62 protein-coding genes and 1 pseudogene are annotated in these 54871 nt (G+C 70.0%); 43 read left to right on the forward strand and 20 right to left on the reverse strand.

Features of this window, described 5'->3' with window-relative positions; translation table 11 throughout:
• Positions 1-1158 precede the first annotated feature (1158 nt).
• Complete coding sequence (locus AC0666_RS31885; protein ID WP_478708895.1) at positions 1159-2574, forward strand: pentapeptide repeat-containing protein; 1416 nt, start codon at positions 1159-1161, stop codon at positions 2572-2574.
• A 428-nt stretch (positions 2575-3002) separates the two neighbouring features.
• Complete coding sequence (locus AC0666_RS31890; protein ID WP_478708896.1) at positions 3003-4331, forward strand: hypothetical protein; 1329 nt, start codon at positions 3003-3005, stop codon at positions 4329-4331.
• A 279-nt stretch (positions 4332-4610) separates the two neighbouring features.
• Here AC0666_RS31890 and AC0666_RS31895 read toward each other — a convergent pair whose 3' ends face one another.
• Positions 4611-4877 carry a hypothetical protein gene (locus AC0666_RS31895; RefSeq protein WP_478708897.1) on the reverse strand — a complete coding sequence of 89 codons (267 nt, stop codon included), beginning with the start codon at positions 4875-4877 and terminating at the stop codon, positions 4611-4613.
• A complete protein-coding gene (locus AC0666_RS31900; RefSeq protein WP_478708898.1) occupies positions 4874-5359 on the reverse strand; it encodes a hypothetical protein in 486 nt (161 codons plus the stop codon). Before AC0666_RS31900 ends, AC0666_RS31895 begins: the two co-directional genes overlap by 4 nt.
• 72 nt (positions 5360-5431) lie before the next feature.
• On the opposite strand from AC0666_RS31900, the gene AC0666_RS31905 reads away from it, so the two are divergent.
• The 4 genes from AC0666_RS31905 to AC0666_RS31920 all read left to right on the forward strand — a co-directional run bounded on the left by AC0666_RS31905 (position 5432) and on the right by AC0666_RS31920 (position 7151).
• On the forward strand, positions 5432-5788 hold the full coding sequence (locus AC0666_RS31905; RefSeq protein WP_478708899.1) for a MerR family transcriptional regulator: 357 nt from the start codon (positions 5432-5434) through the stop codon (positions 5786-5788).
• Positions 5789-5851: 63 nt separating this feature from the next.
• The gene (locus AC0666_RS31910) at positions 5852-6172 is read left to right on the forward strand and encodes a hypothetical protein (RefSeq protein WP_478708900.1); all 321 of its coding nucleotides are present in this window, start codon (positions 5852-5854) and stop codon (positions 6170-6172) included.
• Positions 6173-6183: 11 nt separating this feature from the next.
• Complete coding sequence (locus AC0666_RS31915) at positions 6184-6519, forward strand: YnfA family protein (protein ID WP_390555640.1); 336 nt, start codon at positions 6184-6186, stop codon at positions 6517-6519.
• Positions 6520-6908: 389 nt separating this feature from the next.
• Positions 6909-7151 carry a hypothetical protein gene (locus tag AC0666_RS31920; RefSeq protein ID WP_478708901.1) on the forward strand — a complete coding sequence of 81 codons (243 nt, stop codon included), beginning with the start codon at positions 6909-6911 and terminating at the stop codon, positions 7149-7151.
• Positions 7152-7253: 102 nt separating this feature from the next.
• Here the strand turns inward: AC0666_RS31920 and AC0666_RS31925 are convergent, their stop codons facing one another.
• The 4 genes from AC0666_RS31925 to AC0666_RS31940 all read right to left on the reverse strand — a co-directional run bounded on the left by AC0666_RS31925 (position 7254) and on the right by AC0666_RS31940 (position 9470).
• Positions 7254-7454: a hypothetical protein gene (locus AC0666_RS31925; RefSeq protein ID WP_361716493.1), complete on the reverse strand. Its 201-nt coding sequence runs from the start codon at positions 7452-7454 to the stop codon at positions 7254-7256.
• A 181-nt stretch (positions 7455-7635) separates the two neighbouring features.
• On the reverse strand, positions 7636-8655 hold the full coding sequence (locus AC0666_RS31930) for a hypothetical protein (RefSeq protein ID WP_478708902.1): 1020 nt from the start codon (positions 8653-8655) through the stop codon (positions 7636-7638).
• Positions 8656-8754: 99 nt separating this feature from the next.
• Positions 8755-9105 (reverse strand): DUF6233 domain-containing protein, encoded by a 351-nt coding sequence (locus AC0666_RS31935; protein WP_478708903.1) that lies wholly within the window; start codon positions 9103-9105, stop codon positions 8755-8757.
• Positions 9106-9110: 5 nt separating this feature from the next.
• Positions 9111-9470 carry a hypothetical protein gene (locus tag AC0666_RS31940; protein WP_478708904.1) on the reverse strand — a complete coding sequence of 120 codons (360 nt, stop codon included), beginning with the start codon at positions 9468-9470 and terminating at the stop codon, positions 9111-9113.
• Between the two features lie 151 nt (positions 9471-9621).
• Here AC0666_RS31940 and ku point away from each other — a divergent pair, with 151 nt between their 5' ends.
• Both ku and AC0666_RS31950 read left to right on the forward strand, forming a co-directional pair.
• Positions 9622-10629, forward strand: a complete 1008-nt coding sequence (ku, locus tag AC0666_RS31945; protein WP_478708905.1) for a non-homologous end joining protein Ku — start codon at positions 9622-9624, stop codon at positions 10627-10629.
• A gap of 18 nt (positions 10630-10647) precedes the next feature.
• Positions 10648-11658, forward strand: a complete 1011-nt coding sequence (locus tag AC0666_RS31950) for an ATP-dependent DNA ligase (RefSeq protein WP_478708906.1) — start codon at positions 10648-10650, stop codon at positions 11656-11658.
• 163 nt (positions 11659-11821) lie between these two features.
• Here AC0666_RS31950 and AC0666_RS31955 read toward each other — a convergent pair whose 3' ends face one another.
• The 4 genes from AC0666_RS31955 to AC0666_RS31970 all read right to left on the reverse strand — a co-directional run bounded on the left by AC0666_RS31955 (position 11822) and on the right by AC0666_RS31970 (position 16217).
• A complete protein-coding gene (locus AC0666_RS31955; RefSeq protein WP_478708907.1) occupies positions 11822-12088 on the reverse strand; it encodes a hypothetical protein in 267 nt (88 codons plus the stop codon).
• 248 nt (positions 12089-12336) lie between these two features.
• On the reverse strand, positions 12337-13167 hold the full coding sequence (locus AC0666_RS31960) for a DciA family protein (protein ID WP_478708908.1): 831 nt from the start codon (positions 13165-13167) through the stop codon (positions 12337-12339).
• A complete protein-coding gene (locus tag AC0666_RS31965; protein WP_478708909.1) occupies positions 13151-14974 on the reverse strand; it encodes a hypothetical protein in 1824 nt (607 codons plus the stop codon). Before AC0666_RS31965 ends, AC0666_RS31960 begins: the two co-directional genes overlap by 17 nt.
• A 937-nt stretch (positions 14975-15911) precedes the next feature.
• Positions 15912-16217, reverse strand: a complete 306-nt coding sequence (locus tag AC0666_RS31970) for a helix-turn-helix transcriptional regulator (RefSeq protein WP_468587077.1) — start codon at positions 16215-16217, stop codon at positions 15912-15914.
• 105 nt (positions 16218-16322) lie between these two features.
• Between AC0666_RS31970 and AC0666_RS31975 the strand changes: the two genes are divergently transcribed.
• Both AC0666_RS31975 and AC0666_RS31980 read left to right on the forward strand, forming a co-directional pair.
• Positions 16323-16973 carry an HAD family hydrolase gene (locus AC0666_RS31975; RefSeq protein WP_478708910.1) on the forward strand — a complete coding sequence of 217 codons (651 nt, stop codon included), beginning with the start codon at positions 16323-16325 and terminating at the stop codon, positions 16971-16973.
• A 4-nt stretch (positions 16974-16977) separates the two neighbouring features.
• On the forward strand, positions 16978-17817 hold the full coding sequence (locus AC0666_RS31980; RefSeq protein WP_478708911.1) for an NAD(P)-dependent oxidoreductase: 840 nt from the start codon (positions 16978-16980) through the stop codon (positions 17815-17817).
• A gap of 18 nt (positions 17818-17835) precedes the next feature.
• On the opposite strand, the gene AC0666_RS31985 is transcribed toward AC0666_RS31980, so the two are convergent.
• The 3 genes from AC0666_RS31985 to AC0666_RS31995 all read right to left on the reverse strand — a co-directional run bounded on the left by AC0666_RS31985 (position 17836) and on the right by AC0666_RS31995 (position 20062).
• Positions 17836-18387 carry a phosphotransferase-like protein gene (locus tag AC0666_RS31985; RefSeq protein WP_478708912.1) on the reverse strand — a complete coding sequence of 184 codons (552 nt, stop codon included), beginning with the start codon at positions 18385-18387 and terminating at the stop codon, positions 17836-17838.
• Positions 18384-19421 carry an AAA family ATPase gene (locus tag AC0666_RS31990; RefSeq protein WP_468587085.1) on the reverse strand — a complete coding sequence of 346 codons (1038 nt, stop codon included), beginning with the start codon at positions 19419-19421 and terminating at the stop codon, positions 18384-18386. The genes AC0666_RS31985 and AC0666_RS31990 overlap by 4 nt, the downstream gene beginning before the upstream one ends.
• Before the next feature lie 206 nt (positions 19422-19627).
• Complete coding sequence (locus AC0666_RS31995; RefSeq protein ID WP_468587087.1) at positions 19628-20062, reverse strand: GntR family transcriptional regulator; 435 nt, start codon at positions 20060-20062, stop codon at positions 19628-19630.
• A 294-nt stretch (positions 20063-20356) separates the two neighbouring features.
• Between AC0666_RS31995 and AC0666_RS32000 the strand changes: the two genes are divergently transcribed.
• From AC0666_RS32000 to AC0666_RS32120, 25 genes and pseudogenes are all read left to right on the forward strand, one after another.
• Complete coding sequence (locus tag AC0666_RS32000; protein WP_478708913.1) at positions 20357-21217, forward strand: hypothetical protein; 861 nt, start codon at positions 20357-20359, stop codon at positions 21215-21217.
• A gap of 159 nt (positions 21218-21376) precedes the next feature.
• Entirely contained in the window at positions 21377-21919 is a 543-nt protein-coding gene (locus AC0666_RS32005) for a WhiB family transcriptional regulator (RefSeq protein WP_468587091.1), read from the forward strand.
• The gene (locus AC0666_RS32010) at positions 21916-22257 is read left to right on the forward strand and encodes a hypothetical protein (RefSeq protein WP_478708914.1); all 342 of its coding nucleotides are present in this window, start codon (positions 21916-21918) and stop codon (positions 22255-22257) included. Before AC0666_RS32005 ends, AC0666_RS32010 begins: the two co-directional genes overlap by 4 nt.
• A gap of 134 nt (positions 22258-22391) precedes the next feature.
• Positions 22392-22577, forward strand: a complete 186-nt coding sequence (locus AC0666_RS32015) for a hypothetical protein (RefSeq protein WP_478708915.1) — start codon at positions 22392-22394, stop codon at positions 22575-22577.
• Between the two features lie 217 nt (positions 22578-22794).
• Positions 22795-22977: pseudogene (locus AC0666_RS32020) on the forward strand (DUF5999 family protein); the annotation flags it as partial.
• Positions 22978-23211: 234 nt separating this feature from the next.
• Entirely contained in the window at positions 23212-23577 is a 366-nt protein-coding gene (locus AC0666_RS32025; RefSeq protein WP_478708916.1) for a hypothetical protein, read from the forward strand.
• A 92-nt stretch (positions 23578-23669) separates the two neighbouring features.
• Entirely contained in the window at positions 23670-25688 is a 2019-nt protein-coding gene (locus tag AC0666_RS32030; protein ID WP_478708917.1) for a coiled-coil domain-containing protein, read from the forward strand.
• 59 nt (positions 25689-25747) lie between these two features.
• A complete protein-coding gene (locus tag AC0666_RS32035) occupies positions 25748-25912 on the forward strand; it encodes a hypothetical protein (protein ID WP_478708946.1) in 165 nt (54 codons plus the stop codon).
• Positions 25913-26176: 264 nt separating this feature from the next.
• Positions 26177-26734, forward strand: coding sequence for a hypothetical protein (locus AC0666_RS32040; protein ID WP_468587098.1), 558 nt, complete (start codon positions 26177-26179; stop codon positions 26732-26734).
• Positions 26735-26855: 121 nt separating this feature from the next.
• Positions 26856-28640, forward strand: coding sequence for a hypothetical protein (locus AC0666_RS32045; RefSeq protein ID WP_468587099.1), 1785 nt, complete (start codon positions 26856-26858; stop codon positions 28638-28640).
• A 10-nt stretch (positions 28641-28650) separates the two neighbouring features.
• Positions 28651-29022, forward strand: a complete 372-nt coding sequence (locus AC0666_RS32050) for a hypothetical protein (protein ID WP_329202815.1) — start codon at positions 28651-28653, stop codon at positions 29020-29022.
• A 6-nt stretch (positions 29023-29028) separates the two neighbouring features.
• The gene (locus AC0666_RS32055; protein WP_468587100.1) at positions 29029-31239 is read left to right on the forward strand and encodes a hypothetical protein; all 2211 of its coding nucleotides are present in this window, start codon (positions 29029-29031) and stop codon (positions 31237-31239) included.
• A gap of 16 nt (positions 31240-31255) precedes the next feature.
• Positions 31256-31663 carry a DUF6197 family protein gene (locus AC0666_RS32060; RefSeq protein ID WP_468587101.1) on the forward strand — a complete coding sequence of 136 codons (408 nt, stop codon included), beginning with the start codon at positions 31256-31258 and terminating at the stop codon, positions 31661-31663.
• 60 nt (positions 31664-31723) lie between these two features.
• A complete protein-coding gene (locus AC0666_RS32065) occupies positions 31724-32197 on the forward strand; it encodes a hypothetical protein (RefSeq protein WP_468587102.1) in 474 nt (157 codons plus the stop codon).
• Positions 32198-32296: 99 nt separating this feature from the next.
• On the forward strand, positions 32297-32632 hold the full coding sequence (locus tag AC0666_RS32070) for a hypothetical protein (protein WP_356810736.1): 336 nt from the start codon (positions 32297-32299) through the stop codon (positions 32630-32632).
• A gap of 280 nt (positions 32633-32912) precedes the next feature.
• The gene (locus AC0666_RS32075; protein WP_478708918.1) at positions 32913-33374 is read left to right on the forward strand and encodes an RRQRL motif-containing zinc-binding protein; all 462 of its coding nucleotides are present in this window, start codon (positions 32913-32915) and stop codon (positions 33372-33374) included.
• 18 nt (positions 33375-33392) lie between these two features.
• On the forward strand, positions 33393-33641 hold the full coding sequence (locus AC0666_RS32080; protein ID WP_478708919.1) for a hypothetical protein: 249 nt from the start codon (positions 33393-33395) through the stop codon (positions 33639-33641).
• Positions 33638-33922, forward strand: coding sequence for a hypothetical protein (locus AC0666_RS32085; RefSeq protein WP_468587110.1), 285 nt, complete (start codon positions 33638-33640; stop codon positions 33920-33922). The genes AC0666_RS32080 and AC0666_RS32085 overlap by 4 nt, the downstream gene beginning before the upstream one ends.
• Before the next feature lie 128 nt (positions 33923-34050).
• The gene (locus tag AC0666_RS32090; protein ID WP_478708920.1) at positions 34051-34668 is read left to right on the forward strand and encodes a hypothetical protein; all 618 of its coding nucleotides are present in this window, start codon (positions 34051-34053) and stop codon (positions 34666-34668) included.
• A 360-nt stretch (positions 34669-35028) separates the two neighbouring features.
• Entirely contained in the window at positions 35029-36012 is a 984-nt protein-coding gene (locus AC0666_RS32095; protein WP_468587195.1) for an AAA family ATPase, read from the forward strand.
• Positions 36009-36212 (forward strand): hypothetical protein, encoded by a 204-nt coding sequence (locus tag AC0666_RS32100; RefSeq protein WP_478708921.1) that lies wholly within the window; start codon positions 36009-36011, stop codon positions 36210-36212. Before AC0666_RS32095 ends, AC0666_RS32100 begins: the two co-directional genes overlap by 4 nt.
• Positions 36213-36247: 35 nt before the next feature.
• Positions 36248-36937 (forward strand): hypothetical protein, encoded by a 690-nt coding sequence (locus AC0666_RS32105; RefSeq protein ID WP_478708922.1) that lies wholly within the window; start codon positions 36248-36250, stop codon positions 36935-36937.
• A gap of 103 nt (positions 36938-37040) precedes the next feature.
• Positions 37041-37316 carry a hypothetical protein gene (locus AC0666_RS32110; RefSeq protein ID WP_468587126.1) on the forward strand — a complete coding sequence of 92 codons (276 nt, stop codon included), beginning with the start codon at positions 37041-37043 and terminating at the stop codon, positions 37314-37316.
• Positions 37317-37441: 125 nt separating this feature from the next.
• Complete coding sequence (locus tag AC0666_RS32115) at positions 37442-38113, forward strand: GGDEF domain-containing protein (protein WP_468587128.1); 672 nt, start codon at positions 37442-37444, stop codon at positions 38111-38113.
• A 335-nt stretch (positions 38114-38448) separates the two neighbouring features.
• Positions 38449-39210 carry a hypothetical protein gene (locus AC0666_RS32120; RefSeq protein ID WP_468587132.1) on the forward strand — a complete coding sequence of 254 codons (762 nt, stop codon included), beginning with the start codon at positions 38449-38451 and terminating at the stop codon, positions 39208-39210.
• Between the two features lie 78 nt (positions 39211-39288).
• Here AC0666_RS32120 and AC0666_RS32125 read toward each other — a convergent pair whose 3' ends face one another.
• From AC0666_RS32125 to AC0666_RS32135, 3 genes are all read right to left on the reverse strand, one after another.
• Positions 39289-39528, reverse strand: a complete 240-nt coding sequence (locus AC0666_RS32125) for a hypothetical protein (RefSeq protein ID WP_478708923.1) — start codon at positions 39526-39528, stop codon at positions 39289-39291.
• 387 nt (positions 39529-39915) lie between these two features.
• Positions 39916-41052, reverse strand: coding sequence for a ParB/RepB/Spo0J family partition protein (locus AC0666_RS32130; RefSeq protein WP_478708924.1), 1137 nt, complete (start codon positions 41050-41052; stop codon positions 39916-39918).
• Positions 41049-42194: a ParA family protein gene (locus tag AC0666_RS32135; protein WP_478708925.1), complete on the reverse strand. Its 1146-nt coding sequence runs from the start codon at positions 42192-42194 to the stop codon at positions 41049-41051. The genes AC0666_RS32130 and AC0666_RS32135 overlap by 4 nt, the downstream gene beginning before the upstream one ends.
• A 1119-nt stretch (positions 42195-43313) precedes the next feature.
• Here AC0666_RS32135 and mobF point away from each other — a divergent pair.
• Positions 43314-45131 (forward strand): MobF family relaxase, encoded by a 1818-nt coding sequence (mobF, locus tag AC0666_RS32140; RefSeq protein ID WP_478708926.1) that lies wholly within the window; start codon positions 43314-43316, stop codon positions 45129-45131.
• Positions 45128-45454 (forward strand): hypothetical protein, encoded by a 327-nt coding sequence (locus tag AC0666_RS32145; protein WP_400753207.1) that lies wholly within the window; start codon positions 45128-45130, stop codon positions 45452-45454. The genes mobF and AC0666_RS32145 overlap by 4 nt, the downstream gene beginning before the upstream one ends.
• Before the next feature lie 580 nt (positions 45455-46034).
• Here the strand turns inward: AC0666_RS32145 and AC0666_RS32150 are convergent.
• Complete coding sequence (locus AC0666_RS32150; RefSeq protein WP_478708927.1) at positions 46035-46505, reverse strand: hypothetical protein; 471 nt, start codon at positions 46503-46505, stop codon at positions 46035-46037.
• Between the two features lie 380 nt (positions 46506-46885).
• Between AC0666_RS32150 and AC0666_RS32155 the strand changes: the two genes are divergently transcribed.
• The 4 genes from AC0666_RS32155 (at position 46886) to AC0666_RS32170 (ending at position 50328) form a co-directional block, all read left to right on the forward strand.
• Positions 46886-47599, forward strand: a complete 714-nt coding sequence (locus AC0666_RS32155; protein ID WP_362881778.1) for a hypothetical protein — start codon at positions 46886-46888, stop codon at positions 47597-47599.
• A gap of 495 nt (positions 47600-48094) precedes the next feature.
• Positions 48095-48904, forward strand: coding sequence for a replication-relaxation family protein (locus tag AC0666_RS32160; protein WP_478708928.1), 810 nt, complete (start codon positions 48095-48097; stop codon positions 48902-48904).
• 579 nt (positions 48905-49483) lie between these two features.
• Complete coding sequence (locus AC0666_RS32165) at positions 49484-49900, forward strand: SRPBCC family protein (RefSeq protein ID WP_478708929.1); 417 nt, start codon at positions 49484-49486, stop codon at positions 49898-49900.
• Positions 49900-50328 (forward strand): MarR family winged helix-turn-helix transcriptional regulator, encoded by a 429-nt coding sequence (locus AC0666_RS32170; protein ID WP_401193609.1) that lies wholly within the window; start codon positions 49900-49902, stop codon positions 50326-50328. The genes AC0666_RS32165 and AC0666_RS32170 overlap by 1 nt, the downstream gene beginning before the upstream one ends.
• Here the strand turns inward: AC0666_RS32170 and AC0666_RS32175 are convergent.
• Complete coding sequence (locus AC0666_RS32175) at positions 50313-50525, reverse strand: DUF6207 family protein (RefSeq protein WP_478708930.1); 213 nt, start codon at positions 50523-50525, stop codon at positions 50313-50315. The two genes, AC0666_RS32170 and AC0666_RS32175, sit on opposite strands and share 16 nt — an antisense overlap.
• Positions 50526-50802: 277 nt before the next feature.
• Between AC0666_RS32175 and AC0666_RS32180 the strand changes: the two genes are divergently transcribed.
• Entirely contained in the window at positions 50803-51018 is a 216-nt protein-coding gene (locus AC0666_RS32180; protein ID WP_478708931.1) for a hypothetical protein, read from the forward strand.
• 400 nt (positions 51019-51418) lie between these two features.
• Here AC0666_RS32180 and AC0666_RS32185 read toward each other — a convergent pair whose 3' ends face one another.
• The gene (locus AC0666_RS32185) at positions 51419-52318 is read right to left on the reverse strand and encodes a hypothetical protein (protein WP_478708932.1); all 900 of its coding nucleotides are present in this window, start codon (positions 52316-52318) and stop codon (positions 51419-51421) included.
• Positions 52319-52419: 101 nt separating this feature from the next.
• Here AC0666_RS32185 and AC0666_RS32190 point away from each other — a divergent pair, with 101 nt between their 5' ends.
• Positions 52420-53826, forward strand: a complete 1407-nt coding sequence (locus AC0666_RS32190; protein ID WP_478708933.1) for an AbiJ-related protein — start codon at positions 52420-52422, stop codon at positions 53824-53826.
• Between the two features lie 274 nt (positions 53827-54100).
• On the opposite strand, the gene AC0666_RS32195 is transcribed toward AC0666_RS32190, so the two are convergent.
• On the reverse strand, positions 54101-54523 hold the full coding sequence (locus tag AC0666_RS32195; RefSeq protein ID WP_478708934.1) for a hypothetical protein: 423 nt from the start codon (positions 54521-54523) through the stop codon (positions 54101-54103).
• Positions 54524-54871: the final 348 nt, after the last annotated feature.

Below are 54871 nucleotides of genomic sequence, written 5' to 3' on the forward strand. Positions count from 1 at the left end.
GTGATCGGTGACGGTCCCCCAGGTCGCCGCCCCTCCTTACAATCGAACGAAGCTGTCACCCTCCGCGATCGCTCCCCAAGATCTGTGCCAGAACCGAGTTTCGACAGCAGTTGTTCACCGTCTCGGAAGGCAGCCGGATCGGACCTGAGGCCATGTTCATGAGAACGGGAGGCACCAGGTGGTCCGGGCTGCTTGGGGTCGTCACGCTCCGTCCATACCTCCAGTCACGGCCCTTCCGCCAAGCGTTGGAATCGTCCTCCAGCGCCGGGCGTCGTCATTAGGGACGTCCGGAGACGCGAAGTGAAAAGGCACGCGAAGGTGGCCGGCCAGCGCCCGGCCGGCCTCGGCCGCGGCACCACCAGGAGGAGGGCCGTCAGAGCGGTGGTAGACGGTCGCCAGGTGGCCTTCCCCCTCTGGAGCGTCCAGGACCGCGACCAGGAGCACGAACCAGTCGTGCACTGTATCGCCGTCCCAGAGCGCCTCCACTGCCACCACACGGCCTGGGAGAGCTGCGGCGCGGGCTGCGAGCGAGGGGAGGTCCAGCGGATCAGGCGGGGTGCGCTGCACGCGGTCGCCCAGAGTCTCGTATCGCGCATGGACCACCCGCTCGGCTTCGTGCAGGCCCACCCCCAGCGGGCGCAGCGCCTCCCAGACGGACCTGACCGCCGACAGCCGGCGGTCGCGCAGCACATCAGCATCGACCTCTCGGCAGGTCCGTTCCTCCAAGTAGGCCCACCAGCCGCTCACTGGGCCACCAGCCGGGATCTCAGGGTGCGCGTCATGGGTTCGAACGTACGTCAGGGCTCGGTGCCCGCCCGGCCACCCCCTGGTTGCGCTGTCGAATCTCGTGAACATTCCACCCCGGTCTCGTGGGCTTCCCGCCTCCCAAAACGGTGTCGAAGTGCTGTCCGATCTCGTGGACAAAGCCATCGTCCAGAAGGCGCTGACCTGCGTGGACTGGATTTGGTGAGATTCGTGGACCCGGTCACTTGAGACAGACGGCTGAGAGCGGATTCAGCAACCGATCCCTGTCGGGGTGTCCGTGTCGCTGGCCGAGCCTGCCTGGCACATCTCTCCCCAAAAAAGCAGGAGCAATACCTACGGGGTCTTGCTCCCGGCAAGGACATCGACCATCGGTACACCACCTTCACGGAGGAGTTGCTCAAAAGACTCCTGAAAGCACTCCAAGGCCCGACCGCCGGACGCGCAGTCTTCAGAACTGCCCTGTTCACCGGGGCAACTTTCTACGGTGAGGCATCGTTCAACGACGCCATGTTCTCCGGCGACGTTGGGTTCGACCACGTGACCTTCTGCGATGACGCTGTGTTCAGCAGGGCAACGTTCTCCGGCGACGCTGTGTTCAGCAGGGCAACGTTCTCCGGCGACGCCGGGTTCAGCGGCGTGAACTTCTACGGTGAGGCATCGTTCGATGGAGCGACGTTCACCGCCGCGCAAGAGTTTGGGCCCTTGGCTTGCAGGGGGCGGCTGAATCTGTCAAGGGCCGTCTTCCGTGGACCTGTGACCATCGAGGCGGCCGCATGCTCCCTTGAGTGTCAGGGGACCCGGTGGCAGTCTGCTGCTGGCATGCGCCTGCGGTATACCACCCTGGACCTCACTGACGCGCTTCCTGAGGTCTCATTGAGCATCACTTCCCGCCCTACGGAATTGGAGGGTGTGGACGAGGGGGTGCTTAAGGCGCTGCGCCCGCGCTACGCCGCTCTCCTCAAAGAGCGGGACGAAAAGAGACTCGACGAGGGAGGGAAGACGCTGGTCCGCATTAGCTCGCTCAGCGGCATCGATGCGGGCCGATTGGCCCTCAATGACGTCGATCTTTCCCCCTGCACGTTCATGGGATCCGTCCATCTCGACCAGCTCAGTCTGGGACACGTCAGATTCCAGCCGAGCCCCGGGGGCCGTTCTCACCTTCAGAGGCCCACACTGATCGAGGAGCATTACTGGCGCGCAAGCACGCCGCGGGGAGCAGCGAAGGGCTGGCTCAAAGTGGACGACGGCGAGGCCGACGCCGGGACGATTGCACAGCCCTCTGGCCTGGCTCCTTTGTACCGCCAGCTGCGCAAGGCGCTGGAGGACTCCAAGAATCAGCCGGATGCGGCGGGCTTCTACTACGGCGAGATGGAGATGCGCCGCCTCACGCACCATCGTCCCCCGGTCGAGCGGGCCCTGTTGTGGCTCTACTGGAAGGTCTCCGGTTACGGGCTGGGTGCTGTCCGCGCTCTGGTCTGGCTGCTCCTCGCCATAGGCCTGACTGTCGTGCTGCTGATGTGTGTGGGGCTGCCAGCCACACCCCGGACGAAGGACCCGGGGATGACCGCCGGGCAGCAGATCGAAATGATCAACGAGAACCCAGACCCCGGTGGCACCGCGCCCGACGAATGGCTCACGTGGCCCCGAGCGGAGAGGGCGGGAAGAACCGCCCTGAACTCCGTCCTCTTCCGCTCCGCAGGACAGGGCCTGACCGTGGCCGGGACCTATATCGAGATGACTTGCCGTCTGGTAGAGCCGGTACTGCTGGCCCTGGTCTTCTTGGCGGTCCGCGGCCGAGTAAAGCGCTGAGCGACTGGCCCGAGCGTTCAATCCCGTCAAGGCCGGGCTGGCAGGCGGTCTGCCCAGGGGCGCTGAGACAGAAGCCCGGACGACTCGGTTCGCCGAGAATCCGACTCGATTGAGTGAGACAGGACAAGCGTGATGGACGGCGCGGGGTGCCGGGCTGGGTGTCACGCTGTCGGGTGTCACGCCGGAAGAGCCCTGGAGCGGGGGTTCGGGCCCGCTCCGACATCCCAAAAGATCCAATTCGGACATTCGACGGTGTGGTCCTCGCCGTTGCCCGGCGAGCGTGACAGGTGGCCGTGACACCTCCGGTGTGACGCTGGGTGTCCTTTGACAGGCGATCTTGACCGATTGACAGGTTGTTTGACCGCTGGGCTCAAGGAGACAGCTCGCCTGTGGGCTCGGTGTCAGCGGTCCCTGCGAGCATACGGATCATGAAACGATCCGACGATCTCCTGGCTGGGCTGGACGACATCGACTGGGCAGCCCTGGAGCACGCCTACGGCAGCGCCGAGGACGTGCCCGGCCAACTTCGGACGGTGTGCGGACTGGACGAGGAGGCCCGGGAGAGCGCCTTCCGCAGCCTGTTCGGCAACATCTTCCACCAGGGCACCCGGTACTCGGCCTCTCCGTACGCCGTGCCGTTCCTCACCCGAATCGCTGTCGCGGGCCCGGTCGGCGCCCGGGCCGACGCGCTGTTGCTGCTGACCCGTCTGGCCATTGATTGGCACGACGAGTACGACCTCCCGCTCGGGATCGACACCGCCGCGTGGCGCGCCGCAGCCATCAGCCCCGAAGAGAATCTGCGCTGGTACGACGAGCAGATCGCCGCCGAGACCGACGAGGAGCGGCTGAAGAACCTGTGCGAGGGACGGGCTTACTGTGCGGCGGGGCACCCCGTCGACGCCCGCGAGGGCGCACTGCGCTCCTATGACGCGGTCCGCGCCCAGCTTCCCGTCCTGCTCGAACTGCTCGACGACCAGGACCCGGAGATCCGCACCAAGACCGCGTACCTCCTCGGCTGGTTTCCCGAGGAGGCAGACGCCACCCTGCTCCCGTTGCTGGCTTGCCTCGACGGCGAGCGGGACCCAGTCTGCGTCGCCACGGTCCTCGTCTCGGTCGGGCTGATCGCCGACCACGACCCGGACGGCCGACTCCGGCACCACCTCGACCACGAGCACCCCTTGCCGCGCTGGGCCGCCGCCACCGCCCTGGCCCGCTTGCTGGTCGCACACCCGGCCACCGCGCCCGGCCTGCCGCTGGCGGAGCGCATCGCCGCCGAGCTGGCGGCCTTCGGCGCCGGGCCGGCCCCCGAGACCGCCACCGCCCACCACGAGGGCGACCTGCACAGCTACACCGTCCGCAGCCTGCTACACCTGATGGGCGCCGCCGAGGACCCGGACGGGGTCCTCCTGGAGATCGTCCGCGCCCTGCCTCGTATCGAGGAGACCGGAGTCGTGCCCCGCCCGCTGGCGGTCCGCGCCGAGAACCTGCTGGAAGCCCTGTTCGACCCCGCGGACACCGTACCGGTGTTCGCCGATCTCTCCCCTGGGCGCCGGGAACTGCTACGCGTCCTGGCCGACCTGCTGACCACCACGGACTTCCAGTCCTGGCCGTTCGGCTCGGACCTCCACGAGCGGTTCACCCAGTACGGCCTCCCCGGTACCCGCCCCGCCCTACGCGCCTACGTCGGACTCTCCACCGAGGATGATGACCCGAGCGCTCCCCTCCCCGACCCCTGGGCACCGTTCCGCAATCATTGATCCCACCGACCCTCACCGAGCGCCGGCCGCTGGCCGAGATAGAACCCAGCAGCGGTCAAACTCACCTGGCAAACGGTCAAGATCACCTGTCAGAGGACACTGGGTGAGCGTGACATGTTCTGGGGCCACCCGGCTCACAACACCCTTCGCAATCCTGGCCACCTAGGGAAACAGGCTGCCACCACATAGGCAAACAGGGTATATAGGAAACTTTGCCGCGCCCTCACAGCCGGATGTGAGGCGAGCTGTGAGGGGTGTTGTTGTCGCTCCGGGTGACTCTCACAGCAGGCGCGGGCGGCTACACGGGCACTGCCCGCAGCTGGAGCAGCCGGCGCACTCCAGACAGAAGGCGAGCGGCCAGGGCCCGGGGCAGGAGCAGATCGGGTTGTGGTCGGGGTCGTCCTCGCCGGGGTACCGGGTCTCACCGAATGGAGGCTCCGTCCAGGCGTCGACCGTCCCGTCGGCGCGCAGTTCTTCGTAGTGGTGGCCGATGGCGCTGTGCTCCTCCCAGACGGCGACGACCTCCTGCTCCTGGCCGTGGTTCATGCCGGGCTCCCCGCAGTGAGCGTGCGGGGGAGGAACGCGGCGAGGTCGCCGACGGCCTCGGCATCGGCGGCGGCGAGCCGGGCCGCGAACGGCAGCTGGTCGACGTCGGTGCCGGGGACGAGCTGGGTGAGGGCGGCGAGCAGCGCGGCGTGGGCGAAGACCGGCGGGTGCAACAGGCCGGCGGCGGCTTCGCGGGCGGCCGGGTCGGTGTAGTGGCCCCGGTGCGCGGCAAGGGCGCGGGCGAGCCAGGCATCGATGTCCGGCTGCACATAGGACCCGGCGCGGCGGGTGAGCTCGTCGCGGGCTGCCTCGTCGCCCTCGCGGGGCTCGGTCTGCTCGAGGGTGCCCCGCTCACGGAGCGCCTGGAGCTGGTCGGCGCGGGCGGCGACCCGGGCCGCCGCCCGCTGCTCGGGGGAGAGCGGCTGCTGCTCGTTCTTCACCTTCACCACCACCCCCGGCCAGGACCTGATCCGGCTGGACATCTCGGTGGACCAGGCGCACGAGGCGGTCCTGGACGCTCTGGCCGTGCGGACCGCTGCCGCCGGGGAGCAGCGGTGAGCACGGGCCTGCGCAGCGGGCAGGTCGCCGAGGCGGCCGGGGTGAACATTCAGACCCTGCGCTACTACGAGCGGCGAGGCCTGCTGGCCGAGCCGGAACGCAGCAACGGCGGCCACCGCCTCTACGGCGAGGACGCGGTGACCGCGCTGCGGGTGATCAAGGCCGCCCAGCGGCTCGGGTTCACCCTGGAGGAGGTCGCCGAGCTCCTGGAGGCAGGCCGCCACCGGCACGGCCGCCCCGTGGCGGGACTGCAGGACCGCGCCGCGGCCAAGCTCGCCGAGGTCGACGCGAAGACCTCACCACCATCCGCACCGCCCTGGCCGCCGCCGTCGAGGCGGGCTGTGACGACCTGACCGTATGCGCTTCCAACACCTGCTGCCCCATCCCCTTCACCGACCTCGCCGAGGAGAACCGCCATGCCGGACCATGCTGCTGACCCCCGCCCCCACCGCGCCCCGAAGGCGCTCGGGGGCCTGGCCGCCCTGGCCTGCGTGGCGTGCTGCGCGCTGCCCGTCCTGATCACAGCCGGAGTCGTCGGAGCCGGAGCCGGCGCCGGGGCGGTGGTGGGCTGGCTGCCCGCCCTCGCCGCCGTCCTGGCCGTGCTCGCCGCCGGAACCTGGTGGCTCAGCCAGCGCCGCCGCTCCTGCTCCTGCTCGCCGAAGAGTGCAGGTGAGGGCGGGTGCGGCTGCAAGACGTCCGCCGACCCGCTGAAGATCAGCGGTACGGGCCGCCGGTAGGGTCAGCGGGCATGACTGTCGCTCGTTCCGTCGCCCTGTTCGTCGTCGCCGCCCTCTTTGAGATCGGCGGCGCCTGGCTGGTGTGGCAGGGCATCCGCGAGCACAAGGGATGGATCTGGATCGGCGCCGGCGTCATCGCCCTCGGCCTATATGGCGTCGTGGCCACCTGGCAGCATGACGATAATTTCGGGCGCATCCTCGCCGCGTACGGCGGGATCTTCGTGGCCGGGTCGATCGCCTGGGGCATGGTCGCCGACGGCTACCGGCCCGATCGCTACGACGTGATCGGCGCCTTGGTGTGTCTCGCAGGCATGGCCGTGATCATGTACGCACCCCGCGGGAACTGACCCCCCGGCCTTCCCGGACTGGCCAACTAGCGCTCAAGCCGTCCTCGCCCTCGCCCGCCGCCGCGTCAACGTCCTCTGGGCTCTCCTCCGCGATGGACGATGCTACGAACTCACACCACCGACAGCCCTCGCCGCTTGACAGACCACATTAGGAATCAGTGAAGACGGGCCACCGCAGCCGAGACGCCTCCTGGCACGCTGGTTATATGAAAGGTTTCCAAGATCGAGAGCTCATTGATTCGCTCGCTGCTGCGGACTCTCCCTCATGGAGCGTCAGGGCTGCTGCAGGGCGTCGGCTGGCGGCAGCACCTCGGATCGAGGCCGTTGCCGATGTCCTCCACCGCCTCTTGCTCGATGTTCAAGACACTGCAGTGACCTCGGAGGCAGCCGTGGCGCTGCTGGCACGTGGGGACCTACCCGGTCTACGTGCCGTGCTCGCCGCCCGAGCCGTCGCGACCGACCAGGGAACCGCTGACCAGCTCAGCGGGGAGCTTGACGGTGACCCGCGCTGGATGACCGGCAACGGCGTCGCTGAACTCATCCGGCAACTCCAGGAGCTGACGTCGGACGCAGATCGAGGGGTGCGCGACGAGGCCCAACGGCGACTCTCGCTCCTGCGGCAGCACGACTGACCTGCGGCGGTCCATCTTCGGTGTCACAAAACGCCGTCGGTCCACCTTCGGTGGCACACGGTCCGGGTTCGCTGGCACAGGTCACCAGCGGGAGCGGCACTGTCATTTCAGCGCCTTCAAGTTCGGCATGAACCGGCGCACCTGGAGGAAGCCGCCCGTAACCGCCCAGGTGAAGGACTCGCGATTGGGCCCTGGCGTGTTACCCCAGAGGCAGATCCCGACTCCAAACTCCTCCGCGAGCGCGTACAGGCCGTCGATCTGCTCGTCCGTGAGCCCGCCAGTCGTGTAGATGGTGCGAGCCATTCGAGTTCTCCTCGTTGTCGTTGCAAGCTCTAGCTGTGTTCGCTGTCAGGAAATGACGTTGTCCCAACTCCGATGGCGAACGTCCCAACTTCGCGGTCAGAGGTCACTCGGTGCCCCGCCGAGCCGGCCTGGAGGCCAAGTCGGGCGGCCTGCGGGTACGAGTACGTACCCCTGCCCACTGCTACTTGCCGGCAGGGGCGGCGCAGGCGAAGCAGAAGGTGACGCTGTCGTGAATGCCGTACGCCCCGTCGGGGCGCAGGTCGCAGACGCGGATAACGTGGCGGACGACGGCTTCGGTGCCGCCGCACTTGGTGCAGACCTCGGTCGCGCCGCTCGCGAACATGCCGGCGTTGTGGACGCCGACGTACTCGGCGGCGATGGCCTCCGGTGCGAAGGCCACATGGCAGAAACGGCAACGAGCGGTTTCGGGAGCCTCCCCGTCGCCGGCGACGAGCGTGTCCTGGAAGCAGCGAGTGCACTGCACGGTGCGGTCTTCGACCCCGGCGAGCTCGGGGGCGAGGCGTTCCAAGCGGGCGGCTACGAAACTCTGGATGAGGTGAAGGCCGCGGCGTACGTAGGTCATGTCGTTCTCGGCCCGGGCGCGCACTGCGGGGTCGAGAACGGGGAGCAGGGCCTCGTCCAGGAAGGCGATGAGGAAGTCCAGCACCTTGGCGGCGACGGGCTCGATGTCTTCCTGGGTGGCGTTCAGCCCGTAGTGCTGGAGCGCGTTGCGCTTCTTGTGGAGCGCGTCGAGGTTGGTGGCGGCTTCGGTGGGGATCTCGACGCCCACGATGTCGCGAAGTCGCCGTACGGCCTCGTCGGGGGCGATGCTGTTGAAGTCCCCTTGCTCGAACTTGGCCCTCGTGACCTTCCGGCGGGTGATGTCCTCGGCCACCAGAGTCCAGTGCGCTGCTTCCAGGCGTGCCTTGAGAAGGACTTCGGCTGCGGCCTGAAGGTGCAGGACCGCGTACTTCAGGGCGCGTGCACTCGGCGCCTGGCGTTCCTCATCCGGTGCCAGGAAATCCACGACGCTGACGAGGTAGTCCAGGCCGTTGTCGACGGGCGGGAACTTCAGGTCGGCGCCCGGTGTCTCCGCAGGTCGCCATATCGGCATGCGGTGGTTGTGAGGCTCGGCTCCGTCGCGAAGGCGGACCCAGAAGTCGATCTCTGCCTGATTGTCGGCAACCTTGTGACCGTCCATGGTCTGCCCACCCCTCCGCCTGTCAGTGCTTCTTGGACGAACCTTATGTAGTCACCGATCGGCCGGGACTCCCATCGGGTATCTGCTGTTGGCACCGGGTCAACTTTCGAGCAGGCCCAATTCGCTGTCGGGGCGGCACAGAGGGCACGCGATGACCGACGGCACGGTCCGCAGCACCTCCAGGACCGACTCGCGAGTGGCCGCCCGGCCCCGGCTGGTGACCTGGCAGGCTCCGGTGTGGACGCGTTCGGGGCGGCGCGTGGCACCGATGCCGTACTCGATCCACCAACGGGGTGGCTCCGGCGGCGGTCGGCGGCGAGTCCGTTCCTCGTCGGCGGCCCGGACGACGCCGATCTTCTCGTCGACGCGGGCAAGGGTGAGCTCCAGCCAGCGGCGTATGACCAGGAGCTGGTCAAGGGCTGGCGGCAGGGGCAGGAGAGGTTCCGGCATGGCGGCTACGCCGCCTCGGCTGCTTCAGGGGCTTCGGCTGGGCGGGCCTGCCGCTTCAGCTGCATGCGGCTCTTCACCAGGATGTCGGTGGGGACGCTCTTCCAGTGGGGGTGGTCGACGACGTCGATGGACAGCTGTCGGATCTCCGCCCACATCCGGTCGACCGTCTCCTTCTGCTCGTCGCCCCAGCCGGGGCTGTCGGGCACGTCCCCGCGATGGGAGTACCGCTCGCCACGCGCCCACCCCTTCATGGGTTCCACGCTCCAGGGCAGTGCGGCCAGGTAGGCGCGGTGCTCGGCATGGGCGCGGTGGAGGCGTTCCTGGAGCTGGAGAAGGTCGTGGGGGAAGGCGGTCTCGTCGTTCACCCTTGAATCGTAATTCTGTTCGAATATGGAAGGGAAGTCGGCGCTCCGGTTCGTGACCCGTTCGGCAGAGCGGGAGGCTGACAGCTCGGATGGTGCTGCCCGGGTAGGCGCCGTGCACTGGATGAGGGGGCGACTGGAGGAGGTGATGGCCGTGGCGCGTCCCGTCTGGGCCGGAAACCTGTCATTCGGGCTGGTCAGCCTGCCCGTGGGCCTCTACACGGCTACCGACAGCCACACGATTCACTTCCATCAGCTCCAGCGCGGCACCTCCGACCGCATCCGCAACCGCCGCGTCAATGAGAGAACCGGCGACGAGGTACAGCTCGACGACATCGTGAAGGGCTACGACACCGGCGACGAGTACGTCCTGGTCGAGCCGAAGGAGCTGGACGACATCGCCCCGGGCCGCTCCCGCTCGCTGGAGATCGCCGGGTCCGTCGACTTGGCGGAGGTGGACCCGATCTTCTTCGACAAGACCTACTACCTCGGCCCGCGCAGCTCCGAGTACGGGAAGGTCTACAGCCTGCTGGAGCAGGCGCTGGCCAACGCCGGCAAGGCTGGCATCGCCACATTCGTGATGCGCCAGCACGAGTATCTCGTCGCCCTCAAGGCTGAGAGCGGGCTGCTCACCCTGCACACCCTGCACTGGGCGGACGAGATCCGGGACCCTAAAGCGGAGATCGACACCCTCCCCGGGAAGGCGAAGGCGTCCGAGAAGGAACTGAAGATGGCTGAGCAGCTCATCGGCGCGATGAGCATGACCTGGGACCCCGAAGAATTCCACGACACGTTCCAGGAAAAGGTCGCCGCCCTGATCGAGGCGAAGAAGGCCGGCGAGACGGTGGAGAAGGCCGAGCGGGCGGCCGAGCCGACAGGTGTGGTCGACCTGATGGAGGCCCTGCGCGCCAGCGTCGAACGCGCAGGCAGCCCAAAGGGCGCCGGCGGCAAGGCCACCACGTCCCGCAAGGCCAGCGCGTCCTCGAAAACGGCGGCCAAGAACCCTCCGGCGAAGAAGCGGATCCGCTCCGCACCCAAAGAGGACCTGGGCGAGCTGTCGAAGGCCGACCTCTACAAGAAGGCCGCCGCCGCCAACCTCCCCGGCCGCTCGCAGATGTCCCGCAACGACCTCCTGAAGGCTCTGGCCTCGTCCCGGACATAACCGCCGTTGGAGGCCGAGATGGTGCTGCGCCCACCGGTGGAGCCGATGCTGGCGCAGGCCGTGGAGTCGGTGCCTGGCCCGGGCACGCTGGGCGAGCTCGCGTTCGAGCAGAAGTTTGACGGCTACCGGGCTCTGGCATTCACGGACAGCGGCCTGGTGCTCCAGACCCGCCAGGGCAAGTACATCCAGGACCGGTTTCCCGACCTTCGGGCCGCCGCCGAGCAGCTGCCCGACGGCCTGGTCCTCGATGGGGAGGTCGTCGCCTGGGACACCGCAGCCGGCCGCTTGTCCTTCGATGGACTGCAACGTCGTGCCGGCGCCCGCGGCCGGACCGCCGCCGAGCTCGCGACGTCCCTGCCTGCGTTCTTCATCGCCTTCGACATCCTGCAGCTGGACGGGACCGAACTGCTTCGCCAGCCCTACCGGCAGCGTCGCCTGCGGCTGGAGAACCTCTTCGCCACGCAGCAGCTCGCCGCGCCGTGGACGCTGTGTCCGATGACCACCGACCTGGTGAAGGCACAGCAGTGGCTGGAGTCCTGGACCGAGGTCTCGGGACTGGAGGGCATCGTGGTCAAGCCCACGCACCAGCCCTACCGGCCAGGATACAGAGGTTGGTACAAACTCCGGCGCCGCGATACAACCGAGGCGATCATCGGCGCCGTCACGGGCACGCTGGTCCGACCGCACCTTCTCCTGCTGGGACGCAACGACGAGGCAGGACGCCTCCACCCCGTCGGACGAACCGCGCCCCTGCGCCCCGACGCGGCGCGCCTCGTCGCCGGCAGCCTGGCCGAAGCCGGTCCGGAGCATCCCTGGACGGGCATGCGGTTTGCCGCGGCCTGGGGCAGCCGGGACTTGCTGGAGGTGACCCTCGTTCGTCCTGAGCTCGTTGCGGAGATCAGTGCCGACACGGCGGTCGACCGCGGCGGTGTCTATCGCCATCCGGTCAGGCTGCGCCGACTCCGACTGGACATGACGACCCAGGAAGCGCCCACCTTCGGGACAGGGACAGATGGGGCCGCAAAGTGAGCCGATCACAGTGAGCACCTCTGCGCGGGACAGGTGCAGGAGGTAAAGGGCACGGGCAGCGGTGGCCGAGCCAGCGCCGGCGGCATTCTGGAACCAGAACTGGGCGCCCTCCATCCGACCGGACAGGTGCAGCAGGCTCGCGAAGAGAAGTGGGGAGGGCCGGCTACTCGGCGGCGTGGCTGCGCGAATCACGCAGCTCCCACCAGAGCCGGTCCAGTTCTGTGAGCTGGACGCCCGGCTGGGGGAAGAGCCCCACCCAGCCGGAGTCCGGCGCGGCGAAACGCTCCACAGAGAACAGCTCTCCCACGCCGGGCACACCCGCGGCTCTGAATCCGTGGTCGCGGTAGAGCGCGCCCAGCATGTTCTGCGACGGCTCCCCTACGTCGCCGACCTTCTCGTAAAACTCAATGCGTACCCCGAGGATCACCATGACGCCGATCTTGGCATGTCACCGCGAGGGGTGTGGGCCATGCAAGGAAACAGCGGTGTCCGTCCGCAGATGTACTTGACGCGGTCAGGCGGAGGGACGCCGTCTGGCACCGCCGCCGCTGCCGTTCAGCGGGATCAGTGTCTCCAGGTGGGCGCCTTTGACCCACGAGCCCAGCAGGTCGCGGTGCAGAGCCACGATGTCCTGGCGCAGTGCCAGGCCCAGCGCGTCCCTCGTGACGGACCGGCGGCTCAGCCGGTCTGATCCATTGAGTAAGTTGCCTTCGGGACCTGGGCGGGTAGCTGGGGGAGTCCGGCCCGCTCGGTTCGGGCTCGGTGCAGTGCTCGCAGGCGTACGGCTTCGGCGTCACGGCGCCGCTGGACAAGTGCAGCGTCGATCGGCGTCGGCTGATCGTCGCGGGCCGCCTCGGGCTCCGGGAACGCGTGACGGCTGACCTCCCGAAGGACCCGGTTCTGCCGCTCGACGGCAGCCGCGATGGCCGGGTCCGGCTGTCGCTGGGTGTGGGCCTGCTGGTGGGCTTCGAGTGCACGGCGGTAGCCAGCCGCCGCCGTGTCGCGCCTACGTACCGGGCCCTGCGCGACCGGTGCACTCGCCGGGTCCGGCTCGGCGGCCGCGCTGGGCGCGGGCAGGGGTCCGGGTGACAGCACGCGGACCGTACGGACCGCGTTGGTGCGCGCCGAGCGGTTGGCGTCGGTGATGATTCGCGACGTCTCCAGCCGGGCCTTCATCGCCCAGACCGTGGAGTCCGGGCGCAGCGTCAGCTCCCCGCGCTCCGCGTCGTAGCCGACCGCCGCGACGTGTTCGGCGAGGTCGGGGGCGAGGGCAGCCCACCGCTCGCACAGCCCGGCGCCGGCCGTCGGGATGTCCCAGCCGCGCTCGGCCATGAGCGCGGTGAACGCCTCGCCGAGGCCCATGGGGGCGCGGCCGTCGCGCCGGACCGTCCGGGTCAGCCGCGGCTTGCTCTTCGCCGTGCGGGCGCCGGTCTTCTTGGCGGCCTCCCGCGCGGCCCGCAGGGCGACACGGGCCAGGTCCACGCCGCTGAGCTCAGCACTCTGGCTCATCACGCCACCTTCCGGCGAGCTCCTGGGAGCGGTGGGTGAGGCAGACGCTGCGGGTCGGCAGGGCCCTGCGGGTGCAGGGCTCACCGTCGCGGCTGGAGCAGGTCCCTGGAACCGACGGCGTAACGGGCGCGGCAGGCGCGGCGGCGGTCAGGGCGTCGGCCTCCTGGCGGCAGAGCTTGCACAGGCCGGTGTCGACGGCCCGCCCGGTCAGGAAGATCACGCAGCCACAGCCGCCGCACGAGGAGCGCTGCGGGCCTTCGGGCTCCCGAGGCGCTGGGACCCGCGCCGGGCGCCGGTTGGCGGCCTCCAGCTCACAGTCGAAGCAGCGCCCGGACGCGCCGGGGCGGGTACCGTGCTGGGGGCACAGGCCCTGCTGCAGGCGCTGCTCGCGCTGGCGGGCGGCGCGCTGGTCCTGGGCGATTTCGGCGCACAGCTCGCAGGCTGCGCCGGTCCGCCAGATGATGCCGGCCTCGCAGTCCTGGTAGCCGCAGCCCCAGCGGGGCAGGGCCACCCCCAGCAGCCACCGGCCCGGATCGCGGATATCGGAGAGCATCACCCTGGCCAGGCGGGCCGTCAGCCGGTGCTGGAGACGGTCGGGGGCGGTGCCCTCGCGCAGCTGACGGCCTACCTCACGGGCGATCTTCCGGGCAACGAAGCTGCTGGTGACCTGCTCCAACAGCACGTGGACCGGCTCCAGCACAGCGTAGATCTCCGGGCTGATGGCCAGCTGCGGTCCGGTGTACGACGACCGGGACGACCCCCCGCCCTTGCTGCTGCGCTTTTCGCTGCTCGGCTTCGAGGAGGGCTGGCTGATCTCACCCGCGCGCAGCGCGACACCACCCCCGCTGGTCGAACGTGTCGCCGCGTCAGCCGGTTTTTCCACAGCCCCAGCGCCCTCAACTACCGGTACCTCGCCTACGGCGGGTGAGATCAGTGCACGCTCGTCATCAGGTGAGTCAGTCTTAGGTGATTCCTTATACGCGAGGGATCCCTCACCAACCGGGGAACCCGATCCCTCACCAACTTGGGAACTGGCCGACCCCTCAGACCCACTGTCCACAACCGCCTCAGCGGCCTCCCGAGCAGCGCCGCAACCGTCGGCCGGGACGCCCGGCCGGGCCTCCGGAGCGAGGTCGTGCGCGATGTACAGGTTCCGGCCCCGCTGCCCCGCACGCCGCTGCACCGTCATCCAGCGCGCCGCCTCCACCTCGTCCACGACCGCCGCCGCCGCCACCACCGACAGCGCCTCGCCGGCCTTCTTGCCCGAGTGGTGCCAAAGACACGAGGCGAGCTCCGCCTCGGTCAACGCGATCCCCCGCGCCTGCGCGTACGCGACCAGCGCGTACACCCGAAGCTGCCGGGGCGTGAGGTCCTCCGCGGCCGCCACCGGCAGCCACACGAACGCCTCCTCACCAGACATCGTCCGCACGGTGCGCACCGCCGACTGCCCCGTCCCGCCCGGCAGCGTCCGGCGCTTCGAACGCAGCTCCACTACACCGTCCGAGCCGGGACGGCGTAGCTGCGTCATGCCCCGTTCCACCGACGCCGCCGACAGCCCCAGGTACGAGGCGATCGTCTCTGTCTTTGCCTGGCAGCCCTCCGGCCGCGACGCCAGCGCCTTCACCTTCACGTACACCGACAGCGCCACATCCTGATAGGCCGGCGACCACACCAGACGCATCGGCACACGAACCCGCTGCCGCCGTACTTCCGCCGCGCCCGGCACGGGCTGCAGCGCGCTCCGCTGGCTGGGAATCCTGACCGGGGCCTTGCCGATCACGGCGGCCGGCGCCGCCAGGGAACTCATCGGCCCACCGATCCGGCAGGAGCGGGGAGGACCGCCAGGGGCCAAGCCGTCTGTGTCGTCATCGGGCCGGTGTACACGCCAAAGCGGACACCCCCGTTCGGAGCAGCCAGGAACCGCGTCTCGTCTTCCACCCGCAGACCCTGCACCGGGCAGCCTGTGGACAGAGCCCGGCGAGCCCGGATCACCCCCAGCCCTCCCGCACGGCGGGCAACAATCTCGGAAACCGTCCCGCCACACGGGACAACGCCCCTGCGGACACTGCCGCCAACGGAGTTGTTGATGATCTCCGTGAGCGGGTGCATGAGCGAGGCAGCCGACATCGCGACCACGCCCTTCGAGGCCGCTCCGAAACCACTGCTCTTGTAGCTTCCTACCGGAAATCCAACTTCCGGTAGGAACCAGGCAAAGACGGACGAACCGTACGCCGATCCCGTCACACGGGACGACCGCCGAACCTGAACCGGGGTGAAACGGACAAGGCCAGGCTGACAAGGGGACACCACGTCGTGCACTATGAGAAACGACCTGCTCTCCATATAGCTGGACGACCGCGCCCCTCGGGGCATGGACGGCCGGAAGTGTGGATGTGACGGGTAAGCCCCCCTTCGTGAGAAGCGGGGCAGACACCGATCAGGCGGGGGGAGATTTCTCCTCCCTCTTGGTTCTTGCTGAACCGCGAAGCCCCTGTGGTGGGGGCCTGTGGTGACGCGGCTGGTTCTGCTGTGGCTGTGGTGGCCGTGGTGAGTGGCCGGTGGTGCAGTGGCCCTGGTTAGGGGCCTGGGAAAACGAGCGGCTCGGTGAGCCGCAGCTCAGAGCCGGCGGGAACCGGGAACTGAGCAGCCGACGCGGGTGGTAAATCCGCAGTCGGAAGACGGGCCGCGCGACGGCCGGCGGGTGGTTAGTCCGCTACTGGCGCGCGCGGCCGATGGCCGCTAGGTCATCCCGATCCCCCTTCGGAGGTCGGCGTCGGCATGCCCTCATCCAGCTGAGCGGCTTCGGGAAAACGCTCCGCGAGCCCCTTGAGCAGATGGAGGTAGACCTCGCGGTGCGGGCGCCGAGGGTGGGCCTCGCCCGACTCCCAGCGCGCGACCGCCACACGCTTCACGCCTACAACGTCCGCGACATCCTTCTGCGTGAGGCCGGCGGCAAGACGGAGCTGGGCGCGCACTCGAGGCGGCGGCAGGACGTCATCCAGGCCGTCCAGCAGGGCGTCGACCTGCCTCAAGCGGTCCGGGTCGGGCATGGCGCAGCCTCTCATGATCGACAGATCCCTGAAAGATACACCACCAGGACCCTGAGAGGGAGGCATAATCGCCGGCCGTCCCCGCACCCAGTACGGTTCCTCCCCATGGCCCGACTCGCCCTCTTCGACCTGGACGGCACGCTCGTTGACCGGCAGACCGCCCTCAGCGACGCCGTAACCGCGCTCTGCCGCAATCACCACTTCGACGACCCCATCGAGCAGTGCCTGCGTACTGAACTGGCCGACCGCGCAAACCCCAACGACTTCGTCCGCCTGCGAGATGCCTTCGACCTGGCAGTGACCGCCGCGCAGTTGTGGCAGGAGTACGTGGCCCTGATGGTGTCCGCTGTTACCTGTCGCCCAGCCGTCCTCGAGGGCCTGGCGCAACTTCGCGCAGCCGCCTGGACCATCGGCATCGTCACCAACGGAGCCAGCGACATCCAGCGCGCCAAGCTTGCCGCGACCGGACTCGCCGACCTGGTCGACGGCGTTGCGGTCTCCGGCGATCTGGAGATCCGCAAGCCAGACCGGAAGCTCTTTGAGGTCGCCGCCTCCCGCTGCGGACACGACCTCGCCAACGGCGGCTGGATGACCGGCGATAACCCGGCCGGCGATGTCGGCGGCGGCCATCAGGCCGGCCTGCGCACCATCTGGCTGCGCGGTCGTCCCTGGCCGACAGACCTTCCCAACGCGCACCACGTCGTCGACGACGTCACCGAGGCCATCACCATCCTGCTCAACGAGACCTCGGAGTAGCACCATGGACCAACCGACCGTCGGCATCCTCCACCCCGGCAGCATGGGCGCCGCCGTCGCCGCCTCCGCCGCGACCAACGCGGCCGCGGTCCTGTGGTGCCAGGCGGGACGCAGCCCCGCGTCAGCGGCGCGCGCCGCCCAGTTCGGCCTGACGCGCGTGTACACCCTGGCCGAACTTCTGGACCGCAGCGACATTGTCATCAGCCTCTGCCCGCCAGCCGCCGCCGAGGACCTCGCCCGCGATGTCGCCCGGCACGGCTTTGTCGGGGTGTACGTGGAGGCGAACGCCATCAACCCCGAGCGGGCGCAGCGCATCACCGCGCTACTCGAACCGGATGCGACCGTCGTGGACGGCGCGGTCGTCGGCTCCCCACCGGTCGGCGGCAAGACACCGACCCTGTACCTGTCCGGCCCGAACACGGCGACCGAGCGGATCGAGGAACTCTTCGCGGGCACCGCCGTCCGGACCGCAGTGCTGGGCACGGAGGTCGGGAAGGCGTCCGCGCTGAAGCTGGCGTACACGAGCTTCCAGAAGACGTCGCGGGTCCTGGTGGCACTCGCGGTCGGGATGGCGCGCGAGTACGGCGTGGACAAGGAGCTCCTCGAGGTCGCCTCGAAGCGCACCGACTCGTACCTCTCCGAACCGCAGTACATCGCCAAGACCGCAGCCCGCGCCTGGCGCTGGGGCCCCGAGCTGCAGGAAGCCGCCGACGCGCTCGCAGCCGCCGGCCTTCCGCCGGAGATGCTGCGGGCGGCCGCATCCACGCTGGCACGGTGGCACGACGTCCAGGACAACAGCGAGCTCACGCTCACCGACGCCTTGGCCCGACTTGCCCAGCCGTAGCCCGCGCTCATGCCGTCGTTACCCCGCCTGCAGCAACTGGTCGATGAGCCGCGCCGCCTCCTGCGGCGACGCCATCGTGGTGTCCACCGTCAGGTCCCAGACCGTCTCCGGGTGCGCGGCCAGATCCTCGCGGGTCGCATCCCACGCCGTCAGACGAGCCGTGGTGTCGCTGTCTCCTCGGCCGACTGATCGCTCTACCGTCGCGTCGCGAGAGCACCACAGCAGCACCACGGACCAGCTCGCCGGATAGCCGTCTACCAGCGCCCGAATGCCGTCGACCTGCCCCAGGTGCACCACCGGAACGCCAGCCGCGAACGCGTCGTCCAGACCGGGCGCGTCGATGACGTAGGTGTTGCCGTACCGGCTGTTCGCGTAGACGACGGCACCCTCAGCCTCCAGCTCTCGGAGCTGCTCGGGTGTACCCATCCGGTACCCAACGGACTTGCCCGTGCCGACTTTGAGCCGCGCGAACTGCGCGTACGCTGGACTCAGCTCGGTGAGCGCGGTGGTGACGGTGTCCTTGCCCGCTGCTGGCGGACCGTAGAGGACGACTCCCCTCTTCGCGGTCATGCGTACATCGCCCCCATCGCCTGGCGCGCCTGATCCGCAAGCGTCACTGCAGTGCCCAACCGGTTGTCGACAACCAGATGCGGAACCGCCGGCCGCAGGTCCAGGTCGATCGTCGCCATGTACTCGTCCCAGCGGGCGAGCTTCCAGGCGTCCCGAGCCGCCGAGCGGAAGGTGATGTATTCCCGCATCGACTCCTCATCACAGCGCACCCACACAGGGAAGACGTCGACCCCCATGGACGCGGCCCGGTTGGACAGGCGCTGCATCCACTCCGGGTCCGTCATCTCCGAGATGAACGGCGCGCTCAGCACCGTGCTGATCCCGCACTTGATGTTGGCCATGGCCGACTGCATGAGGCAGTCGTACTCCACAGCCCGGACACGCTCCCGGTAGAGCTGCGTATGCCGGTCGTTCGGGTCGCCCCCCAAGGCCACCAGGAGGCGCTCCACCAGCGGCCGAGTGAGGGGGTCCTTGTCGAGCAGCGGCCAACCGGTGAGCTGGACGAAGAACCGCGCCAGCTCGGTCTTGCCGCTGCCGGCATAACCGCCAACCAGGATCAGGACGGGTCGGTGGGGGTCACCGCCGGTGTGCCGACGCTTCCAGGCGTCGATGATGCGCTGCTGGAGTGCGAAGTGGCCAGCGTCCTCGCTGCCGGGCGAGATGCGGTGGATGGCACGTTCGACGGCCAGGACGTGCGCGCCGTTGAGGCGATCGTCCATCGGAGTGAGCTTGAAGGACGTCTCCTCACCGGGCAGCGGGGTCCTGAAGCCGAGGTCGGGCTCGGTAGCCCGGTAGAGGAGGCAATAGGCGCGCCGGTAGTGCGGGCCCGGGTAAACCTCGCCCTGCTCGTGCTGCCACAGCGTCTGCGGATTCGCGGCGGGAATCCCCTTCAGCTTGGCTCGTTCCGCTACTTCACGGAGCCTCTCGCCAGCCTTCTCCAGGGTCAGGCCGTGTGCCTCGCGCTGCTCACGCAGCCGGTCCGGCCGCCACCCCGCTCGCTGCTTCCCCACCCTCTGCCCCTCCGTCATCTTCATGCCTGCGAGCCTAGAGCGCGGGCTCGAAATCCCATGTGTACGCGGATGTTGAAAACCCGTGAACGCGCTCATGTACGTGCTTCGACAGCGCGCTGTGATGTCCTCGCCGAAGCGCGCGCGGTGTGATTGCTCCAGCAGCGCAGCCGGATGGTGGGATGAGGAGGTGCCCAGTGCGCAGTCGACTTGCTTCGCCTGGCGTGGCGCGATCAGGCCTTCCGCTCTCGCTCAAGTTCTGCGAGTCGGGTGGCCATCGCGTCAAGCTTGGCCTCAAGCCTTTCGACTGTGGCAGCAAGCTCGGCCGTGGAAGGTTGCGCTGCGACAGGCATCGGCCGGGCACGAACGAAGACGCCCTTCCCTGCCTGTCCATACAGAAGGCCCTCGGCAGTCAGCTCTGTGACGGCGCGCCGGACCACGGTGCTGGAGACGTCGTACTGCGATCCCAGCTTGGCTGTCGAGGGAATCGGATCTCCGACCGCAAGACGGCCATCGGCAATCTGCTGGCGAAGGTCCTCCATGACGCGCTGGTACTCCGGCTGACCGTTCCCCACCACTGCTCCTTCCTCATATGGCCGCTTGCTTGAGCTGCTCATAGTGCAGCACATGGGCTCGGTGAGCAGTGGGTGCAGGGTCTGGGTCGTCATTGGGAACACCTCCTTGACAACCTTATACACATAGTGCACATTGTACGTAAAGCTCGTGGTCCTCCGGGAACACCGAGTCAGCACCACCGCAGTTTCTGCAGCTCGACTCTTCGGAGTTGGGCAAGTGGTCGGAGGCGGTAGCACGAACAAACCCCCCGGCCGGCAGGACTGTTTGCACGACCTCAGCGCTGATGCGCTGTCTGTCTGCCAGGACTCGGGCGTTGGCTTGTGGGCCTGGTGGGCGGAGAGAGCATCCGCCCCGCGAACACCCCCTCTCCCTGCCGAGGAGTCGCCATGCCTGAGCTCACCATGCCCAAAGCCGCTAAGCGCAAGGGCCGCACCCGTACATCCCGCGTCAGCCCCCTCGACGCGATCGCCCTCTCGACCCTGTCGCCCGGACACATCGACATGCGGACCGTGGAGTCCACGCAGACTCGCCGCATCTCGGTGGTGTGCCCGGACTGCGGCACCTGGGTGGCCGTGACCCCCCACCGCGGCACCTACCTGCTTAAGCTCGTCCCGCACCACACCGGCAAGGCCGGCGTCGCCGACGCCATCCGCTGCAGCTCCAGCAACCGCCTAGTCGACGTCGACATCAGCGGGGACACCTGGCGCCGCCAGTACAACGACTGGGCGCGCGAGGAGCGGCTCGCCGTCGACGTCACCCGTCACCGCCGGGCCACCGTCCAGACCCTCAAGGTCGCCCGGCCGCAGCAGCGGCCCGCCGACCGGCGAGTCCAGTGGGAGCGTACGGTGCCCGCCGCCCGCCGGGCCGACGTTGCCCGTTCGGTGCCCGCCGACGCGATCCCCACCACGCGCGGTCGGGCCGTCGACGGACCCGCTGGCGCCCCGCTTGCCATGACCCCCCAGACCGCGGGGAACCGCCGCTCCGTCCGCGCCCTGGCCACCGGCACCCTTCGCGCCCTGGCCGACGCCCACCAGGACCGCTCCGCGAGCGACGTCCTCGACGAGCACCTCACCCGCGCCGCCTACACCCACCTGGCCACGGTCTGGCGCCGCCCCCTGACCCCGGCGGACCAGCCTCTGCACACCGCGCTGTTGGCTGCGGTGAGGGCCGCGCTGCCCGTGCCGGCCCCGGGCGAGACCGTCGCCACGTACACCGCCCGATGCCACAGGTCCGCACTCGCTGCCTGACCTGCACACCGCGACGAACGACCACGGCCTCGGCCGCCCGGCACGACGGGGCGGCCGAGGCCGTGGCTGCTCGTACGGCAGTCATGAAACGACGAACCCCCGGGCTTAGGCCCCCGGGGGTCGTCTTTGCAGTCCCCCTCCAGGAAAGGGAAGACGCACATGCACAGGATGACATCAACTCAGGCCCGCCGGATGCGGCGCCCGGTGCTCCAGGCCGCGATCGACGCCGGCGCCAAGTGCGCCCAGGCCGACCCCGACCTCTTCTTCCGGGCCGACGGGGAGCCGCCGGCCACCTGGCAGGCGCAGCGCGCCGAGGCGATCGGCTTCTGCCACGGCTGCCCCGTCCGGGCGGCCTGCGAGGAGCTGGCCCTGCGCGACGGCGACGGCAACGACCGCGTCGACGACCTGGTCCGCGGCGGCCGTTCCGGCTACGAGCTGGTCGCCCTCCGCGAGCTCCAGGCCCAGCGCCTCGCCGCCGCGATCACCGCCGACGAGGCCAGCGACCGGGAGTGGAACAAGCTCCAGGACCTCGCCGTGAAGCTGAACCGCGAGGCCCGCCGGATGCCGACCCGGAGCGGTGGCATGCCGCACCAGGCCGCACTCCTGCGGCAGCAGAACGAGCGGATCGCCGAGCTCGCCGCCAAGCTGGCTGTGGTGCGCACCGCCCGTCGCGCCCGGACCGGTTGGGAGGTCGCGGCATGACCGCCACCCTGACCCCGCGCGCCGGGAAGATCGACGACATCCGCCGCGAAGACGACTCCCGCGGCTACGAGCGGGACGAGACCGACTCCCTCCACCAGCTCGGCACCCTGCTGCTCACGATGGCCGAGCGGGACGACGCCCGGATCCCCGAAGGCCGCCGGGCCCGGCGCACCCTCGCGGAGATGGCCCCCGGCTACGTCCGGCCCCCGCTGCTGTCCTTCAACGTGCCGGTCCGCGCGGCGGACGACGCCTGCGTCCTGTGCGGCTTCTGGACCTGCCGCTGCGGGAACGCCGCCGCCCCGGCGCCGCCGCCGAGCGCGACGGGCACGGTCCGGTGAGTAGCTGCGGCCACCCCCCGACCCTGGTCACCGTGAACTCCACCGGCGCGGACGGCAAGCCGTACCAGTCGGTCAAACACGAGCCCTGCACCTGCGGGACGCCGCCGCAGCCGCAGCCCGAACAGGAGTAGGGCTTGCACATACCGGCCGCCCGTACCGCCCAGCACCACGCGGTACGGGCCATCGCCGCGCGCGGTCTGACCCACCCGCTCACCCAGGCGCGCCTGGCGGCCGCCGTGCTCACCGCGGCGGCCGCCTGGGACGCCGGCCACCGCGTCACCGACATCCACCCGCCCCTCGCCAGACGCGGCAAGAGCTGAATACCCGGCGTCCCGCCCGACGGGCCCGGAGGCCAGGCTCTGGACCGCAGCCCTGGCCCCGCCGCGTACCGGCCGCCCGCCCTCCGGGACGCCGCCCTTTCACACACCTTCGGTCCGGGAGAGTCTCGGGCCCGTCACTCGCCAGGAGAGCCCCATGCAACGCAGCACCAAGCTCGACACCGGGACGGCCCCGACCGGCAGCCGGCTGCCGGAGTCCCTGTGCACGCACCGGCCGACGTGCCCGACCGCAGACAGCCCCGACCGCGAGGCCGCACACACCATCGCCTCCCACCCCGAACAGGGCTGGAGCCTGCTCTGCAACTCCGTCCTGGTCTTCGAGGACACCGGCGAGCTGCTGCCCGACGGCCGGATCATCGACCCGCACCGGCCCGTCGGGGCCATGCATGCCGGGCAGCCCTTCGGGCGGCCGGACACGCATGCGCTCATCGAGGGCACGGTCGGCAGCGGCAAGACCGACAGCGCCGCGTTCCACAAGCTGGCGACCCTGGCCAACTCCTCCCGGTCGGCCTGACGGCTGCCTGATCCGCCCGCACCGACCGCCGAACATCTGGCGGCCGGGTCGGGCGGTGAAGGGGAGCCGGACAGCCCGGACCATCAGGACTGAGGAGTTGCTGTGCCCGACACCGCACAGAGCACCGCCCCCGTGACCACCTACATGCGGGGTCAGTACGTCCTCTACCGCAACCCGGAGATGTTCTGGACCGGGCAGGAGGGCCACACCTTCGTCTGCCGTGTCGAGCGGATCTGCGTGGGCGGGACCACCTACGACCTGACCCCGCTGCCGTCGGGCCGCCAGATCGGCGCCGCGAGCCCCGACTACATGCGGCCGCTGCCGGCCGTCGACGCGATGCGCGACATCGACACCGCCCCGCTCAACACCGGTACGGCCGCCGACATGACCCCGGCCGCCGTCGCCTGGCTCACCCAGCAGGCCGCCACCCTCTCCCGGCGCCCGGAACTGCCGCCCCACAGCGGCTGACCCGGCCACGCTCCCCCACCCCTTCCTCCGTCTGCCGACCGGCCCCCGGTCGGCAGACGAAGGAAGCGCACTGCCAGAAAGGACTTCCCGCTGTGACCACCCGACGCCCTGCCCGCCGGCCCGCCACGAAGCCCACGACGAAGAAGACCACCGCCGCCGACCAGTCCGCCGAGACCACCGAGACCGCCACCACCGTGGCCGAGCCCACCGCGACCGCCCCGGTGGAGGACACCGAGGCGCTGGTGACCTCCGCGCGCGCCGAGGCCGACCAGCTGCTCGCCGCCGCCCGCACCGAAGCCGCGTCCCTAGTGGACCAGGCCCGGCAGCAGGTCAACGACGCGGACGCCGCCGCCCTGAAGGCGCAGAGCGAGGCAGAGGAGATCCTGGCGGCGGCGACCGCGCAGGCCGAGCGGATGCGCAAGCTCACCGACGAGCAGATCACCGCGGCCGAGGAGACCGTGCAGCGCGCCCGCACGATCGCCGACGGCGACCTGGCCGCCGCCGAGCAGACCCTGGCCCGCCGCCGCCAGGCCGCCGAGAAGCTCCAGGCCGAAGCCGAGCTGGAGGCCGGCCGGATCGTGGAAGCGGCCCGTACCCGGGCTGAGCAGATCCGCGCCGAGGCCGAGGAGGACAAGACCCGCGCCCAGAGCGAATCCGACGCCACCGCCGCGCACGCCGCGCACCTGGTGGAGGAAGCCAAGCAGCGGGCCGCGGACCTCGTCGCGGCGGCCGAGGCCGACGCGGAGGCCCGGCGCGACGCCGCGGCCCAGATGCGCGAGCAGGCGGAGAAGGACTCCGAGCAGCTGCGCACGCAGGCCCGCGACGGAGTGGCCGCCGCCGAGGAGGACGCGGCCCGGATCCTGGACGCCGCCCGCAGCCAGGCCCGTGAGGTGCTGCGGGAGGCCGAGGACGATGCCGACGACCGCCGCACGGAGGCGCAGCAGACGCTCCAGGCAGCGCAGGAGCAGGCCGAGGACGAGGTCCTTAAGGTCCGCTCGCTGGCCGAGGCGAAGGCCGCCGGGGTCATCACCGGCGCGGAGGCCGCGGCCGCCGAACGGATCACGGTCGCCGAGAAGGAAGCCGCACGGCTGGTCGCAGACGCCGAGGAGGAAGCCGAGTCGGTCCGCTCCCGCTTCCGCTACGAGCAGCAGGAGGTGTGGCAGGAGCTGACCGCCTCTCGCGAGGAGATCGCCAAGGCGCAGGCGCTCATCGCACTCCAGGAGAAGCGGAAGAACTTCGTCAACACCTGGGGCCCGCGGGTGGCGCTCGGCGCGACGATCGTCCTCACCGCGTCCGGCGAGTTCGCTCTGGCCAAGCTGTCCGGCTGGCCGTGGCAGGTCGCCTGGGCGCTGCCGCTCGCGATCGACGTGTACGTCGTGCAGGCGTTCCGCCGGCACCGCGACGTCGCCGCAGCCCTCATCCTCATGGTCGCCGCGAACGCCGCCTACCACCTCGCGGCCGCCGGCCTCGTCGGCGTCGAGACGCCCGTCGGCGACAAGCTGAAGCCGCTGTGGTGGCTGATCGTCGCGGTCGCCGCCATCGCCCCGTGGGTGATGTGGCGGATCCACCAGATCACCAAGGAACCCGGTGAGACGGCAGTCGGTGAGACCGGCACGGCCACGACGGCGCAGCCGCTTGAGACCGACCGAACCCGGCCCGCCGGTGAGACCGACACCGCCCGGTCCGCCGATCTCACCGCCTCCGGTGAGACGGTCCCGCACCCGCGCACCGCTCCGGCCCCCTCTGTTGAGACGGCCGAGGGTGAGACGCGGTGGGCCCTTGAGACGGCACCCGGTGAGACCGGGACCCCGGTGAGCACGACTGAGACGACGTCTCACACGGGTGAGACCCGCAGGTCAGACCGTGAGACGAACACCAGCCCCGGGGGCGCGGTCGCCCTCCCGCTGCGCTCGGTTGAGACGAACCGCCCCGCCCTCGCCCGGGACGCTGAGATCGAAGGACAGGTCACCTCGCTGCTGAGCCTCATGTACCGGCGGCAGGGCCTCGACACCGTCTCAGTCGACGAGGCCAAGGACATCCTCGGCGTCTCACGGGCCACCGCCGGCCGCCGACTTGAGATCGCACGGTCCCGCTACACGAACGTCTCGTGAGACGACGCGGCCAACCCGGCCGCGCCAGCCGCCCCGTCCGACCGAGAGGAGCTCCTCCTGTGAGCATGTCCCAGTACGTGATCGGCATGGTCCTCGTCCTGGCGGCTCTGGCCGCCCTCGTGGCCACGCCGCTGCTGATCGTCCACTCCCGCACGACGTACGACCACGGCCCCAGCTGCTTCTGGTGCCACCCGCGCCTCCCGCGCGGGCGCAGCCGGCACTGACCGCCCCGCACAGCGTCCGACACCAACAGTGAAGGCCAGCCCATTCGACCTGGGCTGGCCTTCGCTGCGACTGCCGGAAGCAGCAACAGCCTGCCCAGTAGACCAGATTCACCGCCCCCAGCAGGCCCGGTCATTCGTACTGGGACCTCCTCTGTCCTCAGCTTCGGCGAGCCCGGCCCAGCCGGTCCTCGCCGGAGCTGTCGCGCCCTCGCCGAGACGCGCAAATGACGACAAAAGCACCTGACCTTCCAAGGAGGAACCAGCGTGACCCACGACCGCGAACGCGAATACATCGACCAGAGATTCACCAACCTGACCTCCGGCGTGGAGTGGGAGCAGCCCGCCCCCACCCCCTACGGACCGCCCGTCAAGGCCCCCATGACGGGACAGACCAAGGCCCTGCTCGCGATGGCCGGACTGGTCATCGTCGGCGCCAGCGCGGTCGGAGTTTCCGCCTTCAGCGCCTCCTCCGGGCAGGCCGAGGTGCGGGCCCAGGAGCTCGCCCTCCAGGCCCAGCAGCTCGAGGTGGAGCGGGCCAAGCTGAACGCCCCGGACGCGAAAGCGGAAGAGCGGCGCATCGCCGGATTCCAGGCGTGCATCGAGAAGGCCGGCATGAACAAGGACGTCTGCGCGCAGGCGTTCCCGGCCCCCGGCGCAACGAACCTCGGAGGCTCCCGGGGCGCGGCCAACGTGTCCTCCGTTTCCGACTCCAACCAGGGCGGAGGGTCCGGCATCACGGGAGGTCTCGTCATCGCCGGAGTCGCGGTCGTCGGGATCGGATTCATGGTCCGCAAGGCCAACAAGGCCAGTAACGCCACGTAAGTTCCTTCCTTCCTTCCCTCCCACACAGAAAGGCCCGTTCCCGCGTCCCATGGGGCCGTGAACGGGCCTTTCGGCCGGGAGGGAAGGAAGGAAGGAAGTCACAGAAAGTGAGGATCTCGCAGTGTCGACCCCGCCCGCCCCGCCCCCGATGCCCCCTCAGTCGCCCCCCGGCGCTGCCCCGGCCACCCCGCCGGCCCAGACCCCGGCGCCGCCCTCCACCCCCGCTCCGGCCGCCCCGGCCGGGGGCGGGATCCTCGCTCCGGTTACGCTCGCGCGTCCCACCCGGGACGCCTCCGGAGGATCCGCCGCCTACGCCTCCCAGGAGGAGAACGGCAGCACGGACAGCAAGCCCGGCAAGGGGGCGAAGAACACCGCGAGCCCCGGTATGTGGAAGGGGATCGCCGCCTACATCGCGAATCGTCCGCAGCAAAAGATCGCGGTGCAGCACACGATCAGCGAGATCCGCGGCACGTCCACCGACCGCAAGATCAACCACGGGATCACGGAGAAGAAGGGCGCCACCTCCGACACCAAGTCGAACCGCACGGCGACCACCGCTCACAGCAACAAGAGCGACAAGTCCGCCAAGACCGCCGACACCCGCGACGCCAAGACCTCCGCGGCCAGCACCAAGGCCGACAAGAACAGCCGCGACGCGAAGACCGCCGACACCCGTAGCTCTGCGGAAAAGAACAGCCGCGACGCCAAGACGGCCGACACGCGCAGCTCGGCCGACAAGAACAGCAACACCCGGGACGCGAAGACGGCCGACACCCGCAATTCCGCGGACAAGAACAGCCGCGACGCGAAGACGGCCTCGGACCGCAAGGACCACAACACCCGCCAGCAGACGGGCAAGACGTCCACGGACACCCAGGACCGTACGGCCCGCGACGACAAGACCAGCCGCAAGACCGACACGAACGGGCGGCAACCGCCGGAGAGCAAGCCCGCCTCCGCCACCACGCCGCCGAAGGCCCCCGCCCCCGGCACGGCCACCGCACCCCCCACTCCGGCCAAGGCCGCGGACAAGCCCACGGCGGCGAAGCCGGACCCGGCCACCACGAAGCCGGGCCCCCAGCCCGCGCCCGGCGCGCCAGCGCCCGGCCCGTCCGCACCGACCAGTCCGGCTCCGGCCGGGCCGACCGGTCCGTCCGGCCCCGCTCCCACCGGCAAGCGGGGCAAGGTCAAGCTCCGCAAGGGCCCCTACAGCGCGCAACCCGCGCGCGAAGAGGGCTTCAAGGCCGGGGCGCAGCAGGCCGCCGTCGACGCGGACAAGGCCGCGTGGAAGGACGGCTACGCGGACGGCCAGCAGGCCATCCGCGACAAGGCCGCCCGAGACAAGCAGCAGATGGACGCCGCCCGCGACCGCACCCGAGGAGTTCCGCCCGTGCCCGCCACGCCCCCCGCCCCGCCGGCCCCGCCCGCACCCCCCGCCGCCGCTCCGGCGACGCCGGGAGTGACGCCCCTGGGGGCGAAGGTCGTCGGCGACAACGTGCAGCTGTCCAACGGCACCACTCTGACCCGCGGCGAGGTCCTCAACCTGCGCGCCTTCACTCGGTTCCTTCACGGCAAGGAGCAGCAGACCCACCAGATCGTCGACCAGTGCAAGCAGGCCAAGGAAGTCTCGGCGAACCGCGTCCAGCAGATCCAGCAGCTGATCGAGCAGTGCCAGGACCCGAAGATCAAGGGCGGCAAGCACCTGGTCGCCTCCCTGCAGAAGCTCCACGACGCGACCGAAGCCCAGGCGAAGGAGGCCGACAAGATGCACGCCAACGCGGCGCGCGGCATCGACGCCCTGCAGACCCTCAACAAGAACGCGGAGACCCGCCACGGCGGCGTCTACAAGGCCGTGGCCGACTCCCCCGAGACCAGCCCCGCCGAACGCGCCTTCTACACCCGATAGGAGACCCCAGATGGCAGAGACCACCTACCGCGCGCTGCGCGCCGAAGTACAGAAGGTCGCCTACTCCGTGGCCAGGGAGGGCGAGACGATCCGGGAGATCGGCCAGCGCGCCGACCAGAACGCCCAGCGTGTGGCCCAGGTCGCCGACAACCTGGCGAACCTCGAAGTCGACACCCACACCACCGGCGAGGCCAAGGACACGGCGCGGATCATGCGCGGCCTGTCCCAGGTCGCCATCGCCGCGGCGTCGGCCGCCGACAACGTGGGCGGCGCCGCGCGTGCCGCCGACGCCCAGGCCCAGAAGTCCCACGAGGGCATCGACGAGCAGGTCGGTGCGATGACCGTCCCCATGGCCCGCGCCTCTTTCTACGAACAGGAGTAACCGAGCATGTCCGAGATCACCGTGACCCGCCGCCCTCAACTCGCCGACCAGGTCCCCGCGCTGGTCTCGGTGATCGCCCCGCCCGTCCTCGGCGCGCTGACCCCGCTCCTCGAGCCCGGCCTCGCCGCCCTCACCGCGGCCGCCACGGTCTGCGGCAGCGCCGCCTTCGCCACCCACTACGTGGGCCGCGTACCGGCGAACATCGTCAACGCCACGGGGATCGGGGACGTCCTGGCGGCCCAGCGCTCCACCCTGCTGGGCTCCAGCCTCCTGACCTCCATGGCCGTCGTACCGGGCGCGTTCCTCGGCCCCGCGTACGCGGACGCACTCATGGCCGGCTTCCTCGACCCGGCCTCGGTGTCCGGGCTCGTCTCCGCCGCCTGGTGGACGATGTGGGCCGGCCTCACCATCAAGCTCCGCCCCGCCCTGGCAGCCCGCAGGGTCCGCATCACCGCCCCCACCCCGGAGGCCGGCCCGGCCGCCGCCCCAGGGCCGGGCGGTCTCTACAAGGTGTGGGCCGACCACATCTCCGGCGAGAGCGGCGCGCACCCCGGCCAGCACCTCGTCGGCGTGAGCGACACCGGGGACCGGTGGGAGGGCATCATCGAGGCCCCCCAGGGCCGGTCGGTGAACGTCTCCGCCGAATCGGTCGGCTCCGCGTACCGGGTCCCGGCCGAGTGGGTCAGCTTCGCGGCCGGCCACCACCCCGGCGAGCAGTACGTGACGGTGCGCCGCACCCCGCCGGCGGAGCTGGACCCCACCACGATGGAGGGGATGTGGGCCCGCCTGGTCCGGCCCACCGTCATGCCGGGCACCCACCTCAAGGACGCCCAGGTCGACCCGGCGACCGGCGGCTGGGTGGCGTGGGTCGTGGCCGACGAGGACAAGGCGTCCCTGCCCGTCCCCAACCGCACGGACCTGGTGGGTGCTCTGCGGTCCACCATGACCCTGGTCGACTACCAGCCCAACAAGTCCGACCCCCGCAAGGCGAAGATCCACATCATGGAGAAGAACCCCCTGGAGGACGGGGTGCCCTTCCCCGGCCCGCAGGTGCTCAAGCCGTCCCCGGGCGGATACATCTCCATCGGGCGCGGCGTCTCCGGCCGCCCCGCCCGCCTCCAGCTCTTCGACCCCGTCCTCGGCGCGCAGCACGTGTTCATCGCCGGGGTCACCGGCTCCGGCAAGGGCGGCGCCGTCCAGATCATCGCCCTCGCCGGACACCTCGCCGGGATGGCGATCATCTACGCCGACCCCAAGGGATCCAGCAACCCCGACGTCGAGACGATGGCCGCCTACGCCGCCACCGGCGACGACGCGATCAAGGCCCTGCGCCTGTCCTACGCCATCCTCAAGCACCGGATCGCCGAGTCCGCGCGCCTGGGCAGGAAGAACTTCAAGGCGACGGACGACTGCCCGTGGATCATGACGGTCGTGGACGAGACCCACATGATCACCGACACAGCCACCGAGACCGGCAAGGAAGCGGTGTTCATCCTGGACAAGCTCGCCTCGCTGGGCCGCAACCTCGGCATGACGCTGCTGATCGTCAACCAGGCCGTCAACGCCGCCAAGCTCGGCGGCGACACCGCGATCCGCACCAACGTCATCCAGGGCGGCGCGATGATCATGCTGCGCACCGACAGCGCCCAGTCCAACCTCGTGACCGTGGAGGGCTTCGAGGGCATCGACCCCGGCGCGATCCCCGCCGCCTGGAACATCGAGGACGAGCCCCTCATCTGGTCCGACGACCTGCCCATCAACGACCCGGCGAGGACGTTCGGCCTCGGCTACGTCGGCTCGCCCGGCGAGCCGGTGCAGATGATGCGGACCTGGGTCCTGGAATCCGCCGCCCCCTACATCCGCCACGACGCCATCATCTGGCCGCAGGACTTCACAAGCTGGGACGACCGGCACCAGATCGCCGACACCCCCGTGAACGGCGACGGCGACGCCCCTGCCAGCAGCGGCGGCTCGGACTGGGGCAGCGGCGGATACGAGCCCCCGCCCGGCGGCGGTTTCAAGGCACCGGCCGAACCCGCCGCGGACGTCGCCATCCTGGACTGCCTCGACAACCACGCCGGCCTGGAGATGCCCAAAGCCACGATCCTCGCTCTCACCGGCCTCAACGAGAAGACGCTCTCCAACACACTCACCGACCTGGTCAAGAAGGGAGCCATCGAACGCGTCAAGAACGGCGTCTACCGCAAGAACGCATAGAAGGGAGCAAGAACCCATGCTCGGCAACCTCGCGAGGCCCGCACACCGTGCGGGCCTCCCCCGCCCCGATGCCCGAGCCGTGCAGGGCCTGATCGGTCAGGTCGACGCGGTGTTCGCCACCGGCCCGGCCGGCTACCCGGAGCCCAGCATCCGCCACACCCTGCGCACCGGCCGGGAGCTGATCATCCGCTACGGCTGGACCCGCGGAACCCTCTGCGACCGACACGGCCTGTGCCTGCTCGGGTCCGTCCAGGCCGCCGCCCTCGCCTACGACCCGACCGTATGGGCGCGCGAAGTGAAGGCGGCGGAACTCCGGCTCATGAACACCCTCGGTACCGCCGACCCCCACGAGCTCCCCCGCTTCAACAACCGCCAGACGTGGGCCGGCCCGGTCCTCGACCTCCTGTTCCGCGCCGCGAACTGACCCAACTCGGGCCCCGGTAACCCCTGGGCGCACAGACCCCGGCTGCGGTTTCATGAGGCCATGCAACCGAGCGAGGGCAGCAGCGACTTCGAGGCGCCGTGCAACTGCGGCGCCCTCGGCGACCACGAGCCCAACCGGAACTGCTCCCATCAGCCGGTCATCCACATCGAAGTGACCGGGGGCCGCTCGGCCTGCCTCGAAGCCCTCGGGGTGCTCCGCGCCCACTACCACGTGTTCCCCGAGCACGAGTGGCAGGACCCGAACAGCGAGCAGTGGGTGTTCCAGCTCGGCGCCGTCCGAAACTACTGGCGGCCGCTCGCGCCGGCCCCGGCGCTCACCGCACCAGCGGCACCCACCCCGGAAGCCGCCGTACTCGCCTGCCTCCACGACGCCCTCGGCCTGGAAGTCGACGAGAACGCCATCGGCGCCCTCACCAACCTGACCGGCGACACCCTCACCACCACCCTGACCGCCCTGGTCAAGGTCGGCAAGATCGAACACGTCCGGCTCGGCTACTACCGCAAGAACACCTAGCCGCAGCCCCCAGCTCAGCCCCGCGCCCCGCCCGGAGACCCTTCCCGGCGGGGCGTCGCACTGTCCTGCCCAAAACCCAGACACCAGGAGACACCGCCCGTGCGCCGCTACGCCTACCGCTGCACCGTCTGCCGCACCACCAGCCCCGTCGTCCACCAGCCCGACGACCTGGCCGCCGAAGGCGAGTCCCACCGCATCGCACTCCACGGCGGGCACATACCCGACAACGAAGGCGCCGGTGAAGTCGACCGCCTCGGCCGCTGGTACGCCTCCCTCGGACCGCTGATCGCGATGCACGCACGCATCACGGACGGGCTCAGCGACCTCCGCGACCCCAAGGGCACTGGCCACCCCTTCTGGGCCTCCGCCGCCGCCACCCTCATCCTCGGCAGCGCGGCCGCCCTCGTTCTCGGCATCATCTCCGCCGCCCTCTGACCCCTGCACCGACCGCCCTGCCTGGTCACCGGCCCGGCCACCCCGCACCCGGGGCGGCCGGGCCGGTGACCGGACAGGCCGACCGGCCTACACGCTCAGCCCGTGCCCGCCGCCCCGCACCTGAAGGCGGCGGGCACATCCACGTCCACTCCACCGACACGGAAGGGTTCATCGTGCTCATCCCCCGCCCCCGCCGCAGGATCGGCCGCCCGCGCCCCACCATCCCCGGCCCCCGCTACCCGCTGCCCCAGCGCCGACTGCCCGGCACCTGGAGCAGCTGATGCCGCGGGCGCGACGGAAGCGGCGCCGCGAACTCAAGCGAGTCCCCCGCACGGACGCGACCCTGCCCGAGCACGACCGGGGGGCCATACCCGAAGGGCTGCTCACGCGGCGGCAACTGCGGGAAAGGGGACTGAGCCCCGGCGGCCACGACCCGGTCGCGGTCCTGCGCTGCAAGTACTGCGCCTTCCGGCCCGACCAGTCCTGCAACCACCCCACCCGGGGCTGGCGCTACGACGCGAGCCTCGCCCGACCGAAACGGGTCCCGACGCTCGCCCAGGAGTGGGCGCTGGACCGCGCGATGGCCGCCCGCCAGACGTGCCCCGTGCCCACTTGCGGCCGGCGGTACGTGTTCTGCCTCCCTCTCAAGACGCTCGGCTCGTGCCTGGAATGCGCGGAGGGCACCCCGGCCGACCCCGGCTCCTACTTCGCTCCCCCGTCCGGCCACCCGCTGGCCGCCTGACCGAGAGGACACCCGCTCATGAGCACCGCCGTTCGCCCTTCCGTCTTCACCGAGCCCGACCGGCCCAAGAACCTGCTGATCCGCTTCGTGACGACCGGCGGCAGCTACGTTGACGTCACCGGCCACGGCGAGCACTTCGACAACAACAGCTGGAACTGCCTCGGCTGCGGCGACGCCTCCCGAAGCCCGGAGAAGGACTACCTCTTCCGCATCCGGCCCGACGCCAACAACCACGCCACCGCCTGCCGCGCCATCCCGCTGACGTGACCGGCCTGCGCACCACCCTGCTGCTCGCCGCCGCCGTCCCGCTCGCCGCGGCGACGGCCGCCGCCGCACTCAAGGCCGGCCACCTCGCGCTGCACGCCGACAGGCACCGCATCGAGATCACCGCCCGCCCCCGGCCGGGCTGCCCGCGCTGCCACGGCGAGGGCGGCTGGTGGGTCGGCGGCGCCTTCCCCGAGATGGAGGCGTGCGGCTGCTGGGCCCACCGGCGCGAGCTGCGCATCCGGCTCTGGCCCGTCCCGGCCTGGGACGAGCCCCCGTTCTGAAACACCACCGCCCCCGGCCGGAGACCGGTCGGGGGCGGTGCGCATCGCAGGGCGTCCGCAGCATCGGCAAGAGGCCGGGCGCCCCGCACACCCCACCCCGCAACACCGAGATGAGGAGCACACCCAGCATGACCGATCGCCTCCGCGCCATCGAGGGCCTGGCCCTGGTCGCCGCTCTCACCGCCGTCTTCGACTCTGTCCACCCCCTCGGCGACCAGTTCGTCCAGAACAGCCACGACGCGTCGACCAAGGGCATGCACGGCTCGCACCTGGTCTACACGAACGACGGCTCCCCGGTGGAGGAGAACCCCTGGCGCAGCGGCAAGGAGGGCCGCACCTGCACCGCCAGCGCGTACGGCCGCCGCAGCGTGAGCCGACACGTGGCCAGCTACAGCGCCCTGCAGCTCGCCTCCACGATCGCCGTCACCCGCACCCTGGGCTACCGCGTTCCCGTGGCCGCGCTCCTGACCGGCGCCGCGATCAACGCGGTCACACACGGAATCCTGGACCGCCGCGATCCGCTGCTCTGGCTCGCCGAGAAGGCCGGCAAGACCGGCTACATCAAGCACGCCACCGTTGTCCGCAAGGCCGGCGGCGAGGGCACCGAGTACCCCAAGGCCGTCCAGGACGTCTCCGGCCCGGGTACCGCGCTGATGGAGCTGGACCAGGCGGCCCACCGTGCGATCGGCGTGGCCGCCGCCCTGGTCACGACCTGGCTCACCCTGCGCAAGGGCGATCGCAGGTGACCCCCGCCGCCTGTACCCGTCTGGAGCGCGTCCGTGCCTCGGCCGGGATCGTGAAGCTCGCCATCCAGCAGATCGAGGACGGGCTGGGCGGGCCGATCGACGCCGAGTTCCTCGCCGAGACGCTGCGCGAGCTGTTCGACGAGGCCGACCCCAAGGGCGGCGTCCTCGGCTCCCTCAAACCAGCTGCTGACGATGGCCTCGCGCGCCGCCGCGCTCACCCCGCTGGACGGCGAGGACTCCGAGTCCGCCGCCTGCGGCCGCGGCCTTCCTCCTCGACTCCGCCGGGATGCGCCTGCACCTGGCCACCTCCACCCTCGACCCGCAAGGGGAACGCCCGTGAGGACCACCTTCGAAGGCACAATGCAGCCGCTCGACACGACCATCCCCGATCCGGCGCTGATCGTCCTCATCGGCGCGGCGGGGAGCGGCAAGAGCACATGGGCGAACACCTGGCCCTCCACGCAGGTCCTGGAGCTCGACCACTTCAGGGCCATGGTCTCGGACGAGGCCGGAGATCAGTCGGCCACCTTGTCCGCGGTGAACGTGATGCACACCGTGCTGGAGGCCCGCCTCGCCCGGAAGCGCACGACGGTGATCGACGCGTCGAACACCGAGGAGCGGGTGAGGGCTGGCCTTGTGCAGATGGCCCGGAACTACGGCGTGCCCACCGTCGCGTTCCTGCTCTCCACCCCGGCCGATGTGTGCGTGGAGCGCCAGGCCGACCGGAGTCCGGACCGCGCGGTGCCCGAGGGCGTCGTACGCCGCCAGCACGCCGAAGCCGTCGCCGCCTTCCCCCGGCTGCGCGGCGAGGGCTTCGACCACGTCGTCTTCGCCGACAACATCCACCGCCTGGAGCCGCTCCTCAAGCGCGCCAGCGACATCCGCCGCTGCGAGCTCGGCTGGGACGGCGGCGACGGCCTGGGCGGCCTGCTCCTGGTCCGCCGCACGTTCGGCGCGGAGGTGCTGCCGCTGTGGCGGTGGCGGGAGAACTCGCCGCTCGCCGGCGGCGACCGCGTCGGCGAGATCCGCCTCGGGCCCGACCGCCTGGTCCTCGCCCTGCGCACGGACGTCGACGGCGAGGGCGACTTCGGGTTCGACCTGCTGGTCGGCTGCCCGCACGACGACGACTGCGACGCCCCGGCGTGGCAGCCGGTCTTCTCGGTCACCGACCTGCTGAAGGCCCACACCAGCGAAAGCGGGCTGCACCCGGACGCCGTCTGCTCCGTCCACGGCGGCCCCGACGACGTCGACCAGGAGGCCGACGACCACGCCCGTGGCATGGACGACGACTTCGACGGCCGCGCCGACCTGGAAGAGCAGTTTGCGGCGGCGGTCCGCGAGTGAGCCGCGCCGCCGACGGCCCGCACCCGCATCCCCTCACCCCGGCGGAGCTTTCGGCCGGGGACCGATGGCTCTACGGCTGGGACGAATGCCAGCTGCCGGTGCAGGGCGGGGCCGCCGGCCTGGCCGCGCACCGCCGCACCGTCCACAACCCCCGCCGTGACTACGGCGACCCGCGCACCCCGATCCACATCCAGCTCTGAGCGGCCCGACCGCTCCCACCCGAAGAGGACTCGTCATGCAGGACTGGAACACCCCCGACCACAGGATCGCCGACACCGAGCACGGCACCCTGCTCTTCGCGGGCGACGTCCCGCTGGGCATCGCCGACTGGGAGTTCACCGAGAACGCCCCCGACCGCGACGGCCGCGTGTACGCCTCCCTGCGGGGCTGGCTCGTCAACGGCGGCGGCACCGGCCGCCTCGAGGACCCGTACACCGAGCCGATCGAGCCCGGCCGCGCCCGCCTGGTCCTCGCCGAGCTCCGCGGCCGCCACCCGCTGACCGACCTGGACGTCCACGTCGACTACCACTGCGTCGGCAAGCCGTACCCGAACACCTGGGACCACCGCGGCTGCCTGGTCACCGTCTCGTGGATGGACCGCCGCATCGACGCCGACGGCCGGCCGGTCGACGACGACGAGATCGGCCGCACCGAGTGGACCAACCCCGCCACCGGCCAGGTCTTCGACCTCACGCAGGCGTACGTCCCGGCGGGCGAGTGCTACTACGACGACCCCAAGCACCCGGCCTTCACCTGGCAGCACTTCGACCGGTGGAGCGGCGGCGTCCCGGTCCTCCACGCCTTCTACGGCGACCACACCACGCCCGCCCACGGGGCCAAGCGCATCACCGACGCCGAGTGGGTCCGCATCGCCGACGCCCCGAAGTTCTCCGAGCGCATGGCCACCTTCACCGCCGGCGCCTGACCTCCTCCGCAGCAGCGCGGCGTTCCTCCGTGCCGCCCCGGCCTCCGTGGCCGGGGCGGTCGCGGTGTTCCGCCACGACCAGCACGGAAGGAGATGGGCCGTCATGCCGATGCGCTACTTCGAGGTTGACGTCCCCATACGCCACACCACCAACCGCCAGCTGCACGGCGTCCACGTCTTCACCGGCGAGGCGTCGTCGACGAGCGAGGCCCTGCGCCGCGCGCACGAGGCGTACGACGCCGCGCTCGCCGCGCAGGCGGCCGGACTTGCCAACCCCGGCAAGCAGGTCGGGGGCTGGGGAGCGCGCGGGCTGCGGCCCGACTGGGCGCTCGACTGGTCCGCCGCGAAGGCCGGCCTCTGGCACAACCCCTACCGCTGATCCCGACGCCACCGGCCGGGACTCGGCTCTGCAGCCCTGCCCCGGGACGGACGACAAGGCGTCCAAACCAACCGACCGTCCCGGGTCCACCCCATCCCGCACATGCCGAGAGGGAGACCCCAAGTATGGACTCCGCCACGCGCGCTGGGCAGCGCGCCCTCATCATCACCACCCTCGCCGTCCCGGTCACCGGCTGGGCCGTCCACGCGCTCACGCTCCACCGGCGCCTGGCGGCAGAGCGCCGCGACCCGCTCACCGGCGCCCAGCGCCGCGCCGCGTTCGAGCGCCGCGCCCAGCGCCTGCTCGCCCGTCACCAGAAGGACTCCCTGCTCTGCCTGGTCGACCTCGACGACTTCAAGGGCCTGAACGACACCCACGGCCACGCCGCCGGTGACGCAGCCCTCGCCGCGACCGGCGAGCGCCTGGCCCACTGGGCCGGGCCGCACGGAGTCGTCGGCCGCCTGGGCGGAGACGAGTTCGCCGTCGTGACCCGCGTGGACACCCGGGCCGGTGACCACGCGATGGAGGAGCGCCTGGAGCAGCTGATGGGCGCGCTCCACGAGCCTGTGCACACCGAGGCCGGACCGCTCCCGGTCGCCGCCTCGGTCGGCACCGCCGTACCCGACTACCTCGGCATCCGCGCCCTGCCCGCCCTGCTGCGCGGCGCGGACGTCTCGATGTACCGGACCAAGCACTCCGGCCGCTACGGATGGGCGGAGATCGAGGACCTCCAGACGCCGACGGTCAACGGCCGCCGACAGGGACGCCCCGGCACCGCGCTGGAGCGCGCCGCATGACCGGGCTCGACGGCGGCGACTGGATCCGCGGCATCACGATCCGCCGGCCCTGGGCCGCCTGCATCCTCGCGGGGAAGACCACGGAGAACCGGCCCGCCCCCTGGCTTATGGATAGCTCAGCGGTGGTTCATAAGAGTTCCGCCCTCACGGAATCTGGTTCGGTCGTTGCCGCCACGCAACCAACCCTCAGCCGTTCGGCGAAGTGGCTGTCCACGTGGTTGAGAGCGCACTGTTTCCATGAGTACTTCCTCGCCAACACGAGGGATCTTTGGTCGGTTGCCCACAGGGGCTGGCCCTGCTGACAGATTGATCACCGGGCCGCTAAGTTTGCTGCCATGGTGGAGTGGGGGACACGTGTTGTGCGCGGCGGCTGCTGGTTCTCGTGGAAGAACCTGGACGACCTGGTGGCCATCTTTGAGGATGCGTTGCCCAGCGGTCAGATGACCGTCCGCTACTCGAAAACTTCCCGCACGGACAGGGACGATCTGGTCGTCAGCACAACCGAGAAGCGGGAGTGGACCGATCTCGCCTCGTTGCAAACGCACGTGGGCAGCGAACCAGTGATCACTGATCTTGAAGTTGAATGCACAGCCTCAACCGGCCCTCAGAAGATCATTTTCAAGATCGGTGGTGATCGCTTCGACAAGATCCTCGACTGGCCGCACCTGGCCGTCACCCGGATCGAAGGCGGATCTGAGGCGTGGGAGAACGGAGTGGCGCTCAGAGTGGGGGCCGTCTTCAACGAGGCTCGCTTCCTGGGGCGACGCCTAACCAAATGGATTGGCCGTCTGTCAGGACTCTGCCTGGTGATCGCGCTGTTTAGCCTGATCTACGAGCCATCCGGGACGCCGGGATTGGTGGGAGCCGGTGCGGGCCTGATGGCGTTCGTGCTCTTCCGTACTCACTACCAGCTGACCCGGTCCATGCTCATGAACCAGCCTCAGGGCATCCGGAAGTTCTTGGTGCAGCGCAGCAGTAACCATCCCAACGCCAGTGGGCCGACTCAGCGGGTTGTCGTGATCAGTGTTCTGGCCAGCGTCGCGGGCATCATCGCTACCATCGTTGCGCTGCTCGACTACTTCTTCCCGCGAGGCTGAGCAGTTCTTCTGGGCGTCAAGCCCATGTCAAGTGGATCTGCCCCCTGGCGCAGAGCCGCCAGGGGATCTCATCAATCATCAGGGCAACGGCTGTCCGCTGCGGAGCCTGCGGATCTCACCGTATGCGGTCTCCAGCTGTCGGGCGAGGTCGCTGTTCTCGGCACGTAGCTGTTTGATACGCCCGAGCGCAGCCTCCAGCCAGCCGTGACGGTCCCCGACGTCGGCCCGGCGCTGCAGCCCGAACTGCACCTCCAGGCGGACATTGGCGCCCGCGCTGGCCGCACCGCCCGCCGACGCCACCGACCCGTGGGCCAGCAACTACGCCGGCCCGATCGCCCGCTCCACCCTCGCCTGGTGCACCGCCGTCACGATGCTCGCCGACCAGAACGACACGGGCCATCTACCGCCAGGTCCTCGCCGCCGACGCTGGGACCGCTCAACTGATGCCTACATCTGACCAACAGTAAGAGGCCGGTACCTCACGCGATGCGTGAGGTACCGGCCTCTTGCTGTTTCGGGGCCGCATGAGAGAGGCGACGCTGTTGGTTGTCATGCCACGCCTACGGCTGCTTCAACATGACTCGACTGCGACGGCTGATAACGCCGTTATCACCGCCGCCCTCAACAGATGACGCGAGGCCTGTTCATGCGTTGCTGCGCTGTCCGCGGCGCCGAGCGCTGCCGACGACTCTGATAACGGCGTTATCAGCCGTCGCTGCCTTGTGCCTCGGACTCGCCTACCCGGCTGCCCAGGAGGGCTGCAGAGAGCCGCTCGAACAGGATCTTCTGCTGATCCGCATCCATCTTCTCCAGGATGAGGTCGGCGACGCCATGACCGTCGTGCCAGGGAACTCTCGGCAGCCGGCGCATGTCCACCAGGAGTGGCCCGGCATCCTGCTCGACAGCCACGTCGCTGATAACGGCGTTATCACTACCGTCTGTCGAGGGGGAGCTCGGGGCTGAGGCCAGCTTCGCACTGATAACGCCGTTATCAGTGCCAGCGCCGTTCTGACCGGTATCGGGGTCCGCCTGATCCGCACTGGCTGCGGGCGGGGGTCGGCGCTCCTTACGAGCTGCGGGCACCTCGACACGTCGTGCATCCGCCGCCGCGCGCTGCTCGCTGTGGCTGAGCTTGGCCAACCCTCGTACCTGCTCCACAGTGCGCCGACCCTCTACGAGGTCGGCTTGAAGGTCAGGAGCCAGCGCGAGAAGCGAGATCCGCTGGGATACGTACGGCTGAGTCAGGCCGAGCCGCTTGGCCACCTTGTGCTGAGAGCCGTAATGCTGCACGAGTCGCTGCAGCGCCTGGGCCTCTTCGAGCTCGGTGAGGTCTTCACGCTGGGCGTTCGCGACGAAGGCGGCCTCTAGGAGCGATTCGTCCGTGGCTGCGAAGGCATCGTTGACGGTGACTTTGAGCGTCGAGAAGCCAGCCTCGCGTGCTGCAGCCAGCCGACGGTGCCCGTCGACCACGACATACTGGGTGCCCGGTTCCAGGTCGCCCTGCCGGTCGGGCCGCCCCTTGAGGTAAGCGTCGACACTGGCCACGGTGATCGCCGTCACCTGGCCGACCTCCCTCAGGCTGCTCGCCAAGCCTTCGAGGTCCCCAAGGAGCTCACGAGGATTCTCCGGATTGGCGCTGACGAGTTCCAACGCCAGTTCGGACGGGACCGTCTGTCCCGACAGCCGTCGCTGCTGCTGCTCCTCCCACTCCCGCATCTCCCTCTCGCGGGGGTCCTCATCCGCAGACCCAGAGATGCCGTAGTGCGCAAGGATCTCGTTGCGCGAGGGACCGGCAGCCTGAGCGGCCCCTGCGTAGCGGGGGACAGAGTCCTTCTTGCTCACGCCGCCAGCTCCTTTGCCAAGCTCCGCAGCCCATTCGACAGGGAGCAGTCGGGTTCCCATTCGAGTAGCGGCGTCTGACGGTCCTGGGCGTCTCGCTGCTCTTTGAGGTCCGGGAAGACGGCGAGAACACCAGGAGCTGACCGCTCCTCCCACTCCTCACGCCTTATCTGCACGGAGGCGCCACGGCGGCTGTCGTAGGCGTTGATGACGAAGCCGACTTCGTCCACCTGGATGCGGGCGAGCTTCTCCAACTGCTGACGCTGCGCGTTGAAGAGGTCGTATGCCTCGAAGCTCGGCAGGTCCGCCCATACCGGCATCAGTACACCTGAGCGGTCCGCAAGCTCCCCTTCGCGGCGCTGCACGTAGTGCATGCCGATGTCCATCGCGAGGCCGAGGCTGGGAGGCCCATCGAGGATGACGATGTCGTAGTCCTTCTCGACCGGTTCCAACGCGCGCGCCAGGGACTCCTCACGGCCGGCCCGCATTGTGCTCATCACCGCGTCGAAGAGGAAGGCGTCATTGCATGCGGGCAGCAGGTGCAGGCGCTCTCCAAAGCGTTCCTGCGGGAGGGTCACGATGGAGCGGCGAATGTGTCGTGTCGCCTTCCCCAGCATGTGCTCCAGCAGACTGCCGCCACTGTCCATGGCGATGAGTTGTCCTCCCAGCCGACGCGTCAGGTGCCCTTGCGGGTCGTAGTCGACCAGGAGCACACGCAGCCCGAGCTCGGCGAGGGCCTGCGCCAGACCGCCGGCCAGGAACGTTTTGCCAACGCCGCCCTTCTGCAGAGCGACAAGGAGCCGCCGCAGTACACGCGGGCGAGGGGCGGGAGCCGGCTGGTCGCTGCTGATCCACAACGACAAGGCCTGAGCGATCCCCTGCACCTTGGTCAGCTCACGCTGCTCGCACTCGGTGTAGAACCGAGCCACGCCACCCGTGGGCAGCCACGTGCCCCAGGACTTCGCGTCCTTGACCTCTATGGCTGGAGCCTCCGGCGTCTGATACCAGAGGTCGAGCGCCTGGCTCGTCGCCTCGGAGATGTTCAGGCCACGCTGGGCGGAGACGCTGCGCAGGCGCATGCGCAGCTCTGCAGTGAGATTGACGTTTAGTTTTTCGTTCTCGGAGTCACTGGTTCCTGCGGTCATGAAGGCAACTTACCAGTGAGCCACCGTGTATGGTGCCTTCCAGGTGCCAGGTTCGTCCCCTTTTGTTGTTGCTGCAGACGCAAGAAGCCGCCATGCGCAGCGACATGACGGCGGCCGGAAGGGGTCTCCCAGTGCTGTCAGGGGCAGTGTGTAACCTCCCCGGTGATCGGTGACCGGAATGCGGAAGTAACACCGAACCGCCACGAAAGCCCCCCACTGCGCCGCACGATCGGCAAGCACACAGGCCGCGCGGACCGCGACGGCATGCTGCGCGCACTTCCGTGGGCAAGCGAGGTCCGCATCGCCGACGACGTCGCACTCGCCTTGCACGGCTGAACCGCTGGGCCCGGTGGGGCGAACCCCTGATGACCGCGCTGGGCCTTGAAGAGACAGGCCCACGGGTCGCCCTGTCTCGCACGGCTTGACCAGTCGCCTGACCGCGCTGAACTCACGCTGACTCTCGCGCCATCGACGGAAGGCGCGGCGCTGGGAGTGAGCCGGTGGCGGTCGAGAGTGAGGCGTGGCAGGGCCTCATACGTGGGCACGGCGAACTCCTCCAGGAAGCACGAAGCCCCCGGCCGGGGCCAGGGGCGGTGCTGGTCGTTCGTGTTGAAGGGCGTCGGTGACGTGGTGCACTCAGCGGCGGTGGCTGTAGGGGAGTTGTGCGTTGCTGTGCGCTCGATGACGGTGGAGTCGGTTGGAGCGCGATTCCGGAGTGGGTGGGGCTCGTGTGTTCCGGGCGCAGCATTCGCACGGCCGCAGTCAGCTCTCGTAGAGCCCGCGCATCACATCCCACAACTGCTGAGGCCGGGCGGCCTCGCAGCCAGCGCAGCGGTACCGGTAGAACCAGGTGCGGGCCAGTTGGTCCTGCTGACCCGAGGGACGCGTGCTACGGAACTCCGGTCGGAGAGGACTCGAGCACAGCGGGCAGAGGTCTGCGTACAGCGATTCGTCTTTCATGCGGGGGACTCTGCACACACCGCAGCACTACCGTCTCGGGCTGCCGCGCTTCCCGCCTGACGGGAGGCCAGGGGCAAGAGTTGGTGATAGTTGCCCGCCTGACGGGAAGCACCCCGGATCCCGCTTTTGCGCAGGTCAAGGCCCATGTTTCATGGCCCGATGCTCACAGGATGGCAGGTCGGGCCGAAGGGCTGGCCGTACTACTGCAACGGCGTGATGGTCGGTGACGGCCACCGCCGTGCGGGCACGTCGCTGCGCGCTGCCCAGGACGAAGCCGGCGTTCCGGCCGGGTTCTGGACGGGCCGGGGCCTGGCCGCGGTCGGACTGCTCGCCGGGGACACGGTGACCGAGCGGCAGGCCGCACTCCTCATCGGGGAAGGCCGCCACCCGGACTCCGACCGGATCGAGCACGACCGCCTGGCGGCGGGCGACGATCCGGAGAAGGCACGCCGTGCGACCGTGCTGGGCCGGCCCATCGAGCACAACCAGTCGCCCGCCACCGAGAAGGCCAAGGAGCGGACGCCCTGGCTGGCCATGGACCTGGTGTTCCGGGCACCGTCGACCGCGCAGATCGCGTGGGCGCTCTGCGACGACAAGCACCGGATAGTGCTGGAGCTGTGCCAGGACATCGCCCGGGACAAGACGCTGGCATGGCTGGAGGAGGCGGTGGCGGAGATCCGCTGGGGGAGCGGCGGCAAGCACAGCGCCCCGATCCTGGACGGGCTGATCGTCGCCGTGTTCCGGCACTACGAGTCCCGAGCCCGCCAATCACGGCCTCTCCTCCACGACCATGCGGTGGTGTCGATCCGGGCCCGGCGGCCGGACGGGAAGTGGGGGAACTGGTATCAGGACCGGATGCTGGCCCACATCGTGGCGGCCGGCACCCTGTACTCCCTCTACTTCATGGAAGAGGTCTCGGCCCGGCTCGGGTGGGCATGGGAGCCGCGCGAGGTGACCGCGGGCAAAAGACCGGTCATGGAGATCGCCGGGATCGACAGGCGGCTAATCGGCTGGCAGTCGACCCGCCGTCAGCAGATCGCGGACGCGCTGCCCGCCATCGTCGCCGAATACGAAGCAACCCAGGGGCACCCGCCAGGGGAGCGCGCCGCGTACGCGCTTACCCGGAAGGCCGCCGACCGGACCCGCCCGCCAAAGCGCAAGGACCCGCGATCCCTGACCGAGCTGCGCGCCGGCTGGCGGAAGTCGGCGATCCGGGCGTACGGCGCCGACGTCATCAACCGGCTGGCGGAGCGGGCCAGGGCGGCAGCCGCAGCCGTGTGGGCGCGAGTCCGGCCGGCCGTTGACGTCGCCCTGGCGGCCGTCGACGTCGCCGCCGTGGTGTACGTGATGCGCGGCGCGTTCAAGCGCCACCACCTACTCGCCGAAGCCCGCCGCCACCTCGCCTACGTCCTGCGCGGCCGACCCCACCAGCCCGGTCTGGACGAACAGATCGTCCAGACGGCCATCGACGCGTACACCCGCCCGGTCGGTCGGGGCCGGATGATGACCGCCGACCTGCGCGCCCTGTACCCCCGCGACACCGCGGACCAGGCCGTGCTGCGCCCCCTGACCCGCAGCCGGTCCGCCACCCCGTACCAGCGTGCACGTCTCGCGGCCGGCGCCCTGACCGCCCGGGTCCACGCCGTACGCCGCGCGGACCGCCTGAACTCCCGGACCCGGCCGCGCACCATCACCGTGCCGACCACCCCGAACCCGCGCCCGAGCTTGCGCCCGGGGCGGAGGGCCGGCCCGGACCTGGAACCGATGACGGACGTTGCCGCGGTGGAGCTGACCAGCCGGACGCTGAAGACCGCCGCCGCCGAGATGGCCGCCCGGCTCCAGGCCGGGATCCGAGAACGAGCCGCCGCCCGCCGCCCTGCACCACAGCCCGCCCCGGCGACGTCCCCGCCACCGCCCCCCCAGCAGTCTGTCCAGCCCGCGCCGGGCCGGACCACACCCACCGGAGGAATCGCATGACCACCACGCCGCCCGCGGACCCGAGGATCGAAGCCGTCGCCGCCCGGCTGAAGGAGGCCGCCCAGAAGCGCGCCGAGGCGTACGCACCGCCGACGGACTGGCAGCCGATCTGGAAGCGGCCCCGGAAGCCGAAGTCCATCAAGGCGAAGAAGGCGGAGCTGGCCAAGCAGCGCAAGCGGCTCAAGGCGGCCGGTGTCCGCCGGTTCTACGGCGCCCAGTCGCGCCGGCCCCGGCCCCGGCAGAACCGCATCGGCAGCGCCGCCGCCCGCCGCGACGCCCGCGCCCTGTCCCGGATGCGGCACTCGAACGCCTGGCTGTGGTGACGACGCCGGGCATCGTCCACCGTGTGGACCGCCCAATGCCGCCACTGAGTGGAGCCCATCGAGCGGACCCCACTCAGTGGCCTCCTCTCAGTGGCCTCCACCCAGTGGGCGCCCCCACTCAGTGGCCTCCACCGGGTGGAGTCCCCTGCGGCGCGCACCGATTGACGGTGGACTCCACTCTCGGACGCACCACGGTGGCCCGCCGCACCGAGTGCGCCACTCTCGCCCGCACCTGGTGCGCCGTAGCTGCCTCCCGCCCAGCACGAGCCGCCCCCTTGTCCAGGTTCGGCCGACCCCTTGACCGGGGTCGGCTCCACCCCTTGACCAGGTTGTTCACCCGCACGTTTCTCCTTGACACAGCAGGTTGCGGCCGCCGATCAGGGCCTGGTCAAGGGGGTGTGTGATAGGGACCCGCCAACGCGGAGGCGCACCTGGTGCGGTGCACGGTGGTGCGCATCATGGCCCGGTGCGGTGCGGTGCGGTGCGGTGCGGTGCGGTGCGGTGCGGTGCGGTGCGGTGAGCCCATCGGGTGGCCTCCACCCGATGGGCGCGGTGCGCACCACCGCCGTCCCGGTGCGGACTACACGATGGAGAGGCACACCAGGTGGGCACCGTTCGGTGCGGGGTGGGCATCGAGGGCCTGGCCCACTCCCACCGCCTCCAGCTGGCGCAGGACATCGGAAACGTCCTCGTGGTCCTGGGTGAGGACCTGGTGCACGAACTCGATGACGGCGTGGGCGATGCCCTCCGCTGCCTCGGGCCCGGTCTGCTCCCGGATGCGCAGGGATTTCACCAGGACGCGTCCGACGGCTTCCAGGGCGAAGGCCGCGTCGCACGGCTTGTCGCCGCCCAGGGGCCCGGCCAGGGAAGTGACGGGGACGACGATGCGCTCCACGATGTCGACGAGCAGCTCGGCGATCCGCGGCTCGGCGCCGGCGAACTCGCGGGCGGCTTCGACGTCACCGGCCTGGACGGCCCGCAGGTAGCTGAACGCGCTGATCGCCGCGTACGGGGCCATCGGGGCGAGCGGCAGACTGGTGGTCTCGGGCATGACGGCTCCTCACGTACGGGCCGCCGCGCGGATCGCGACGGCCCCAGGTCCCGAGACTCGGGGAGCGGCCCTGTGGACAGAGTCCGCGCACCGACGGTCACCCACCCCTTGTCCTGGTTCGGACGGCAGCGCGTTTCCCCTTGACCAGGCTCGCCAGGGGCGACAAACCGCCCATCCGGAGAGTGGAGAAATCTCCGTCCCGACACTCTGAGCGACGGCCGGGGAAACGCCGCTGCCGGGTTCGGCCACCGAGCCTTTCGGCCACCCCGCGCCAGAACCAGCCACCAGCCTCCAGGTTCTGCACCCGCGCGACACCATGAGATGCCCCCCACCCGACCAACCGCCTGCCGCACGGCACGCCGAAAGGGGCCACGCACCATATGAGCGACCCGTACGAGAGCTACGTGTTCGACCATTCCAGGGGCTGGATGAGCCTGGACATCTACTACGAGCCTGGCCTCAACGTCGCCACTCTCCACCACACCGGCCATATCTCCGTGAAGCAGGGTGACAGCCGCTACGCCGACACCTGGATCGACAGGCTTCAGGACTGCAAGCCCATCGCGCTGCACACGTTCCTCGTGGAGGACGAGAAGATCCCGGCTCTGTTCCAGCCGTGCGTCTATGACGACAGGGACAGCCCGTCCGCAGTCGGTGGCAGCGGTTGCCTGTGCCGAAAGTCCATGGCCGACCCGATCACCGGCCTGCCCGTCGTTCGCGAGCACTACCGCACCCGCAGCGGCAACATCGAGAGCTGGACCTACAAGACGATCACCAGCCGCGGCTTGCCCGAGGGACGGACCGTCCGCAGCCTGATCGTCGACAAGCACGAGTTCTGGATGAGGGACGACGAGTCCGAGCTCCACTTCCTGCCCCGCACCGACTCCTCCGGCTACGGCATCGGCTACGGCGGAGGCGGCCCCTACGCTCTCTGCCAGATGATCGAGCAGCTGGTCGAATCGGACGGCGCCAACTCCACCCCCGTCCGCTGGCGCGACAAGCCCAACGGGGCACTCCTCGCGTGGGCCCGCAACGATGAGATCAGCCACCAGGGCGAGTACACGATCAAGGAACTCCGCTCCCTGATCCGCTAACCCCACCACCGTCGCGGCCCCCGCCCTTGCGGCGTGGGCCGCCCGTACCGTTCCCGGTCCCCGACGCACGCGCCCACTGCCTCGTCGGGCACTACACCGACATCCACGACCTGCCGAATGTCACGGCTCGATAACAGACGTCACACCGTCGGCTTCCCCGGCACCTGTAGCAGGTGAATGGGGGACTCTGCCTGGAGTCCCTCGCCACTCGCGTGAGGAGCCTTGACGATGACGTATGCCAGCAGTGCCCGGCAGCCCGATCCGGAGCCGCGCCCGACCTGGTCAAGGGGTGTTCAGCGCCCTGCAGACGTCCCAGATTCCAGTGCCGCGTCCAGTGCCGTGAACGATTCCAACGTTGTGCCCATCACCGCAGCTCACACCACCCGTCAGGGGCCTGCCCGGCACGCTGACACCTCTCTCCCTACCCCTGAGACACCAGCGAAGGGGAAGAAGTCCACTCCCACGGCCAGGAAGGTACGGGCCGATGCGCTGCGGATGCTCGGGTGCGTACGGATAGCCACGGTCCGGCAGATGGCCCAGGTGATCACGGGGGAGGGGTCGGACGGCCGGTCGTACGTACGCAGAGCCATGGCGGAACTGGCGAAGCTGGGGCTGGCGGAGACGAACGGCAAGGACGGCAAGCACCAGATCTGGAACCTCACCCCGGCCGGGCAGAAGGCTCTGGCCGACGGCAACGAACTACCGGCACGACCGAAGGCCGGCACCGGAGCGAAGGCCGTACGCGCCGGGTTCGGCCCGCACGCCGTCGCGGTGACCGACACGATCCTCGCCTACACCGACACCGTCCTCGGTGGGCGCCGGGAGTACCTGACCGACTGGCAGGTGGAGGTCAACCACGCCATCAAGGAGACCGGCCTGTCCTTCAACACCGACGCCGTCCTCGCCGCGCCGACCAAGACCAGCGAGGTCCGCCTCTTCGAACTCGACAACGGCACCATGTCCCAGGCCCGCCTCACCAAGGAGGTCTGGGACTACGAGCGCTACGCCGGGCACCGCGTCTGGGAAGGCGCCCGCGGCACCATCGGCACCACGTACCCGTTCTGGCAGCGCCACCGCTACACCCGCTCCACCACCTTCCCGCGGCTGCACGTCGTCCTGGCCGGCAAGGCCGAGCACCTCCTCGACAACCGCCTCCAGGCGCTCACCGCCGCGGTGCAGGGCATCACCATCGCCGTGTGGGTGAACACCCTGCCTCGGCTCCAGCGCGGCGAGCCCTGGTACGAGATCGGTGTCGACGACCCGCACCGGCGCCGCTCCCGCTACCCCGAAGCGGTCGGCCGCTGACCGGTGCTGGGCAAGCCCAAGGGGAGCCTGGGCAAGCCACCCCCAACACCGGCTTGCCCACACCGGCCGGGGGTCGTCGGCAGGGCGGCATCGGTCACGGCCACCGCCGGCCTTCACGGCCAGGGCGCGCTGACCGATGACGCGTGACCGATGATCGGTCACCGCTCAGGCCGGGAGTTGCATGGACCGGTCACGGCGCTGACGTGCTGGTTGACCGATCGCGGGAGACGGATCGGTCACGACCGGCCTGCCGACCGGTTACGGATTCTGCTGGGCAAGCCCTCCGCGCCGAGGGCTTGCCCAGCGTCCGGTTCACGTGGCGGGACGGCTCCCTAAGTGGTCGACTCTCGAAATCCCTCGGGGGGTTGCCGCAGTGGTGGGTGCCGTGCCAGAGGCCGGGAGGATGCCTGGGCGGTGAGGCGGAGCTCGCATGTGTGGGCTAGGACCTCCTCGGTGGTGCGGGCGCGGGCAGTGGTTCGGGTGGGATCGGGGCACTGCGGGATGGGGTCCGTGCACCACTGGACAGATAATCTCTGCATAGATAATCTATGGACAGAACATCTAGCCGGGAGACCACTCATGTGGGAGTACGAGCACAGCATCGAGACCAGCGCCACCCCCGAGGCGATCTGGCGGCTCTGGGCCGACGTTGAGAACTGGGGCACGTGGAACGCCGAGATCGAGAAGATCGAGATGAGTGGCACGTTCGCGGCGGGCACGCAGATCACGATGACGCCGCCCGGGGACGACCCGGTACTGCTGCGCATCGCCGAGGCGGTCGAAGACGAACTGTTCGTCGACGAGGCCAGCTTCAACGGCCTGCTGCTGCGCACCACCCACCAGATCGACCGGATCGACCAAGACCGGATCCGGGTGGTGTACCGGATGGAGATCACCGGTACCGGCGCCGACGAGGTCGGCCCGCAGATCGGCCCGGGCATCACCGCCGACTGGCCCGACACGATGGCCGCGCTGACCGAACTGGCTCTGAGCTGATGCCCCTCAGCCCCGGCGACAGCCCCGGATTTCTGCTGTGGCATGCCACCCTGCGCTGGCAGCGTGACATCGCCGCAGCTCTGGCCCCGCTCGATCTCACCCATGTGCAGTTCGTGCTGCTCGCCTGCGCCTGGTGGCTCAACACCCAGGGCGAGCATCCCAACCAGCTGGCTCTCGCCCGCCAAGCCGGCACCGACGTCAAGATGACCTCCCAGGTACTACGCACCCTGGAACACAAAGGACTCATCGGGCGTGAAGTCGACCCGGCCGACACCCGCGCCAAACGACTGCGCGTCACCGGCGCCGGCGCCGACCTGGCCCCACGCGCGATTGCCGCCGTTGAGCGCGCCGACGCGCGGTTCTTCCAGCCGGTGCCCTTCGACGACGCGGTAGCCCTGCTCAGCCGCCTGGCTCATCCCGAATCCTGAAACGCCCTCACCGACAACCGCAGGCGGGCCCGGACGCCTGGCTCGCCGGGATCCCTGCGCATTGGGCCGACGCCTGAGGTGGCCCAGCGTTCTTCCAGCGCGGCCATGACGGCCCGGACGGTGTCCTCGTCCCCGCCCGTGATGTCTAGGACCACCAGGCCGGGTTCCGCGATGTGCTGCTCGTCGATCGGCTTCATGAGTCCTGCGACGGCGCTGGGACCGGACCGGTTCGCCGCCGGCCCCGGGTCCACCCGCACGAGGGAGCCGACTCAGGCCGCGGGCGTCGCACCGTCGGCTCTGTCGGGGTGCGGCCCCCATCGCGGCCCTGGTGGCCAGGGCCGCACCCCGTACGTCCGAACGTACTCCGGGGCCAAGGTCAACGTCGGGGCTCTTCGCTGGTGGCCGCGCTCTGCGGCCTCACCCGTTCGCGCCCGGCCAGGTGCCAGTGGGGTGCGACGGGAACAGGCTGGGCGCATGGTCGCGAAGCTGATCGTCTACCCGCCCGACGAGCAGGGCTGGCGCCGTGTGCGCTACGACGGGGTCGCCATCGGGGTCGCGCACCGGCCAGCCGACATCCGGGTCTTCCTCGCGGCCGCCGGGCTGGAGAACGCCGAGGACGTGGACCTCACCGATCCCGACTTCGTGGAGTGGCGAGGCGCCGGCCCGGAAGGCTGGGAGCCCTCCCGCTGATCCTCCGCGGGGGGTTGCACCGGAGGGCGGCTGGAGGGTTGTCTGCACGGTTGCACTAGGCGGGGGACCGAAGGTGTGACCGGGAGTGGGACCCCCCGAATCCGATGATCTTCCATTCGTGCAGGTCAGATGCCGTGGGCAAGCCCCTTTCGGAAAACGACACCTCTTTGTCCGCGTGCCGGACGAAGAGGTCTGTCCCGTGTCCGGGGCCGGCGGCGCCGCAGGGGTACACAGCGCTGGAGCCGGACGAACTGCAGCGCCTGGTCCTCGCCGCCGTCGCCCCCTACATCGACCGCGGCGTCTTCGCGAGCAGATCGCCCGCGAGGAACAGCAGCGCCGCTCGTTTCCGAGTTCTTCGACGGATGGGGCACGGTCAGCGGGGGCGCATTGGCCTGAGTCCTCAGTACGTTTCGAAGTCGGGTTCCCAGTCGGGGTCGGGCTCTTCACCGTCGTTGAGTACCTGGGCCTTGATGCCCGCGAGGTCGAGTTCCCACCTCGTGAGTGTGAGGCCGCACAGGCGGCAGCCGAAGTGCCGGGGGAGGAACCAGACGTCCAGGTAGTCGCCCAGTTTGTCCCGGCCGCTCGCGAAGCCGGTGTGGCCACATGCGGGGCATACGGCTGGTACGGACAGCAGCCCCGGAGCGGCTGTAGGCAGTGCGGAAAGACTGCTGACGAGTTCTGCGATCTCGGCCTCGGACAGGCTCCGTGTGGTCTGGGTGAAGCGCTCGCGGGCCTGCCGGAGCTTCGCCTGGTACCGGATCTCCATCTCGTTGTTGGCCTGGTCCACCAGCGCGGTGCAGGCTTCGAAGTGCGTGCCCCAGAAGCTGGCCGGCTCGGTCGATAGCGGCTTCAGCAGGGCGTTGATGTGCTCGATGCCGGCGGCCAGGAGTGCGCGGCATTCGGTCACGGGCTGGCCCCATCCCATATGGGTGATGCCGTTGCGGGACTCCCGCAGTTCCTTGAGCTTGGCGGGCGCCTTGTACTCGGGGCCGAGGAGCTTGGCTGCCCGGAGGATGGCCCCCTCGCCGCCGATGGTCTTCAGCCCAGCGCGGCCCTCCTTCGTCTTGTCTTCGTTCCCGCTCAGGACCAGGAGGTCGTCCACGCTCGGCTGCCTCTCCGACGCGAGAAGCACGGGAGCGATCGACGCCAGGTATGCCTTGGACGCGTGCTCCACCGCGACCGCCATGTGATGCACGGAGAAGTCCTGGTCGATGGGCTCTTCCAGGTACGCGTCGACAGCCGTGCGCGCCCACTTCCGGGCCGATATCAGCAGGTGCTCGTGGATTGATTCGTGCGACATGCGCATCAAGGTAGAGGGCCAGGTGCGGGTGCACCGCGAATTTGGCAGGGCAGGACGAAGAGGCAGTGGAATCGAGGCCGGGCGTCGCTCATCATCAGGGGATGGGGGAACAGATGGACCTGGCGCTGTTGCGGAGGCTGATCGACCGCGTGCTGGCCACGCTGTACACGCGCTACGGGCTCAAGGAGCTTCCGGACTTGTGCCGCCGCCTCGGTCTTCCCCCACCCGATGAGGGGAACACCAAGCACGAGCGCCTGGTCGCCAGCCTGAACGCCTGCCCCGACGACCGCCTGCCGGATGTCGCCGACGCCGTTCTTGAGCAGGAGCAGCTGGGCCAGGCCGAGAGGATGGCGCTGCAGGACGTTCTGTGGCTCGGCCGCCACCACGTACAGATCCCGAGCCGGACCCGGCGCGAGTTCGCCAGGGACTTCGACCTCTCCGACCACCTCGGCTACCCGGACCGCTTCATGGCACTGCTGGGCCGCATGTGGCACCTGGACAACGACCCGATGAGCGGATGGGTCACCTCCACCAGAAGTCTCCGCGATCAGATCAACCGCCACGTCTTCAGGAACCCGGGCGACTGGTCGACCGAGGAGTTCTTCGAACAGCTCGGCGCCTTCGAAGCCCCTCATCCGCGCTTCGGTGTCTTCCTGGAGGGGCTGGCCTCCGCCGCCGTCCTTCCCGACGAGCCGGCACAGCGCCGCTTCGTCGAGCTCGCCAACCGGCACCTGCAACCGGCGGGCGCCGTCCTGAGCCAGGACGGAGAGGACGACGGCTACCCCCAGTTCCATCTGGCCCCACACGGCCGCGGCACCGCGCGCCGGCCGCGCAACCTCATCTTCGCCACCCTGGGCAAGCCCGACATCCGCTTCACCAGCGCCCTCGACAACGACATTGAGGTCGCCCAACGCGACGACAAGGTATTGGTCTACGACCGCCCCGTCGGCAAGGAGGGACTGCTCTGGCGGGACCTCCTGTCCTGGTGGCAGGAAACCCGAGGTATCGCTGATCAGGAGCAGGCGGCGAGGGCGCTCTACAACCGCATGAAGGACTCCCTGCCCGAAGAATCCCCAGGGCAGAAGAACCTCTTCTGGTACTACCACCAGGCCAACTGGGACCGCCTGAGCGGTCTGCCCGCCCTGCTGCCAGAGATCTGGCTGCACTGGGATCCCAAGACCCTCCGCGAACGGGGTGCGCACGCCATGAAGAACCTGCGGATGGACTTTCTCATGCTGCTCCCGGGCACCCGGCGAGTGGTGCTGGAAGTCGACGGCATGCAGCACTTCACCCGAAACAGTGGCACCGAGCCTGACAGCTCGAAGTACGCCGCGACCATGGCCGGCGACCGCGACCTGAAGTTCCGCGGCTACGAGGTCTTCCGCTTTGGCCACGACGAACTCCGCGACCGGAACCGCGCCCAGCCCCTGCTTGCCGACTTCTTCGCCACACTCCTCGACCGCTCACCCACCGGTCCATCCCAAGCGCCGCTGGAAGCTCAAGGCTGACAGCCGCTCCAACGTCCTGGTCACGGCGCCGCCGATGGCCAGCGGGGGCGTCGGGCTCGGGCTTCACCAGCGTGACGCGGAGCTGGACAACTCCAGCGCCTGGTCCTGGCCGCCGTCGCCCCGTACATCGACCGCGACGTCCTCGCCCGGCAGATTGCCCGGGAGGAACAGCAACGCCGCGCCCTGGAGGACCTCGCCGGCCGGTGGCGCGCGGCGGGCGGTGAGCAGTCCTAGGCGGTGGCCTGCGCGGGTGGCGCAGCAACGGCCTGGAGGATCAGTGGCTCCTGATGGTGCCGCGGACGAGGGCGTAGGGCATGACGCAGAAGGCGCCGAGGTTGATGGCGACGATCAGGGTGAGGAACAGCCAGTAGGAGAAGCCGTGGCCGTTGGAGGAGGCGAGGAGCCACCCGTACGTGAGGGTGGTGAGGATGCCGGTGAGGGCGATGCCAGCCGCCCAGCCCGTCTTGCTTAGCCCGAAGCCGAGGCCGATGTAGGCCCAGAACAGGGCGGGGCCGGCGATGGCCGCGATGGCTAGGAACACCGGGAAGTCGATGTCCCGGCCGCTCATGTAGTCCGTGAGCTCAGGTACCGAGATGAAGGTCATTAAGCCCATGTAGGCGACGGTGATGATGACGAGGACGGTGGTGAGCACGCGCGCGGCGCGGGTGGCGGGAGGGGTGTTCGCGGCGTCGGTCATGAGGCGGTGGGCTCTTTCTCCTACGGCGGGCAGGGCAGTCGGCCCCGCTCCGATGTAGCGGAGGGGGACCACAGGGGTGCGTGCTTCCCGGCAAGGCTCCCCGGGGCCGGTGATGAACAAGCCACTCGAAGCGGTGACGCGGCACCGGCGACTGCAACGCACCCGCTCGGACGTGCAACACCCGCTCTGCAACGCGTGAGCACGTTGCACCCCTGACCTGCGAGAACACCGGGCAGAGCCGATCTGGGGCCCGCGTTGCAGCTCCGTGTTGCACCACCGTCCGGTGCCGGGAGGGCCAGACGAAGGCCCCGGGGGTCACGACGCCCCGGAGCCTCCACTTCGCTGACC

It is taken from the genome of Streptomyces sp. NPDC043680 (assembly GCF_056436685.1).

Bases quoted from the DNA above. Each gene is read 5' to 3' on its own strand.
- AC0666_RS31890 (WP_478708896.1), top strand. From the start codon at position 3,003: ATGAAACGATCCGACGATCTCCTGGCTGGGCTGGACGACATCGACTGG.
- AC0666_RS31895 (WP_478708897.1), bottom strand. From the start codon at position 4,877: ATGAACCACGGCCAGGAGCAGGAGGTCGTCGCCGTCTGGGAGGAGCAC.
- AC0666_RS31900 (WP_478708898.1), bottom strand. From the start codon at position 5,359: ATGTCCAGCCGGATCAGGTCCTGGCCGGGGGTGGTGGTGAAGGTGAAG.
- AC0666_RS31910 (WP_478708900.1), top strand. From the start codon at position 5,852: ATGCCGGACCATGCTGCTGACCCCCGCCCCCACCGCGCCCCGAAGGCG.
- AC0666_RS31915 (WP_390555640.1), top strand. From the start codon at position 6,184: ATGACTGTCGCTCGTTCCGTCGCCCTGTTCGTCGTCGCCGCCCTCTTT.
- AC0666_RS31925 (WP_361716493.1), bottom strand. From the start codon at position 7,454: ATGGCTCGCACCATCTACACGACTGGCGGGCTCACGGACGAGCAGATC.
- AC0666_RS31930 (WP_478708902.1), bottom strand. From the start codon at position 8,655: ATGGACGGTCACAAGGTTGCCGACAATCAGGCAGAGATCGACTTCTGG.
- AC0666_RS31935 (WP_478708903.1), bottom strand. From the start codon at position 9,105: ATGCCGGAACCTCTCCTGCCCCTGCCGCCAGCCCTTGACCAGCTCCTG.
- AC0666_RS31950 (WP_478708906.1), top strand. From the start codon at position 10,648: ATGGTGCTGCGCCCACCGGTGGAGCCGATGCTGGCGCAGGCCGTGGAG.
- AC0666_RS31955 (WP_478708907.1), bottom strand. From the start codon at position 12,088: ATGGTGATCCTCGGGGTACGCATTGAGTTTTACGAGAAGGTCGGCGAC.
- AC0666_RS31960 (WP_478708908.1), bottom strand. From the start codon at position 13,167: ATGAGCCAGAGTGCTGAGCTCAGCGGCGTGGACCTGGCCCGTGTCGCC.
- AC0666_RS31965 (WP_478708909.1), bottom strand. From the start codon at position 14,974: ATGAGTTCCCTGGCGGCGCCGGCCGCCGTGATCGGCAAGGCCCCGGTC.
- AC0666_RS31970 (WP_468587077.1), bottom strand. From the start codon at position 16,217: ATGCCCGACCCGGACCGCTTGAGGCAGGTCGACGCCCTGCTGGACGGC.
- AC0666_RS31975 (WP_478708910.1), top strand. From the start codon at position 16,323: ATGGCCCGACTCGCCCTCTTCGACCTGGACGGCACGCTCGTTGACCGG.
- AC0666_RS31980 (WP_478708911.1), top strand. From the start codon at position 16,978: ATGGACCAACCGACCGTCGGCATCCTCCACCCCGGCAGCATGGGCGCC.
- AC0666_RS31985 (WP_478708912.1), bottom strand. From the start codon at position 18,387: ATGACCGCGAAGAGGGGAGTCGTCCTCTACGGTCCGCCAGCAGCGGGC.
- AC0666_RS31990 (WP_468587085.1), bottom strand. From the start codon at position 19,421: ATGAAGATGACGGAGGGGCAGAGGGTGGGGAAGCAGCGAGCGGGGTGG.
- AC0666_RS31995 (WP_468587087.1), bottom strand. From the start codon at position 20,062: ATGACGACCCAGACCCTGCACCCACTGCTCACCGAGCCCATGTGCTGC.
- AC0666_RS32000 (WP_478708913.1), top strand. From the start codon at position 20,357: ATGCCTGAGCTCACCATGCCCAAAGCCGCTAAGCGCAAGGGCCGCACC.
- AC0666_RS32005 (WP_468587091.1), top strand. From the start codon at position 21,377: ATGCACAGGATGACATCAACTCAGGCCCGCCGGATGCGGCGCCCGGTG.
- AC0666_RS32010 (WP_478708914.1), top strand. From the start codon at position 21,916: ATGACCGCCACCCTGACCCCGCGCGCCGGGAAGATCGACGACATCCGC.
- AC0666_RS32050 (WP_329202815.1), top strand. From the start codon at position 28,651: ATGGCAGAGACCACCTACCGCGCGCTGCGCGCCGAAGTACAGAAGGTC.
- AC0666_RS32055 (WP_468587100.1), top strand. From the start codon at position 29,029: ATGTCCGAGATCACCGTGACCCGCCGCCCTCAACTCGCCGACCAGGTC.
- AC0666_RS32060 (WP_468587101.1), top strand. From the start codon at position 31,256: ATGCTCGGCAACCTCGCGAGGCCCGCACACCGTGCGGGCCTCCCCCGC.
- AC0666_RS32065 (WP_468587102.1), top strand. From the start codon at position 31,724: ATGCAACCGAGCGAGGGCAGCAGCGACTTCGAGGCGCCGTGCAACTGC.
- AC0666_RS32075 (WP_478708918.1), top strand. From the start codon at position 32,913: ATGCCGCGGGCGCGACGGAAGCGGCGCCGCGAACTCAAGCGAGTCCCC.
- AC0666_RS32080 (WP_478708919.1), top strand. From the start codon at position 33,393: ATGAGCACCGCCGTTCGCCCTTCCGTCTTCACCGAGCCCGACCGGCCC.
- AC0666_RS32090 (WP_478708920.1), top strand. From the start codon at position 34,051: ATGACCGATCGCCTCCGCGCCATCGAGGGCCTGGCCCTGGTCGCCGCT.
- AC0666_RS32095 (WP_468587195.1), top strand. From the start codon at position 35,029: ATGCAGCCGCTCGACACGACCATCCCCGATCCGGCGCTGATCGTCCTC.
- AC0666_RS32105 (WP_478708922.1), top strand. From the start codon at position 36,248: ATGCAGGACTGGAACACCCCCGACCACAGGATCGCCGACACCGAGCAC.
- AC0666_RS32110 (WP_468587126.1), top strand. From the start codon at position 37,041: ATGCCGATGCGCTACTTCGAGGTTGACGTCCCCATACGCCACACCACC.
- AC0666_RS32115 (WP_468587128.1), top strand. From the start codon at position 37,442: ATGGACTCCGCCACGCGCGCTGGGCAGCGCGCCCTCATCATCACCACC.
- AC0666_RS32120 (WP_468587132.1), top strand. From the start codon at position 38,449: ATGGTGGAGTGGGGGACACGTGTTGTGCGCGGCGGCTGCTGGTTCTCG.
- AC0666_RS32135 (WP_478708925.1), bottom strand. From the start codon at position 42,194: ATGACCGCAGGAACCAGTGACTCCGAGAACGAAAAACTAAACGTCAAT.
- mobF (WP_478708926.1), top strand. From the start codon at position 43,314: ATGCTCACAGGATGGCAGGTCGGGCCGAAGGGCTGGCCGTACTACTGC.
- AC0666_RS32145 (WP_400753207.1), top strand. From the start codon at position 45,128: ATGACCACCACGCCGCCCGCGGACCCGAGGATCGAAGCCGTCGCCGCC.
- AC0666_RS32150 (WP_478708927.1), bottom strand. From the start codon at position 46,505: ATGCCCGAGACCACCAGTCTGCCGCTCGCCCCGATGGCCCCGTACGCG.
- AC0666_RS32155 (WP_362881778.1), top strand. From the start codon at position 46,886: ATGAGCGACCCGTACGAGAGCTACGTGTTCGACCATTCCAGGGGCTGG.
- AC0666_RS32160 (WP_478708928.1), top strand. From the start codon at position 48,095: ATGCTCGGGTGCGTACGGATAGCCACGGTCCGGCAGATGGCCCAGGTG.
- AC0666_RS32165 (WP_478708929.1), top strand. From the start codon at position 49,484: ATGTGGGAGTACGAGCACAGCATCGAGACCAGCGCCACCCCCGAGGCG.
- AC0666_RS32170 (WP_401193609.1), top strand. From the start codon at position 49,900: ATGCCCCTCAGCCCCGGCGACAGCCCCGGATTTCTGCTGTGGCATGCC.
- AC0666_RS32175 (WP_478708930.1), bottom strand. From the start codon at position 50,525: ATGAAGCCGATCGACGAGCAGCACATCGCGGAACCCGGCCTGGTGGTC.
- AC0666_RS32180 (WP_478708931.1), top strand. From the start codon at position 50,803: ATGGTCGCGAAGCTGATCGTCTACCCGCCCGACGAGCAGGGCTGGCGC.
- AC0666_RS32185 (WP_478708932.1), bottom strand. From the start codon at position 52,318: ATGTCGCACGAATCAATCCACGAGCACCTGCTGATATCGGCCCGGAAG.
- AC0666_RS32190 (WP_478708933.1), top strand. From the start codon at position 52,420: ATGGGGGAACAGATGGACCTGGCGCTGTTGCGGAGGCTGATCGACCGC.
- AC0666_RS32195 (WP_478708934.1), bottom strand. From the start codon at position 54,523: ATGACCGACGCCGCGAACACCCCTCCCGCCACCCGCGCCGCGCGCGTG.